Genomic DNA, 57,671 nt, shown 5'->3' with positions numbered 1-57,671 from the left:
GATTTATTCCTCCATGTGCCTTTACAATTTTCTGGCCTCTTTCATCTATCTGGAGCAATTCCGCCATATCATGATTCCCTCGCAAAAAGAATATCCGTTCACGGCACGGGTTATTCATTATATGCGTGAGAACATCCAGCAGAATCTTACCTTGAAGGAATTAGCGTCTTATTTCAAATATTCCCCTTCTCACTTCTCGGCTCTCTTCTTTGGCGAGACCGGGGTCTCGCCCATGAATTACTTCATACGCTTGAAAATACAGAAGGCTTGTGAATATATCGAGCTAACGAATATGAAGTTGAATGAGATCGCCACGCATCTGGGATTCGAGGATGCCGCCTACTTCTCGCGTACGTTTACGAAAGTTATGGGTTGCTCTCCTTCCGTTTATCGTAAAAAGGAGATGGAGATATAGAATTCGTTTGGATTTCTAGTATTTCTCATGAGAATAAAATATATTTGTACAATAGATATTTAAACGAACATAAAGTAAGTAGTTACTATGATAGACCTAACACAGTTCACCCCTTGGACTCTCTTTACGGATCTTGGATTCATTTCGATACTTCTATTGGTTGGCAAATTCATACGAGTCAAGGTAAAACTGATACAACAATTATTCATCCCACCCAGCTTGATCGCGGGCTTGCTAGGACTGGCGTTCGGACCTAATGGACTGGGGTGGATTCCGCTTTCCAATGATTTAGGTACTTATGCGGCGATCCTTATCGCCTTGGTGTTCGGCGCGTTGCCTTTATCTTCCCCGAACGTCTCCATGAAAGAAGTAGCGAAACGAGTCGGGCCGATGTGGGCGTACGCTCAGGTGGGTATGTTATTGCAATGGGCATTAGTAGGCTTGTTCGGATTGTACGTGATCAAGCTGATCTGGCCGGACCTGAATGACGCTTTCGGCATTATGCTGCCGACAGGCTTTTATGGCGGACACGGCACAGCCGCCGCTATCGGGTCCGCGTTCGAGGGATTGGGCTGGGACGAGGCTCGCAGTTTAGGCATGACAACCGCTACCGTGGGGGTTATTTGCTCGATCATCGGAGGTTTACTGATGGTCAAATGGGCGGCCAAGCATAAACAAACCGCTTTTATCTCGGATTTCGACGATCTACCGGACGAGCTGAGAAGTGGGTTGCTGCCAGAGGATAAGCGGGATTCCATCGGAGAAGCTACGACTTCCTCCATATCCATCGATACGCTGACTTTCCATGTGGCCTTGGTATTTGTCGTGGCTTTTTTGGGATATATGGTTAGCCAAACCGTAAAGGTGTATTATCCGGTATTGGAGTTACCTGTTTTCAGTTGTGCCTTTATCATTGGATTAGTATTAAAGAAATTCTTCGACGCGACAACCATATCCAGATATATCTGCCCGCAGACGACCCAGAGGCTGAGCAGTTCCTTCACGGATATGTTGGTAGCTTGCGGTGTAGCGTCTATCAAGCTAGGGGTGATCGTAAAATATGCCTTGCCGCTTATCGTACTCATCATAGCGGGCGTGGCGATCGTCTGGTGCATAACATTCTTCTTAGGAAGAAGATTAGCCAAGACCTTTTGGTTCGAGCGCATGATTTTCGCTTGGGGATGGTGGACCGGCACGATGGCCATGGGCATCGCCTTGCTGCGGATCGTCGATCCGAAACTTTCCAGCAAAGCGATGGATGATTACGCGATGGCTTACCTGCCTATCGCTCCCATAGAGATCTTATTGATCACCTTCGTCCCCATCCTTTTCGTCAACGGATTGGGAGTTTGGTTGCTATTAGCCTGCTTGGTCCTTTCCCTACTGATCTTGCTACTGGCGTGGAAGATGGGATGGTGGATTACTCGCTCTTGATACTATTTACCGGGTTCTCGTTCGCCGCTTTCCAGTTCTGGAAGCTTACGGTCAATAATGTGATTACGGTTACGATCAATAAGGCGATTAAGAATACCCACCAATGAAGCGGAGTCTTATAAGCGAAGCCCTCGAGCCACATCTTCACGCCCTGCCAAGCGACCGGCGCCGCTATCACGAAGCAAATACCTACAATCCTCAGATAGGCCTTATTAAACATCAGCAGGATCTCCCCTACCGTAGCTCCATGTACCTTGCGGATACCTATTTCCTTACGGCGGTATTGAGTCTCGAACACCACTAAGCCAAATACCCCGACCAAAGAGATAATAATCGCCAGTAAACTAAAGACCGTAACCAGATCGCGCAGGTTCTCCTCTTTCCGGTAAAGATGATTAAAGATCTCATCATAGAACTCGATATTGAACGGATAGGAAGGGTCTAATTCTCTCATCGTCTCCTGGATGTGACCTACTACGGCATGAATGTCCGATCCGGCTTTCAAGCGGATATAAGAGATTGGCAAAGAATAACCAAAGTTTCCGACCAAGAAAGCGATATTATCCTCTCCACCACGAAGCGAGGTGAATTTCACATCGTCGGAGAAACCGATAAGATGACCGGAAGAATAGCTATCGAACGCGTCACCCACTTGCATATCCAACCCCTCCATCGCCGTACGATTGAATATATAAGACACATGATCCGAAAGTTCGTCCGCCTTTGAGAAATCTCTCCCTTCTATAACCGGAATCCCCATCACCCGCAAGAAATTGGAAGATGCTATAATTATGAAATACTGAAAGTCCTTACCCTTATAATTACCGCCATTCGTGTTATACCCGTCCTTAGAGCCCACTTTCTCCATAGCGAAAGCCACATCCTCGATCCCCGGATTCTCTTTCAAGCGATTCACATATGTATCGTGATGCTTATTGTACATTGTCTCATTCAGCTCCACGATAGCTACCTGATCCTTATCGAATCCTAAAGAGAAATTCCTCATATAACTATTCTGGATTTGCACAAAGCAAGCCCCGATAATCAACACGATCGAAACAACGAACTGGACACAAATCAATGTCGTACGTAACTTACGCCCGGAAGGAGATAACCCGAAGCTGCCCTTCAGCACCAAGGCCGGAGGAAAAGAAGTTATATAATAAGCAGGATAAATGCCCGCCAGCCAACCGATAACCAACGCTACGATGCCACACAAGAAAACGATCGGAAGATTTGAGACCAAACTCAAATCGGCCTCGATAAAAGGTAGCGCTTCCGCCCAATCCAATCCCCAAACGATAACGAGACTTACCAGCCATGCTATAAAACTAATAAGGGCTGCCTCTATCAATAAAGATCTGCGCAACAAAGTATCCGAGCTACCCAATACCTTCTGCGTATTGATGCTTTTGATTCGCAACGGAGTCAGAGAAGTGCTAAAGTTCGTGAAGTTAATAGCCGCGACAATGACGATCAGAAGGGCTATACCGAACAATAAGGCCGTGACTTCCTTGTTTCCGCTCCGGAATGTACCACCGTCTTGCGTCTCATTCATATAATAAATATCAGTCAGCGGGACGAGCCGGATCTGTTCTCCCTCATGGTAAATCTTCTTGAAATCAAAATGACGGTTGAAATTATCGGCAACCTCATCTGCCATGGCAGGATTATCAAGCAATAAATAACAAACCCAGTTACTTGAGCTAAAATTATTGATATTATAATCCGGATCGATCGCCGTATAGACCACGTTCCGAAGCTGCGTGTTCTCCGGGAAATCCTTATAAACCGCGCCAATCGTAAAGAGTTTAGCCGATTTAGTCCAGATATTTTCTTCCGCTCGCAACGTCTTACCAACCGCGGAGATGTCTTCCCCAAACAACTTGTCAGCCAAGCTTCGGGGTACCATTACTTTCTCGGGATCTTTCAAGCAATCGATATCGCCTTCCACGATCGGGAACGCGAATATCTTCGGTAAACTAGCGTGGCAGGTTGTCACGATTTCCTTAAACCCAAACGGTTGCCCGTTTCTATCCACCGAGAGATAAACACCATTCTGGCCAAAAGAAGGAGTCAACAATGTACCCGCCTCTATATGCGGGGAAGATTGGATGACAGCCTCCACAAAGGCACGGGGTAATATTGTCCCGAAAGTACCCGGAATGGTCAAGTCCACCCTAAAAATCCGCCCGGACGTAGGATGGCAACGGTCAAAAGTCCGCTCAAAATTAATCTGTATCAAAATCACGATAAAAGCGGCGAAAGCAACCGCTAATCCCGCTACATTCAAAAAGGTAGCTACCTTGAAACGTATTAATACATTGATGAAATTGCGTATGATTGTTTTCATAACTTGCTCTATTTTATTGATACTAAAATCGACCCAAAAAGAGTATTCCTTAAATAAGATGGCTGATATTCATTCGTTTCAAGATATTCAAAGAAACCTTGTTCAACGCAATTGTCTCAACCTCTTCCGTACGGAAAAACTTACTTAAACCTTTGATCTTAATCATGGCTGTATTTGTTTTAATTTATTATACTCAAATCCATCTAATAATATTCAAATAACGTGCCAAACTACATATCAAACTAATATTCAATAAATTAATTCTCAATTCATAAAACAGAAGTGTCCAATAATTGGACACCATTGTACAATTATTGGACACATACTTTTCTATGAAAACAGCAATATGATTCTACAAAAATCTTCTACTCATTCTTAATACTATGTACTGGATTCTCATTCGCCGCATGCCAGTTTTGGAAAGTGACAGTCAATATTGTGATAACCGCTATGATAGCAAAAGCGATCAAATACACCCACCAATACATCGGTGTCTTATAAGCGAAATTCTCCAACCAGCGGCTCACCGCATAACCCGCAACCGGAGCGCCCAATACGAAACAAACACATAAAATACGTATATACGTCTTGTTGAACATCACGATAATCTCGCCCGTGGTAGAACCCAGCACCTTACGAACACCAATTTCTTTCTTCCGATACTCGCTATCGAATACTACCAAACCAAAGACTCCTACGATAGAGATGAAAATAGCGCATAGCCCGAACAAGGTAATCAAGGAACTCAGATTCCCCTCTTTCTTATACAAATCATTCAACACCTGATTGAAAAAACGGATATTGAAGGGATACTCCGGATCGAATGTTCGCACGGCCGATCGCACATGATCCATGGCTGCCCGCAAGTCTGATCCCGCCTTTACCTTGATATATGCCCAGTTAGGACGACTCCCCCAATTACGTGTTCCCCATACGAAAAACGCCATGGGCGCTATCTCCGTACGGAAAGAGGCGAATTTCACGTCCGGTATGAAACCGACGATTTTTGTGCTGTCAATCATCGCATCTACCTCCATTTCATAGGCGGCACGCGCACGCTCATTAAAAATATAAGCCCCATAAGGATTATTAGCGTCTTCCTCCCGAAAGTCGCGGCCTTCATTTACTTGTATCCCTAACACCTTTAGGAAAGAAGGATCTACCGGCAGGCATTGAAAACTGATCTCTCTGCCTTGATACTCACGTCCCCACCCCATGTACTGGTCACTGCTGGAGAGAAGAGGCTCGGCGAACGTCACGTCATCGATGCCCGAGAAAGATTTCACCTGGCTCACGAAAGCCTCATGGCTTTTCCAGAGTTTAGAGTTCAGATCGGTAACGATAATCTCATCCTTATCATAGCCTAACGGGGCGTGCTGCATATAATAATTCTGCAAATACATGAATACCGCCCCAATAATCAACCCAAATGAAGCCACATACTGCACGCCAATCAAGACATTACGCATCTGGCGGCCTTTTGGTGACAGACCGAAACTTCCTTTCAATACCAAGGCCGGAGAAAAAGATGTCATATAATAAGCGGGATACAACCCGGCGCACAAACCGGTAGCAATCGCGATCAATGCCGTAGCCCCCAACAACAACGGATAATCCATCAAGGCAATCCGAGCGTCGATAAGCGCGGATAAGGTTGTGCTGGAAAACAAAGAGACCCAAAGCAACGCCAACAGGAAAGAGATAACACTGATAACGATAGCCTCCAAAATCAGAGACATACGGATCACCGAGACCTCGCCACCCAATACTTTTTGCGTATTTATGCTCTTGATACGCATGGGCGTAAGCGCCGTACTGAAGTTCGTGAAATTAATACCGGCAATCACTACGATCACGATGGCGATCGCAAATAAGACAAGCATAGTAGATTTACTTGCCTTCGGAGCATTATCGTAAGTGACCCCGGAGTCGAAATGCACCTCCGTCAGAGGGTTCAGAACCAAAGACATTCCACCTCCTTCCCAAGAGAAATCTTTCGATAAGGTAGATACATCGAAATGCGCTTTGAAATTCTCGAACAAGCCGGAAGCGTTCGCTGGATCATCCAAACGGACGTAGAACATATAATTCCAATTGCCAAAGTTCTGGAAATTCTCTTTCGGATTTAATTGGTAATAGATACTATTCCCCACAGATGAGTTATCCGGGAAATCCCGATACACTCCTCCAATGGTGAAAACACCTTTCGAATTAACCATATGCAACTGCTTACCCACCGCGGATTGATTGCCGAAAAGCTTGTTCGATAGACTTAGCGGAAGTAATACCATATTGGGTTCTTTCAATTTATCGGCGCTGCCGTCCAACATATCAAACGTAAATATATCCGCATACTCAGGAAATACACGCATCCATCGCTCCTTGAAATTATTCCGAACACCGTTCTCCTCCGTATAAAAGAAAGCGCCCTCTCCCCAAGGATCCAATAACGAACCGGCCAGAATATGCGGTGATGATCGGATAAAAGCTTCCGCTAACGGACGGTTTATAATAGCCTGTTTCGTACCACTTTCATAAGCCACCTCTACCCGGAATATCCGATCCACATCCTTTATGCCTCGGTCAAAATTCCGGTCATAGTCCACTTGCATCATAATCAAGATGAAAGCAGAAAAAGCCACAGATAGTCCTAATACATTTAAAAGTGTCGCCATCTTGAAACGGCACAATACACTCAAGAGATTCCTCAAAATAGTTTTCATACGTAATTTTATATTACCTGTTATATTATTCGTTCTTAATGCTACGGACCGGATTCTCATTGGCGATATTCCAAGATTTCAGGATCACGCATCCCCAAATGATCGCTAGAACCAGTAGAGCCGTAGATATGAAAATAAAAACAGTCAGCGGTATCTTATCCGCGAATTGCCTCAACCAGCTCTCTCCCACGACTCGTGAGGCTATCACTCCTAAAAGGATAGCCGGGAAAGCCGTGATCAAAACATCCTTAGATAAAAGACGTAAAATATTCGGGGCCGTCGCTCCATTCACCTTGCGAATCGCTATCTCCTTGCTCCTACGGTGCATCTCGTCCGTAATATATCCGAATAATCCCATTAAGGTGATCAGCAAGATAGCGATCGAGGCAACAAAGACGCCGTCACGGAAATGACGGGTTCCCTCATACTGAGACTCTATGATCGTTTTCAGCACCGTAAAACCGACATCCTCATTCGGAAATAGTTCCGCGATCTTATCATTCATTTCCCGTAAATATTCCGGAGTTAGCTCGGAGACACGAACCGTAAAGTTACAATAACTCATCCGGTCACTACCAAACATGATGACCGGTAACTGGGGAGTGAAGAAGGAATTCACCATGAAATCACGGGTTACACCCACTATTTTTCCTTTTAAATTACCCTCATCATCATAAATATATTTACCGATCGCAGCATCCGTCCACCCACGTTTACTCACGAATGACTCATTCACTAAAATATCCCCGTCACCTTTTAGTGGTTGCCCCTCAAGCAAGGGGATTTTCATCAGAGAGAGATAATCGGCATCATAGTTTACCTGTCGGGCCGTGAACAGCCAGTTTTTCTCATTATCCAGAATAGGGAAACCACCATAACCACTTAGAATGTCCATTGACGAAAGCCCCGTAGCCGTGACATAAGGTAACTTCTTGAACTCGGCGGTAAGTTTGGCCGTTTCCGGATCATCCATATTATTCAAGGGGGCATACACTATATTTTCCGGATCATATCCTAAATCATTATTCATTAGCCGATCATATTGCAATAACACGATCACCAATAATGTAATGACAAACGCAATTCCCCCAAACTGGATAAAGAGCAAACTCCGCTTCCATCCCTGCTTACCCGAAGTAGATACCCGGAATACTTGGGTAACCGGGATAACGCTGAACAAACGGGCCGGTAGCAAGGCGGACAAAATGAATATAGCCAAGATCATGATCGCAGGAAGCCATATAGTCTGCGCATTCAATAAAGTGCCCAAAGTAGGAACAGCCGCCATATCCGCTACATATTCCCGGAAAGCGAATAAAAGCAATGCCATACATACAAGAGCCACAACAAATAAAGCCGCCGTCTCAAACAAGAACATATTGAAAATGTCCTTGCTGGAAGCTCCATTACATTTATGTACTCCTACGGATCTCGCCCGGATCGGCAGAGAAGATACCGAGTTCAAGATATAATTCATCGCCGCCACGAATAACAAAGCGAAAGCCAGTACGCTCATGATCACCACCATCCGCTTCACCTCGGTACTTTGCGTATATATCTCCGAGACCGGCTTGATATAAAGCTCCATATCAAAACCTTGTTTCCTCTCTCTTTCTACATCTATATATTTAGGCAATAAAGCCGGTATTTTCTGATTGATTTGTTCCGGGAACACACCCGGTTTCAGGCGGATATAGCCCAGATAACTATCGTCGGCACCCCAACCGGCATAGGCACCGAACTGGGTTTTCATATTAATGAAAGAAGCGACAGCGTCAAAACGTAAATGACTATTTTCCGGTATGTCACGGAATATCCCGGCCACCGTATAAGGATAGTTTTTTCCGTACAGCAGTTGTTTCCCGATCGGATCTTCCTTGCCAAATATACGTTCAGCCATTTTTTCCGATAAGAAAACTTGATCTTCGATTCCCAACAAACGGTCATCCCCTCTTAGCACCTTGATTCCCATCGTACGGAAAAAGAGGGAATCCGCCATCATCAAACGGGGCTTGAACCGATCCTCACCATGATACAATACGGCTCCGTATCTTCTCCGGCAAACCGTCGCATACTGTATCTCGGGGAACTCTTGCCGCAAAGCCTCCGGGATCGGGGCAAATAGGATACGAGACCCATCTTCCTCTCCCGTTTTATCATCATTGTATCGCACATGCACGCTATACAAATCTTCCACTTGGTCAAAGAATGTATCGAAGCTCAATTCAAAAGCGACCCTAGCGAACAGGATCAATCCCACTCCAAGTCCTAGTGTCAAGGACAGAACCTTGATCACATTTCCCCCTCGGCCTCGAAGTAAATAACGGATTGTATAATATAGCTGTCTCATCGATTTGTATTTAAGTTAAATTGAAAGCTAACCGACCTTCACAGGCCAATTAGCTTATAAAAAACTCTTGTGTGTATGTGTTTATGTCATGTTGACTAAATAAATTCACTAACGGAAGAAACAACGCTACCGTCGAATAAATTGATCACACGGTGAGCGAAACCCGCGTCGTGCTTGGAGTGCGTCACCATTACGATCGTCGTTCCCTCCTTATTCAGCTCGGTGAGCAGCTGCATAACCTCGGCACCGTTCTTGGAATCCAAGTTACCCGTTGGCTCATCGGCCAAGATTATCTTCGGGTTGGAAACTACCGCACGGGCGATCGCCACACGCTGTTGCTGACCTCCGGAGAGTTGCTGAGGGAAGTGAGCCGCACGGTGGCTGATATTCATCCGCTTCAAGATATCCGTTACCATCTGCTTACGCTCCGACGCCTTGATCTTTAGATAAGTCAACGGCAGCTCCACGTTCTCAAAAACGTTCAACTCGTCTATCAAGTTGAAGCTCTGGAACACGAAACCGATGTTTCCCTTACGGACCTGCGTACGCTCTTTCTCTTTCAAATGTCCTACCTCTTGGTCGCCCAAGTAATAATTTCCCTCGGAAGGGTTATCCAGCAAACCCAGAATATTCAACAACGTAGACTTACCGCAACCGGAAGGTCCCATGACAGCGACGAACTCGCCATCTTTTACCTCCAAAGAAACCTTATTCAACGCAATTGTCTCAACCTCTTCCGTACGGAAAAACTTACTTAAACCTTCGATCTTAATCATGACTATATTTGTTTTAATTGTTATCTAACTATTTAATTTACCATATCTAATTCAAATAGTGTGCCAAACTAACTAAATATTTAATTCTCAAACAAGTAGTATTTTACTTTCCAAAACAGACTGTCCAATTATTTGACAGTGGTGTACAAAATTTAGACACTACTATCCAATATCTCGACATAAAAAAATAGTCTAAATTATAATAGTCTAACTCGCCACGCATATACCATAGTTTCAAAAAGACTTCCTGCATGATATCCTCGGCATCCTCCGGGTTATCAAGCAGCCTTCTCGCGTAAAGGAATAGTTTCTCCCGCAAAGGCAATATCTCTTTTTTAAACTGTTCTTGTTCCATTCTATCTTAATGACAATCGAGAAAAGAAAACGTAACATGGCTGGAGAAAATAAATTCAAGGTCTTTGTCATTCTAGTATTATAGTCGTGCCACCCTTATGGCACGATAATGCCACGGCGATGGCACGATGATGCCATAGCGATGGCACAACGATGCCACGCTGGTGGCACAGCCGTGCCACTATAACGGCACTGGCTTGGCACTGTAAGTTATTACTAAATAGCCCTATACATCACAGATACGGATACACTTCTCCAAGGAAGCGATCTTGTCTTCTTGGGCGGGGACGAACTCCTGCCCAACGAAGCCTTTATAGCCTGTCTCCATAAGAGCCTTGATGATAGCCGGATAATAAAGTTCCTGCGTCTCGTCGATTTCCGCGCGCCCCGGGCTACCTCCGGTATGGACATGGGAGAAGTATTGATTATATTTCCGGATATTCTCGATGATATTCCCCTCCATGATCTGTATATGATAAATATCGTATAGTAACTTAAAATTAGGGGAACCGATACGGCGACAAAGCTCCGCCCCCCAAACCGTATGATCGCACAGATAATCCTTATGGCCGACACTGTTCAAAAGCTCCATGGTCAAGACGACCTTGTGTTTCTCCGCTAACGGGATAAGGCGCTTCAACCCCTTCTCGCAGTTCTCCCAGCCTTGCAAGTCCGTTACGCCATTACGTCTGCCGGAGAAGCAAATCAAGTTTGTCAATCCAGCGTCCGCCACCATCGGGATCACCTTCTCATAACTGGCGACCAACTCGTCATGCAAGGCCGGATCATTGAAACCTCGATCTATTCCAAGCCCGGCCCCTTGCGCCATCGCCACCGTCAGGCCATGTTTTTGTACGATCGGCCAATCTACCGGGTCCAGCAACTCAACGGATTCAATCCCTATATGCTTGCAGATCTCACAGAACTCGTCCAGCTTATAATCGCCGAAACACCATTTACTTACGGAATGGCGGACATTTCCTTTCAAGGGTTCCTTCACGTCTGTTTTCTTTTTCGCGGCGGCTGCCGCCTCGATACCTGTAGTCGCCAAAGCCACGCCTCCAGCTAAAAATGTCTTGATAGCCGTTCTTCTTGATATGTTTTCCATGTATTCGAATTTGATAGTTAATAGGAGACAAATATAAGAAAAATCGGATATAATATCCTGAGGCGTTGGTATTACATCCAAAAACACTACTTTTGCATACGGAAGTCACTCTACATGAAAAACACATCATATACAAAACGATCTATTTATCTGATCCTATTCTTTATAATAGGATGCACTTCATCCCTATACGGAATGGAAGGCGCAGGTGTGTATTTCAAGGCGAGCCTATGCGGAAAAATCTATAAGCATTTATCCTTTCTTGTAGAAGAGGACATCCGTCCGAGAGATGACTTTAAGGAAGCGGAATGGTTCCTCACCACCGTTGAGGTAAACTACAAGTTTAATAAATATCTTCTGGCAGGAAGCGGATATATGTCTCTAGCACGATACAAGGCATCCGACGAGTTGCGAAACCGATATTATCTCTACGCTACGGGGACTTATTCGGCCGGACGTTTTACCCTCTCTGTCCGGGAACGTTTTCAAAGTACCTATAAGGTTCACGCCGAACATCCCAAGAATTATCTGCGTTCGATGCTGACCCTCTCCTATAAGATCGGCAAGAGTGGTTTCTGTCCTTTTGCCTACACCGAGGTCTTCAATGATACGCGAAATAAGATGCGGTCCGATAAGATCCGTTTCTCCACAGGAAGTAATTACCAACTAAACCCGAACAATAACCTCCAACTCTATTATCGCTACCATATATTTAATGTAGACGATCCCGTGAATTACCGCCATGCGATCGGTATCTGCTATACCCATCGTTTTTAATGAGAATTTTCGTACCTTTGCGCCCCGAGTGCTTGATAAACCTCGTTAAAAACAAGAAGACATGCAAAAAACAGTTACAGTACCTTTCATGCTGCTAGGTATACTTTTTAATATATGCCTTGTAGCGTCCAATCTTTTAGAGACAAAAGTAGTGCAAGTAGGCGGTATAACGGCTACCGCAGGTTTGATCGTATTCCCGATCTCGTATATCATCAATGATTGTATAGCGGAAGTGTGGGGATTCAAGAAGGCACGGCTAATTATCTGGAGTGGCTTCGCCTCTAATTTCCTAGTGATCGCTTTCGCGCAATTGGCGGTATTATTACCGGCCGCCCCTTTCTGGGAGGGGGAGGAAGGTTTCAATTTCGTCTTCGGGATGGCCCCACGTATAGCGGTCGCCAGCTTGATAGCGTTTTTGGCCGGTTCTTTCCTGAACGCCTATGTGATGAGCAAAATGAAAATCGCCTCCAACGGAAAGAATTTCTCGTTACGAGCGATCGTATCTACCCTTATCGGTGAGAGTGCCGATTCCCTGATCTTTTTCCCGATCGCCTTCGCCGGATTGATCCCGGCCGGAGAATTGCTTATCATGATCGGGACGCAGGCGGTACTTAAATCCTTGTACGAGGTTATCATCCTTCCCGTCACCATCCGTGTCGTAAAGTACATCAAGAAAGTAGACGGGAATGATGTGTATGATCTTGGTACCTCGTATAATATCCTAAAGGTTAAAGACATTTAGGCCGGGACCAAACAATGACCGGCCTTCATTTGAATAGATGCGACCAATCCTCCCTTTGCTGCGGCATATAGGACTTCATTCCCAATAATTCAGCCGCCCGGCAATTCACGGAAGCGTCATCAATCAGCATAGTCTCCTCGGCTAAAAGATTCGAGTCCTTCAGTACGTACTCAAAAATATCCGCGTTCGGCTTCAGCATATGCAATTCGTAAGAGAGGTAAATCTTATGGAAGAAATCTTGGGCACAAAGACCTTGATAAGAGAAATAGGTATCTTCGGACCATTTCCAATGAAGCTCGTTCGTATTGCTCAGAAGCATCGTATTATAGCGTTCACGAAGCTCCAATAGCAGACGCAACTTATTTTCCGGGACGTCTCCCAACATGGCGATCCATGCCGTGTCGATTTGTTCGTCCGTCAGGGGCTTTCCCGATAAGGCACGAATATCATCGCGAAACTGTTCCACCGAAATCGTTCCCAACTCTAATCGCTCAAACAAGTCCTTATGTTGATAGTTATTCGTGATCTGTTCCCGGATATTCTCCATGCCCAGATTCTCGAAAGCCTCGATACAACGGTTGCGAGTCAAGTTAATAAGCACACCGCCCAAGTCTATAATCAAGTTCTTTATGCCTTCCATATCATTTCTTTTTATACCAGCTACGACGTCTGCGATGTCGTCTTTTCTGTTGATAACGATTGATCCGCTTGTAAACGACCCAGACAAACAACAAGCCGAAAACAGCGAATATCAATATAACAATCCAAGAGTTAAGATTGTCACCTTTTACCCGGCTCCACATTTCCAGAACCACCTCCGTCTCGTTCCCGAAATCACGGATCATGGCACAACGTTCCACGATCTTCCGGTCCGGATATTGAGCCGGGTCTATCTGGATACGCTCCGCTCCCGGTCCGAAGAAATAACTTACGTCCGAGAACTCGGTCAGCGTCGTATCGATCTTTTCCGCCAATATTTCCGGGGTAGCCACGGTGCTGACATATCCGGTCACTTCCATATTACGGCTGACGATGTCCGGACGGCATAGATAGTTCATAAAATAACTGGCGGCCTTCACGTTGCGAGCGTATTTAGGGATCGCCCAACCATCGTACCAGATATTACTACCCTCCAAAGGAACCTCATACCCCAGATCTACGCCTACGGCACTCGCCTCTTCCATGGCCCAGACCGCGTCGCCGCTCCAAGTGAAATTCAGCCACGCCTTTCCTTTCGTCATCATCTCCTTACCGAAATCGGCCTCCCAACCGGCGATATTCGGTTTCATTTTCTTTAAGTATTCCTCGGCGATAGCGATCATTTCCGGGGGGCTATCGTTCATCAATTGCTCCACCGTGATCGTACCATTCGCCAATTCCCTCGCATGGGCGTATATGATAGCGGTTCCATAAGCGTCACGATAACTATCCTTCATCAAGATCTTATTCCTGAAACGAGGGTCCCAAAGGCATTTCCACGACATTACCTCGTCCCTCGAGACATCGGCTTTATTATACAACAGGCCGGCGGTTCCCCACATATAAGGAACCACGTAGTCGGTAGTCTTACGGCCCGGCTGACTTAACTTATTCAGTTCCTTTTGGATATAGGGGGAGACATTGTCGATATAATCCGGTGTCTTCCCGAAATTACGGTCGATCGGTAGCAAGAGATTTTTCCGCAGCATGCGCTCAAGGATATACTCCGAAGGGCAAATCAAGTCAAAATCCTCATGTCCCCGCTCGATCTTGGTCAACATGATCTCGTTGATATCAAAGACCTGATAGATAATCCGGACTTCCTCACCCGTCTGTTCCTTATACCATTTCGGGAAATCCGTCAGGACGTCCTCGTCGATATAATCTCCCCAGTTATAAATCTTCAAGATCTTGCTTCTCTCCTCGTCCGAGCGCCCGCAAGAAGTGAACAGCCCCATAAGCAGGGCCAAAACAGACAGAATCGATATAAATTTCTTCATTTTCATTTACGCTCGCTTCGCTTTCTCAGCACGTTTATTTATAACAATCAACAATACTAACACGGTTACGAATATAATCGTTGAGAGGGGACGCAACTCCGGGGTCAAACCTCCTTTCCGGGCATCCGCGTAGATAAAGGTGGAAAGGGTTTCCAAGCCCTCATTACCAATCGTAAATATGGTCACGGCGAAATCGTCGATAGACAGCGTGAAGGCAAGGATAAAGCCACTGATCATACCCGGACGGATTTCCGGGAAGATCACCTTCCGCAAGGCCTGAAACGGAGTCGCCCCCAAATCCAACGCCGCCTCGTAGATATTCTGGTTCATTTGTTTCAAGCGAGGCATGACGCTTAATACCACATACGGCGTACAGAACGTGATATGCGCCAGCACGACCGTCGTCAAACCTTGAGAGATCCCTAAGCTGACAAACAACAGGAACAAGGAAATACCGGTAATGATATCCGGATTCAACATCGGGATGTTATTGACAAAACTCACGGCATTACGGGCCCTTGCCTTCAAATTAAAGATCCCGATAGCGGCTACGCTCCCCAACAAGGTAGATACCGTAGCGGCTATCATGGCGATAGCGAACGTATTCCAAAGGGCGCTGACCAACGAATGTTGTACGTTGCCGGCAAAAAGAGAGCTATATAATTTCGTGGAGAACCCGGTCCAGTTACCCAGTACTTTCGCCTCCGTAAACGAGAAGATCATGATAATCAAGATTGGCGAGTAGAGCAATAATAACAAAGCCCATAGATATCCCTTAGCTAAATATTTCACCATCAGATAAGCCCTCCCTCATTCGCCGAATCACTGCTCTCATTGCTGAACAATCCCGTGATTCCGATTAATAACAACATGATAAGAGAAAGCGCCGCCCCGTAGTTCCACATACCGTTATTGATATTCTCCTGTATGGTCGTACCGAAGAGCTTGATATTGTTCATCGTCAACAACTCGGCGATGGCAAACGTAGAGATGGTCGGCATAAACACCATCATGATACCGCTCATCACTCCCGGCATCGATAGTGGGAATACGGCCTTGATAAATACCTGCGACGGATTCGCCCCCAAGTCTTGCGCCGCCTCTATCAAGCTGTGATCCATTTTCTGGAGCGTATTATAAATCGGGTAGATCATAAAGGGCAGGAAGTTGTACACCATACCAAAGATCAAGGCCCCCTCTCCCAGCGGGAAATTCAAGAAATCGAACAAAGCCACGGTAGCCAACGTACGGATCAAGATATTGACCCACATCGGAAGGATAAACAAAACGACCATCGTACGGGAAGTATTAAACCGGGCTTGGCTCAATATCCAAGCGGCCGGATATCCCAGCAGCAGACAAAGAATGGTCGTTATCAAAGCGATCCCGACTGAATACACGAAGGTGTTTATCGCCTCGGGATGGATCATAAACTTACGGAAATTGGCGAAGGTAAACATCCCCTCGTCATTCGTAAAGGCGTAATACACGATCAGGAGGAGCGGTATCACGACAAAGATGGCCAAGAACAGGACATAAGGAATGGTCCAGTTCCTTCGTCTCATAAAAAATGCAGAAAACGTATTGATCACTTCCTTCCCTTTTTAAGCATGAATAATTCGAATTTTATCCGGGGCGATCGTTATGCCGACATGGTCTCCATCATCCCAAACATCGTTGGTATCGACAAAGATGTCCTCGTCCCAATCCGTAAACACGGTCAGATGATAATGGTTGCCTTTGTAGAGGATAAATTTCACCTCTCCGGTCAGGCGACCGTCTTCCTCGTTATCCTCCAAGATCACATCTTTAAAATCGATCTCGACTTTCACAGGCGTATTTGGCTCTATATCGGTTACCTCCTTGCATTCGAACGTACAGCCTAGGAATTCCACATGCGTAGCGTCGATGAGCTTTCCCTCGAAGGTATTGCAAATACGCTCTTTCTTCATTACATGGATATCGAAAGGCTTGATAAGAAGCCCGACCTCGCTACCCGCCTCGAACGGGTGGTAATCCTGTACCATAAACTCGTATCCGTTCGGGGTTTGCACCATCATCTCATAATGCACGCCCTTAAAGATGGAGGAGGTTACCGTACCCGTCAGCATCGCCGCCTCCGACGGCTCGAAGATGTAAATATCCTCGGGGCGCAACACGACATCTACCGGCATTTGCTCCCCGAATCCCTCGTCCACGCACTCGAACTCATGACCGGCGAAAGAGACTTGCCTATCCTTGATCATCGTTCCGTTCAAGATGTTACTCTCACCGATGAAATCAGCGACAAACGAATTGACCGGCTCGTTATAAATATCGATCGGGGTACCGATTTGCTGGATCTTTCCCTCGCTCATGACAACGATCGTGTCGCTAAGCGTCAGCGCTTCCTCTTGGTCGTGGGTCACGTACACGAACGTAATGCCTAAGGACTTATGCATCTCTTTCAATTCCATTTGCATGTCCTTGCGCATCTTCAAGTCCAAGGCCGCCAACGGCTCATCCAGCAATAACACCTCCGGCTCATTCACGATAGCGCGAGCGATCGCCACACGTTGCTGCTGGCCACCGGAAAGGGAATCGACATCCCGATCCTCATAGTCTGTCAACCCTACCATTTTCAACGCCTGTTTCACTTTCTTCTCGATCGTGGCGGAAGGAAGTTTCTTCAGCTTCAGGCCAAAGGCGATATTATTGTACACATTCAGATGTGGAAATAAAGCATATTTCTGGAATACCGTATTTACGGGACGTTTATGCGGCGGCGTCTGCGTAATCTCCTTCCCGGACATCGTGATAACGCCCTCGGAGGCCGTCTGGAAGCCGGCTATCAAACGCAACAGGGTAGTCTTTCCGCAACCGGAAGGCCCCAAAATGGTTACAAACTCGCCCTTGCGGACCTGTAAATTTACATCATTCAGCACGGCTTTCTCGCCGAAATACTTCGATACGTGCTCCACGCTGATAATGCGATCCGATTTTCGTATTGACATTCTCGCTTGATCTAATTAGAATTAAACAATCATGAACAATGTTCTTATTTATTTTTGCGCGAATGTACAGATTTTAATAAGGCCGGGCACTATCGTTTTTACAAAATCTGACCTTACACCGGGTGAGAAGCACCGCATTTCTCCAAGATTCGACCTTGCACCCGGTGTAAACCCCGCATTTCTCCGAGATTCGACCGCGCACCCAGCGCAAGGTCAAATATTTCTCCAAGATTCGACCCCGCGCCCGATGTAAGCCCCGCATTTCTCACAGATTCGACTGCGCACCCGATGCAAGGCCAAATATTTTCTAAATATTCAATCCACACATATCCGGTAGCTCCCCGATCTCAATCGGTACACAGCCTTCCCATCCTTCAACCCCACGGACGTGATACCCTCCTGCCCTTTCTCCATACGAACGGACTTCTCCGATTTAGCGGGCAGATATAAAATAGCCGTCGTATTAGCGGGGATGGTTGCCTCGTATATATAGCCCTTCTTTTGGATTTGCCATCCACTCTCGATACGGCCATAGGCAGAATCGTAATGACCCCGGATGAACGAGAAGGTTCCGCCGATACGGGGTTGAAGGATGATGTGCTTATAGGCGGGTTGTTCCTCATCCCGCTGGATACCCAAGGTATAAGCTATCATCCACTCCTCGATAGCGCCATACGAATAATGGTTGAAAGAGTTCATATCCACAGGGCCGAAGCCATTTACCAACGTGTAGGAATTCCAACGTTCCCAAATCGTGGTAGCGCCTTGCAGGACAGGATACAGCCATGAAGGATAGGCGGTTTGCTCAAATAATTTATAGGCGACATCGTCATAACCATTGTCGGATAATACCAAATTCAGGTAAGGCGTACCGATAAAGCCAGTCGTAAGCGTATAATTATGTTTCTTGATATTCTCTACCAGATGCCGGATCGCCAAGGGTTTGTTTTTCTCATTGAACAGATCAAACTGGAGAGGAACCACGTATGAGGTCTGCGTATCTACGATTTTCGCCTCGGTAGCCGCCGTTCCGGGCCACATACCTACTTGCGAGTCCTTACCAAAGATAGATTCCACCGTCGGGGCGAACGTGCGTCCTTCCTCGTTTACGAACAGGTCGTTAAAAGACCTCTTCACGTTCTCGTAGAAAGTACGGAAACGCCTTTGGTCCGCGTCCTTCCCTAAACGTTTCGCTACCTGCTCCATAATCAAAGCGTCGTAGGCGGAGTAAGCGGTGTTCGTCAACATGGAATTCGTCGGCTCGATAGCCAGCCAATCGCCGAAACCACCGAAGGGCTGTACATAGCGTACGGCACGACGCTCCAAATAATCCATATAAGCGACCATGGAAGCGTAATGCTGTTCCAGAATACGCACGTCTCCGTATTGTTGATACATTTGCCACGGTACGATCACGCCGGCTTCCATCCATCCCATGGCACCTCCGCCATCCTCCGCGCCGTGTGGAGGGAAACCGACTACGGGTATATAGTTCGCGTAACTACCGTCATCTCCTTGATTATCCCGGACCGAGTAGAGCCAACGGGTGTAAAACGGATCGACATTCATATTATAAGTAGCCGTACGGGCAAATACCTGCGCATCCCCTGTCCAGCCCATACGCTCATCCCGTTGCGGGCAATCGGTCGGAACCGACAGGAAATTACCCCGTTGGCCCCAGATGATATTGCTGAACAAACGGTTGACACGCTCGTCCGATGTCTCATAACCGCTCGTCCGCGCACCGATAGATTCCAGCACGATCCCTTTCACCGCCTCCAAGGGTAACGGCCTCTCCAACCCGTGAATCTCCACGTAACGGAAACCATGGAACGTAAAGCGAGGCTCATACGTCTCACCCGCCGCATCCCCTCTCAGGATATAGCGATCCGTGGAAAGGGCGCTCCGGTAATTATCCGTATAGACTTGCCCTTTCTTCTCCTTATACATCGCGATCGTGTACGGGGCGACAGGTTCGGTAGGGATCGTTTCCGGATAATTCATCTCCCCGAAACGGATCGTGATTTCCTGTCCGGCCTTTCCCTTGAAAGTCAGACGGGGAACACCGACCATATTCTGCCCCATATCATAGACATAGACGCCGGGGATAGGCTCTACCACGGACTGAGCGGTCAGGGTCACATTATTTTGTATCGGGCTGCCTACATATCCTTGGATCTCCACATTTACCGGAGGAGCGGCGAATAAGGTCGCCGGTTTCCATGACGAGTCATCAAAACCCGGAGCATCCCAGCCGTTCACCTCTTTCCGGGCATCGTATTCCTCTCCATTCTGAAGGCCGTTAAAAGTGATCGGTCCCCGGTCATAACATTTCCAGCTATCATTCGTAACGATCGTCTCACGAGTACCGTCGGCATACTCGATCACGATCTTTCCCAATAAGGACTGGCGGGTTCCGTATTGATCCTGCCAACCGGTAAGGAAACCGCTATGCTCGCTCCACCATCCGGCACCCAACATCGCCCCGATACCATTATCACCCGGTCGTAGCAAACTCGTTATATCATACGTATTATACATGATACGGTAACGGTAATCCGTCCAACCCGGATTCAGATAATCCTTTCCAACCTTCCGCCCATTCACCGAGAACTCATAGATGCCCCTAGCGGTAGCATATAAACGGGCGCTCTTGACCGGTTTCTCTATCTTTATCTCTTTCCGGAGCATGGGAGCGGATACGTTCTCGCCCGGATACCAGACATTGAGCTTTCCCTCCCCTTTCTCCACATAAGTCTCGGCAGGATTGTACAGAAGCGTATTCCACGTATCCTCGCTGATACGCAAGTTGGAGAATGTAGCGGTCTGCCCTTTAGGTTGCAGGAAACCGATCGCATACAAGCGGCAATGATAAACCAACTCTCCATCTGGATAAGGATACACGGTGAAAGCCCCTTCCTTGCCTCCCCAGAAATCACCACGGCTCTTCCGTTCTTTCTCCTCGGGAGTCAAAGAGGAATTCACCAAGGTCTTTCCATCGATCTCTATATCCACGAAATATTTCAAGGCATATTGGGCCGTCGTCACCTTCAACCGGATATGATGCACCTTATGCTTATCCGAGGCTGGGATGATAGAGGCCAGACTTTCCGCCGCATCTTGCCTCGTTTTTCCATCTGTGGTATGACGTAAAATGAAACGGGCGTCCCCCGAACCATTCAAGTCCAGTTCAGCAGACACATAATTATCAGCGTCCCTCGACCCAAAGACAAATACGGCTTTATCATTACCCTCGGCAACCCGCACATCATAGTCGATCACATAATGCGAGCGATATTTGGAGAGTTGTGTCTCCGACGAGCCGATCCAACGGGCGCCACTCCATCCGGAACCCAAAAGACCGGTCTCGAACCACGCAGGCTCAGTGGAGGTAATTTCCGTTCCCGATTCATCCCATACGGAAACTTTCCAATAATAGCGAGTGGAAGGTTGCAATGCTTTTCCTTGATAAACTACGCCGACCGATTCCCCGGAAAGAACCTTTCCCGAATCATAGATATAACGCCCGGCAGCCAATTGCTCCGGACTATCGGCCACCCATAACCGATAAGCCTGTCCACAGGCCCCATAGCGATCGGACTCCATCTGCCAGTTAAAACGTGGCTGACTGACATCAATTCCCAGTGGATTGGTTTGATACTCAACCTGTAGGTTCTTCAATACGGTAACCGCACCCAGAGGTAGCCATCCGGCCAGCAACCCTAAGATTATAGACAAAATACATCGTGTGCTCTTCATAATACAAAGAATTAAAATGATAACGGTACAAAAATATCCATTATCATCTTAACTCTTTGTTTCATTTTTGGGAGAAGATGTAGCAGTTTTGACACTACTCAATCTTTCCTACCATCTTGGACGGGTCTACCCAACGATCAAACTCCTCGGCGGTCACATAACCGGACTCGATAGCCGCCTCCCGCAAAGTCTTATTTTCTTGATAGGCTTTCTGGGCGATAGCGGCGGCCTTGTAATATCCTATTTTCGGATTCAAGGCGGTAACCAGCATTAAGGAGCTATCCAGATGGCGTTTGATGTTTTCGTTCACCGGGGTAATGCCTTTTACGCAACGTTCGCTGAAATTCAGGCAACCGTCACCAATCAAGCGGGCGCTTTGCAAGAAGTTCGAGATAATCACCGGCTTAAATACGTTCAACTCGAACTGCCCGTTGGAGCCAGCTATCGAGATTGTCACGTCGTTACCCATTACTTGAGCGGCGATCATCGTCAATGACTCGCATTGCGTAGGATTCACCTTTCCCGGCATGATGGAGGAACCCGGCTCGTTCTCCGGCAAATGGATCTCACCGATACCGGCACGAGGACCTGAGCCCAACATTCGTATATCGTTCGCGATCTTCATTAAGCTGACCGCTACGGATTTCAAGGCTCCATGCGCCTCAACCAAGGCATCATGGGTAGCTAGGGCCTCGAATTTATTCGGAGCGGTTACAAAAGGAAGCCCAGTCAACTCTGATATCTTCTTAGCGACACACTCGTCATAATTGACCGGGGCGTTAATACCGGTCCCAACCGCCGTACCTCCTAAAGCCAACTCGGAGATATGCGACAGGGAATCCTTTACTTTCCGTATACCATATTCCAATTGAGCCGCATAGCCACTGAACTCTTGCCCCAATGTCAATGGAGTGGCATCCATAAAATGAGTCCTCCCGATCTTCACGATCTTCATGAACTCCTCACTTTTTAGCGCCAACGCACGATACAGACTCTCCAATCCCGGTATCGTCACCTCCGCAGTCACCTTATAGGCGGCAATATGCATAGCGGAAGGAAACGTATCATTGGAGGATTGCGATTTATTCACGTCATCGTTCGGAAGCAGCACTTTCTCCTTATCCGTTAGCTTTCCTCCGCTCAGCACATGTGCCCGGTTGGCGATCACCTCATTGACATTCATATTCGTCTGGGTCCCGCTCCCCGTTTGCCATACGATCAAGGGGAAGGAGTCATTTAATTTACCCGCCAAGATCTCGTCGCATACCTTACCGATCAACTCGCATTTCTCCGGAGACAAGACGCCGGCGTCTTTATTAGCCAAAGCCGCTCCTTTTTTCAAGTAAGCGAACGCCTCTATCACCTCTTTGGGCATCCGGCTAATATCGGTGGCGATCTTGAAATTATTCACGCTCCGTTGTGTTTGCGGCCCATAATAAACGTCCACCGGCACTTCCACCTCACCTAAGGTATCTTTCTCTATTCTATACTTCATGACACATAAGTTTTATTAATCTCTTCTATGTATAAACTATCCGGATATCGAATTGTTTATGTTACATTCACGAGTATATCATGAAAAGACATTTATCATGGAACAGAATTCAGATCATAGAAAAACGGCTTATTTCGCCTCCGATGTTTTTTAATAGTTTTTCTTCTCGTCAATAATGTATTCGGGACGGGCCTTGATCTCGTCAAAGAGGATACCGACATATTGCCCTAACACGCCGACCGTCAATAGCTGCACACCTCCAAAGAAGATAATGGAAGTCATGATAGAAGTCCAGCCAACCTCGGCGTTACTAAAACCATAGATCTTGCCCAACGTGAACCAAACCGCCAAGATTATACCGACCAATACGGATATAAACCCGAGACTCGTCGCCAAACGCAACGGCTTCTTCGAGAAATAAAGCATTGCCGTCGACGCGAATTTCAGCATCTTACTAATCGGATATTTCGTCTCGCCGGCGATACGCGCCTCACGCTCATAATAAAACGGCACTTGGTGGAAGCCCACCCAGCTTATCAAGCCACGGATATATTTTCCCCGTTCCTTAAAACGGTCGAACTCATTCATCACCTTCCGGTCCACTAAACGGAAATCTCCTGTATCCAGCGGGAAATGGACCTCGCTCATATAATTCATCACCCGGTAAAAAGCCTTGGAGGTGAACAGCTTGAAAAGACTCTCCCCTTCCCGTGACTTACGGACGCAATAAACCACGTTGGCATCCTCTCTCTCCTGCACTTCCAGCAGATCCGGAATCAATTCCGGCGGATCCTGCATATCGGCGTCGATGATAATCGCCAAATCAGCGTCACAGTTATTGATACCCGCCGTTACCGCCGGTTGATGACCGAAATTCCGGGAGAAGTGAATCACCTTCACAAGAGGATCGGTAGCGGCTATATGGTCCAACAAAGAACGTGTCTTATCCTGACTGCCATCATTTATATAGATAATCTCCGTAGGGTTCGGCAACTTTACCAAGACCTCTTTCGTACGCCGATACGATTCCTCGATCACGGCTTCCTCGTTATAACACGGGACTATAACCGCTAACTTCTTCATGCCTTTTAAGCTTTAAAGGTATAAAACTTATTTACTAAAAAATTAATCACCGTATAGAAAGCCATTCCAATCAAGTGGTTGTAGTAATGATCGATCGTAAGTCGGGAATTCAAGATCAGTACCAATCCGTACTGTAAGGCATAACAAATAATGAAAGCGATCGTGAACCGAACCGCCCCTTTCGTCCATCCGGTGGAACTTCCCTTGAAAGTCCATTGCTTGTTCCAGATGAAACTGTTTAATATGCCTGCCACATATCCCGTTAAGTTAGATAAACCTTCCCGGCATCCGAAGAGTTTCATCATCACCCAGATAACAATCATCGTTATCAAGGTATTGCTCAACCCGACTACACCATACTTAATAGCTTGCTTAATCGTCTCCATTCTTACTTATAATCTCGGAAATCTCCTCGGGTGTCAATTCCTTGACATTCGTGATCGTGAAAACATTCGAGAGGAAATCGCCGTATTGGTTACATTCATTGATCACCCGGTCCAACGTGGCTTTTATATCCGTACGTACCGGGATCAAGAACACCAGCTCCACATACTGCTCACCGATCGTCAAACGCTCGATCTCGCAGTCCGTTTTCGGCAGATAATAAGCGAACTCCCGCTCGATTGTCTGCCGCTGATATTCTTGGAAAGGTTTCTTGCCTTTAGACGTCATCAAGACATAGAAACGCAGCTTCTCCCCTTTTCCTCCCAAGCCGGTCGAGATATAAATTTGTTTCTCGTCGGAGAAATCGGACTCTAAAGAGATACGAGACTCCATCAAAGCCATGTAGGCCCAATCTGTCACTTCCGGGTCCGGATGCTGGGTGTATTCCTCCAACAATCGGTACGCACGGACGGATTTCGAGGTAGCCAATTGAGATAACAAATATCTCTTCTCGGTCTTGTCCGTGGTTTCCTCCGTCAACAAAGTGTTGTACAGGGTCTCGCACTCATCCTCCGATAAGGGACGGGGAGGCCGGTTTTCCTTCCGTACGTTTTCCGAGTATTTGAAATACTCCATCTGAAGTTCAACCGGCACACGCTGTTCTAGTATATGGAAATGTCCCTCCATCCTGCTGAAGGAATCACGGAACTTTTTGAATACATCACCTTCTTCTTTCATAGATCGTCTTTTTTCGTTATTAAACTCCCATAAACAAGAAACAAGAACAAAGGTAATGTTTTTTCCGGAATAAATAAAAATAACGTTATTTAAGCTCCCGCATAAATTAAGAACCCAAGTCCGATCACGAATAAAATAAACATCCCGACATTCAGACGATTGGAAATGGCTGGCGCTCCCTTGAACTCTTTCCAGATAAGGATGCCCCATAAAGCGGAGACTAGCGTGGCTCCTTGCCCCAATCCGTAAGATATAGCCGCTCCCGCTTTCTCTGACGCTATCATACTGAAAGATTGACCGATACACCAGATAACACCCCCCAATACACCCACGAGATGCGTACTCATATCTCCCTTAAAATAACCGGATATGGAGACAGGCTTACCTTCCACCGGATGTTTCATTGCCAATGTGTTAAATAAGAAATTACTAACAAATACTCCTATGGCAAAAACAAATACGGCGGTATAAGGCGTCAACTTCCCGGGTGCCGGAGAAGCGAAATTCTCCATATCCATGGAAGCGGCGACAAAACGATAGAAAAAGGCCATGATCACGCCGGCCACAACCGATATAAGGATCCCCTTCCCCGATACTTTCTTGGTACCGACCAAGGCTTTCTTATAAGCCAGGCCGTTCAAGATGATGGCGATCGTGATTAAGGCTACACCGATAAAGATATAAGTCGGTTCCCCCTTCGCCGCCCCAAAATAGTTAACCAATACGCCTAGCACCAAGGCCAATCCGATCCCTACCGGAAAAGCGACCGACAATCCGCAAATGGCGATCGCCGCAGACAACAAGATATTGGCAGCATTAAAAATAATACCGCCCAAAAAGGCACTCCCTAAACTAGCGAGATTCGCTTGCGCCAAATCCGGCAGGAAACTGCGTCCTTCCGTCCCGATGCTGCCCAAGGTAAAGCCGGAAATCAGAGAAAAGAGCAAGACACCAATCACGTAGTCCCAATAGAAGAACTCATATCTCCAAGTCTTGGAGGCTAATTTCTGCGTATTCCCCCACGATCCCCAACAAAGCATCGTAACGACACAGAATATGACAGCTAAAGAATAATCTTGTACGATATACATAAAATACTATTTAATAGATGGTTGATGCATCATATAATTCTCTATCAAGGAAGCGACCTCCGTAGGCGGCATCTTCTCGATCAAACGAAGATCACGGCCATTGGGATTTGCCACCCAATTGTTAGTCCCCTCATCATCTACGACATGAAAGGTACCTCGCTCTACATCGAAATAAGGCTCATAACCTTTTATAGCGACCAATACCGCCGTATGATCCCAGCTCATGCGCCCTTCCGGGTCTCCCTCCGCGAAACAAAGGGCATACGCATCTTTTACAGGACTGTTCTCCACGTTCATTTGCACCAGTTTCTTTCCGGTCAAGATTACGTTCCCGATCTCAAAACCGCTAAAGACAATCTCTGTAGGCCATTCATCCGCTACGACTTTAGAGGCAGGGACATCGCAATACACATTAAATTCTTTTCCTTCCGGAAACAGGCCCGCCATAGAAACCAAACGTTTCACTTTCTTGGCGACTAATTCCTTTCCGGAGAGATCGCTATATTCATCAGCTCCCGATTGAAGCAAGTCCCTTAAATTAGAGAAGAAACCAATCGTACAAATAACAACGCTGGTATCCGGTTGTTCGCTCAGAATCTTACGGTACACCTTCAGAGCATCCGGAGCGTCGGAAGTCTTCGCCGTATGATGCGGATAGTTAGCGGGTAACTCGTCAGTCCACTTCGTTTTATGCCAAGTAGTCAAGGAGGCCCCCGGTTCGCTCTTTGGTGCCCCTACCGGTATGTCCGGACGGTTGAAATAAGTATTCAACACCTCAATGCAAGGTACCACCCGCTCATCATGGTTGGAGGAAAGAGTCGCAAGGATATTTACCTGACCGCTATCCGCCAAGGCATGCATCAAGGCCATAGCGCCCACATCATCATAGTCCGGACCTAAATCAGTATCTAGAATAAGATTTACCGGTTGAGGCTTATCGGTTTGAGGAATATTTTTCGACACATTTCCCTTACAGGAAATCAACAAGGCAAATAAGCCCATCAGAAACAATGATTTCTTCATAATCTTTATAATTTATTGGTGAACAATCTCTTTCGGAGCATCCGAGTAAATCAGTATCTCGCTGAAATGAACGGAGACATCATTACGTGGATTTAGCCATTTAAACGTAGCCGTATGTTTTCCCTTGGGCAGCTGATACTTCCAGAACAGGTCGTTCCTACGAGTCGTATAGGATGCCGGAAGGTTCGCCGTCTCAACCAGCTCCCCATCTAGGTACATCTCTACTCTCGCTACGTATTTATCATCTTTAGCGTTCACAAAGCCTTTGAATACGGCGCCTGTTCCCTCAAAAGGCAGTTCTCCTACATCGGGCAAATTCTTATTAACCGCCACTTTCTCTATCGGATACATACCCTCGAAAGCCTTCTCGTAACGAACGGCTACAGGTTGCTGGCATTTGATCGTCACCTCGTCACCTGAAACGGAACCGCCGTTGCGCTCTATCACTTGCAACGCTTGATCGAAGCCCATTTGGTAAGTCTTATTCAATGAGATGGTCGTATAGGCAAAATCCATATTCTCCACTTCTCTCAAGTTCTTCATCCAATAATCCGGTATATGGCTATAACCAAGGATTGTTCCTAAGATACCACCCGCGGAGGCTGGGTTGCAATCCGAGTCTTGTCCGCAACGGGTAGAGATATCCAATGTTTTATAGAAATCTCCCTCACCATAAAGCAAGCCGATAAGAATGTATGCGCTATTGATCACGGCATCAATATTGAACGGAACGAAAACGCCATCCGGACAACCAATATCCGAGCTCCATTTCTTCTCACACTCAAACCAAGTGCGCTTCCAATCGTCCGGATATTCCTTATGCCAGCGGATCACATCGCTCATACATTTATAATAGGTACTTTGCTCCGGTATCGTCTTTAACGCCTCGGTCACGATAAACTCGATATCATCCGAGATAAACGATAACGAATACATCGCCCCGACATACACACCGCCGTACCAACCGTCTCCGTAATTCATGATATGCCCGATCTTATCAGAAATCTCGGAAGCCGTATTCGGCATACCCGGCGACATCAGTCCGGCATAGTCCGCCTCGATCTGATAATCCAGATCATCCGCATGCGGGTTATTCAGCCAATGGCCGGACGCCGGAGGCATGATCCCTTGCAAAATATTATAACGTGCCGACTGGTTAGCATGCCATAACGTATATCCCGCCGTAGCGAACGCCATGGCGAATGAGTCCACAGGAGCGTCCAATCCCAACCGGTCAAAGACATCCACGAATGTAAGGTCCATATAAACATCATCGTACAATCCGGGTACATTCTCGTACCACCACTTGATATATCCGTCCGGCCATACGATCGGTACGTATTCTTGAATCATCGTTCCGTTATATTTGAACTCCGTCGGACCGCCATACGTACAGCCTATGGTTTGTCCGGCCCAGCCTCCCTTAATCTTATCCATCAACTTTTCTTTACTAATCGTAAACTCAGCGGGAACCGTCGTTTGATCCTTTGCCGAGGGTTGTTGGGAACATGAGGTCGCCCCTATAAATAAAGAGGCTACCGCTATCATCGCAAATACTGTTTGTTTCATAATATTAGATTGTTTTTTAGATTAATCAAAGATATCTACCTCATTTCGATAAGGAGCGGAAGATTGCGCTCCCACACGAGTCACGGAAATGGCGGAAGCTTTGCAAGCGAATCTCACGGCTTCCCTTAAATCCCGCCCCTCGGCCAAAGCAACCGTTAAAGCACCGTTGAAAATATCCCCGGCCGCAGTAGTATCAACGGCTTCCACTTTTATCGCAGGAACCATATCTACCATGGAATCACAGTAAATCAAAGCTCCTTTTGAACCTAAAGTAATGATTACGTTCTGTACTCCCATCTCCATTATAACTTGCGCAGCCTTCTCCGCGGAAACCTCATCCGTGATCTTCACGCCGGAGATCATCTCCGCCTCTGTCTCATTCGGGGTAATCATATACAGATGGCGGAGTAACGCAGCCGACAATGGTTGAGCTGGAGCCGGATTTAGTATTACTCGCTTATTTTTCTTCCAAGCTGTCTTTGCGACAAACTCAACAGTATCCATCGGTATTTCTAACTGCATTAATATCAACTCGGCTTGTTCTATAGCTTCCTCTGCCTTCGCTAAATCTGTTGGCAGTAAATTCGCATTTGCCCCAGAAGCCACAACAATACAATTCTCAGCATGGGCATCTACCGTAATCAACGCTACGCCAGATGGATTCTTCGGATCTGAGAAAATATAGGAAGTATCAATCCCCTCTTCCTCAAATAGCCGCTGGGATTGATGCCCGAATATATCACTGCCTGTTTTACAAATAAACGAGACCTGTCCCCCTAACCGAGCAACAGCAACCGCTTGATTCGCTCCTTTCCCACCCGGGTTCATAAAAAATGTTCCTCCTAATACGGTCTCCCCCGGACGAGGAAGATGATTCGTCTTTATGACCATATCGGTATTGCTACTTCCAACAACCAATATATTATGATTCCGTAAGTCTTTCATGCTTTTCTCTTATTAATCATTCGTTTAACAAAAATATCATATATTCCGCTTGGTACACCAGATTTCATGTTAATTTAAATTCATTCACCGATGTCGCAAATATAAAAAGATCCAAAATATAAAAATCATCAATTAATCTTCATCGTAGATAAACCCAAATCGATATATTTGCATCATACAATTTCTCATATTCACTATATATCAAACACTTGATAATATCAAAAGTTCCATGAATAACACATACATATTATTAGTGCTTGTCAATATCTTGACAAAAGCTGAAAAAAGATATTTCCACCTTTACGCAAACCTTCAAAACGGGGATCAGATGTACCTCGCCCTTTTTAATCTAATAGATGCTAATACGTCTCCCGAACAGCTGTATACACGCTTTTGTCAGATTCAAGGTTGAATTAGATAAAGCAAAAAATTAGCGGATAGATTAATGCCAAAGCAAGTCATGACGTATGTAAAACCCGGCTTTCCATAATACCACTCATCTGCTGCAACGCCCAATCCACCAATCCTTGGATATGGGGAATAAGACTTAATCCTCTTTCCGTTAAGCAGTATTCTACTCGGGGAGGAACTTCCGCATAGACCTTTCGTTCGATCAGACCATCCGATTCCAGCGTACGCAAGGTTACGGTCAGCATACGTTGCGATACATCCGCGATGGTTTTATGGATATCACTAAAACGCATGGTACCGTTAGCACTTAAAGTGATAAGCACTAGCATAGACCATTTATCTCCTAGCCGGCTCAATACGTCTCTCACGGGGCAATTCCCCGTCGGATGAAAGTTTTTCATTTTTTAACCTTTTCTATTTACTTGAATCTCAACAATGGTTACATCCATGTAAGTTCCTTATTTATAAGTGCCTCCTTGTTTTCTCTAAAAAAGGGGCTTACTTTTACGCCACAAAAGTAATAAACTTACGAAAAATAACTATTGTATCACTTAATAATTTACGATTATGGCAAAGAAAGTAGCAGTTTTAGCGGTAAATCCAGTAAATGGATTTGGTTTGTTCCAATATTTGGAATCATTTTTCGAGAATGGCATTACTTATAAAGTATATGCGGTAGCCAATTCAAAAGAGATCAAAACGAACTCTGGCATAGCTTTGACAGTAGACGATGTGATCGCTAATTTAAAAGGGCATGAAGATGAATACGACGCAATGGTATTCGCTTGTGGCGATGCGGTTCCTGTTTTCCAGCAGAACGCTAGCAAACAATACAATATCGATCTAATGGATGTGATTAAGAATTTCGGGGAAAAGGGTAAAATTATGATTGGACATTGCGCTGCCGCTATGCTCTTCGACTTCACCGGAATCACGGAAGGAAAGAAGCTAGCGGTACATCCGTTGGCTAAGCCTGCCATTAGCAAAGGACAAGCAACAGATGAGGATTCCGTAGTCGATGGCAATTTCTTTACAGCGAAAGAAGAACATTATATCTGTACTATGATGCCTCAAGTTTTGGAGGCCTTGAAGAAATAAGTTCTAGGACAAATAAAGCCAACTATTTGAACAAGACAAAATGTAAGGGAGGGACTATTCGCATAAATCCTCCCTTACAAATTTCAAATTAGTTAGAAAAATCGGTTACAATCCAATACCTTATCTGTACTTCCAAAGTATCTTAGCTTCATCAGCAAAGTATGTTAAGTTACTTTGCCGATAAAGTTAACTTCGTTGCCGATGTAAGTTGTCTATAACATATCCACCGGATTCTCATTCGCCGCCCTCCAACTTTGGAACGTGACCACTCCTACCGTCAGGATACTGATCCCTAGCAATGCGACAAAATAAATCAAATAACTGACAGGGACTTTCTCCATAAAATTACTGCCCCATCTCTCCATAAAATAATAGGAAACTGGAATCGCGATAACAAAACTAATGAGCAAGACCTTTAAATAGACTTTATTCAAACGATATAGTATCTCACTCACGGAAGATCCATACACCCGCCTTATACCAATTTCTCGCCGCTGATAGTGGACATCAAACAATACCAGACTTAAAATACCTGCCAATGCCATCCAGATAGATAAAACACTGGATAAAATAACCCGGTCGCCAAACTGGATTTCTTTTTCATACAGATGCCGGGAAAATGTATCGCAAAACTCAAAATCGGATAAACATGAAGGAGAAAGTTCGCTGAGCATGTCCCTAATATAAAGTAAAACATTTCCTTTATCAGCCCCCGGCATCAACTTAATATAAGCGTAAGGCATATAAAATTCCTCATTCGTCACAAAAGCGACAGGATAAGTAGCTAGCAGCTCCGATGCTTTATGTGTGGAAGCGATCACCACCTCATCCGTAAATCCTAATACCCGGGCATCATTCCCCCAAAAGGTTTTCATACGGTCACCCACATGAAGGTTTAATTGCCTTTTCGCTTTTTGGTCAAAAACCAAAAGCAACTCTTTATTCCTCCCATCTTCCATCCTTGAGACACGCCCTTCGTTCGCGGTAATATCCATAAGGGATAAAAAATTAGGTGATACATTCAAATAATAAAAATAAATAGTCTCTCCATTAAACTCTGCGGCCCCGCCACGATTCTCATTGGTCGCTCCTATCTTACTAGCGGCGAAAGCCACATCCTCAATTCCCGCATAACCACGCAAACGGTTGGTAAAATTCTCTTTATATTTCTCGGTTATCTCCTTATTCAATTCTACGACAACTACATTATCATTCCCGAAACCAAAGGAATGACTCCGCATTGTCTCTATCTGCTTATAAATAAACAGTGACAGGACGATCAATATAATTGAAACCGTATACTGAAAACCAACCAGACATTCCCGCATTCTTTTTCCCTTTGGAGACAAACCGAAAGAACCATTCAGCACGATTCGCTGAGGAATAGAAGTCGCATAAATAGCCGGATATGCACCGGCCAATAGTCCCGCACACAAAGCCATAAATAATCCACCCAAAAAAACTATTCCCTTCATATGAAAGCCTCCTCCAATGCAACCTTCATAAACCAATAACAGCAACAAGGATATAGCATAAGACAATAGCGCAAAAAGAAAAGACTCTAACCAAAGAAATCCACGCAACCGCCATACCGAGTCCCCTAGAATTTTGCGGATGTTAATACTTTTTATTCTTGCCGGAACCAATGCCATTGTAAAGTTTATAAAATTAATCACTGCTATCAATACCACTAGAAACGAAGCGCTAAACAACAAATCCGTTTGTCTTTTATTCCCTGATTTTATGTAAGTAACACTATTCATATCATTCATATAATAAATATCGCATAAATTCACCAAACGGGTCTGTACCTCTTGGAGCCTCTCGTATTGCTTGAAGGGAAATGCTTGGTTAAACTGGGAGCAAATGAGATCTTTTTGTGACGGATCATCTAAAAGGACATAACAAAGGAAAATCCAGTTATCCCAATCATCCATACAATAAGTCGACGATAAAGAAGTATAAATGGCATTATTCAATTGTGTGTTTTCCGGGAAATCTTTATAAACTCCTCCTACGACTAGTGATTTTCGTTCCTTGCTCCAAATCTCTTCTTCCGCAAGCAACTCCTTACCAATAGCCGATGACTCGCCAAATATCTTCCGGACCATACTTTCCGGCAAAAGGCATTTCTCCGGATCATCTAAGCAATCTAGTGAACCTTCCACCAATTGGAAGTCAAATATAGAAACGATCCCCGGAGTACAGGTTATCACCGGTTCCTTATAACCTTTGAGAATCTCGTCCCTCCCGATCGTAAAATAAACTTCCCCTATGTAAGGATTTATGATCGTACTTTCCAATATATGTGGAGAAGACGAGGCAAATGCTTGGGCGAAAGGCAGGATTTGCGTAGGCCATTGACTTTTACTTGTCACACAATCCAATCGATAAATAGCCTCGGCTTTCGAGTGTATTTTATCAAAAGTTCGTTCGGATTCCGTACGGATAGCTACGCTATCAAATAAAGTAAAGGCGATAACGAGGCCGCATATATTTAGTGTTGCCGCCATTTTATTTGCCTTCAACGTGATAATAAAATTTCGATATATAGAGTTCATGATACGCTTGTTTTTCGTATAAAATAAATTGACACAACTCTCCTCTATGCCCTTGAAGACAGGGCATAATCATGTCTAATTCAGCATACGACAAAGCACATAGCAAGAGTATCGCTCTTGCCAAAAGACGGATTTTAATCGAACATAACTTACCCTCCGTTCGTAAAACAACAAAGCTACCGACTGGGTAAACAAAGCGAGGAAAAAATTCAATGAGGCAATAAGATACAAAAGTTTCTCCCCAAAAGCGGAGAAAGACGTCAAAGGAGTTATGATTTCTTGAAAAGAGATGAAAGCAGCCGGCTCTTTATTCGCTATTGAAAATAAAGATGTAGAAGCACACGCCCGTACCTCCTTTTGGGAGAAAGAATCGTTGGCGACCACAGTCAATGCGGCAAAAACGACCATGCACAAAAACATTGCCTTTAACCACTTCATAACAAGAACAAAATTGATCAAAGGCAAATGTATGGATTTTCACTCAATAAATCCAAACAATAAGCATGCAAATAACACGAATATGTAAATCATTGATTATCATCATCCTTAAAAACATGATTATATTTCTGAAAAAACACGTACATGTTTTCCACAAAAGTCGTACATGTTTTTCGGAAAACACGTACACGTTTTTACCGGGTCATACGACAGAAGACAAGAACAAATATAGAAATAGACAATAACCCTCCTTATCATGATGAGAATTTCCCTCATCAGTCCCGTGTAGGTTTGAGGCTATATCAAAACCCAAGCCCCAACTCAAAGGCGAACCGGAAACTATCCGTCGAGCCGAACCAAGAATATTTAGTGGTGAACTTATTCAAGAAAGTAAGCCAAATCCCGCCACCATAGGAAGTATGCCAACTATGGGAACGCTCACCGGGAAACCAGACCCGCCCATAATCAAAGCCCGCGAATAGACCATATTTTAAGGGAGTGAACGGATTCTTTAGTTTTCCCATGTCCAAGCGTAAATCCGAGTATTGGTAAAAGGATTGCTTTCCGATAAAACGGTTCTCACGGAATCCCCTTAAATCAATCGTGGCGGCTTGATAGAACTCATAGTCATTATCGAATAATACCGTTCCCTTCATCAAGGAGGCCCAAGTAAAACGATCCGAGAACCGTACGTTCCATGAAAGGCTTCCCTGCGCATAGGGGAAATTACGTTCCGGCTTTTTCAAATTCATTTTCCATCCGGCCGTCCATTCGGTTTCCAATAGGGGAAGCCACGAATAAGGCTGTTTCGTTATCCGGTAAGTAGCGCCAAGACCTACGAAATAATTCGTGCGGAAAATAGGATGATCTTCTCCATAAACCGTATAAATATATCGATCATCCGTACGTTTAGCCTTGTACATATCCAAAGAGCCAAAGAATGTCATCACCTCTTCTTTCCTCAAATCCATCTCGAAGGATGGATTAAACATATACGTCCGGAGCTTCACCCGGTTATAATTCTTTTTCTCCTCTTTATAGCCCGCCGTATTATTTCCAAATCCGAAGAAGTTCTCGAAGTTACGGGGTGAAGAAATGGAGGCATTTAGGTATAAACGTCTCCGGCCATCATAATTAGGGAAGATACCTGCATACATGAACCCTTTCAAATAATTATACCCGATCCGATGCTGATAGGTGAATGGGGCTCGTTTAAAGCCATACATCGTATATGTAAAGAACGTACCCAAACTAATACCTTTATCCGAATCATATATTCCCCACGGGGTAAAAGATATCTTATGGTATTTTATCTTCTGGTAATCATATTTATAATCTTTATCATAGACATGTATTTTCCGGTTATGATTCAATTGGTATTGGTTCTCCCCCTCTCCGGAGATCAAGTATATCGGAAAATCTTTCCGTGTATTTCCCTTCACTTCAAACGTATCGTTTCCCGCAAGCCCATATAACCACAGTTCCTTGGTTTCCTTGCCGGAGAATTGTTGTTCCAACCTACAGTCTCCGGTCTCGGGATCATAAATCCGTAAAACAGTCCGGTCCGGCGCTTGCCGCTCGATCAAGAAATAATCGGATTGATTGGTTCCGGCAACCACTGGCGTACGTTGCAATAAGCGATAATATTGACTGGCAACCGCTTCCAACTCTAGCCTCCTTCGTTTCAACTTTCGTTTAATCAGTTCTATCTCATCATGTTTTACACCTTCCGGCAAATAAGTAAAAGCGCTATCGATCAAAGAGTCGGTCATCTGTCTCTGAATTTCTTGGGCTTGGCGTATCCAAACCGACTCATCACTGCGGCCTGCTACCGCCATATCCAGCGCAAAAGCTAGCTTATTGATTTTCTTTGTATCTTTTAAAATCAGGCTATCATAATTACAGATAAAATCCAACGATAACATCTTCAACATTTGCTTGAACAATACTCCGTCCACCTTCGTGAAAGCATGATTCCTATCGATCACGATCGGGGTATAAATTACGCTATCATTGACGGTATGTGACTGCCACTCCCAGTTTTCGTTCGTCTTATTCCAATCTCCGGTCCACATATCGAAAATACGTTCCCGAATGTATAGATTTTGATCCGCCATATAGTTTTTACTCACTTGAAGGCTGTCTAGAAAGTCTTCCGTGGTATACAAATTAGACCTTAAATTAATATCCGGAACATTGATTAGATTGACCAGCCTATCTTGTATATCGCTGCCGTCCGCAACTGTGTCTTTCCGTATGTGGGAAGGAATATAGTAAATACGGGAGGGAGAAAAACTCAATCCCGCGGACTTCGCTAAATAATCTGCGACCAAAAAGGTATAGGGATTGATAATCGTATAAGCATCTCCTAAGAACTCATCCAAATATGTATTCTTAAAATCAGTCTTATTATATATTTCCCGGAAAAACTTCGACTCCAAGAAACTCGTAGAGCCACCCAAGGGCTTTAGCAAATACAATTGCTTACGCTTATTCTCCAACAATAATCCGTGAAACCCTTCCGCTTGCCCGACGATATCCATCCCACCCCCCAACGTTTCTATCGTAGCCGAAGGAACCCTGATCGGGATCGTATAAAGGTGACGATAATGCCTCCCCCACATCCAATTATAGATCTTGCTTTTACCACTATCCGCTTGCGGATAAATGGACTTACGTACCCAATCTTGAGATTGGGAATAAAGCAAGCCGGGCATAAGCACAAAGAGTATGAGTATGATATATTTATAGGACGACCGCATGGACAATTTCTTTCTATCTCTGTTTTACTAATAACAGGGGTAAGACAAGAGTTGTTTTGTTTTTTTAGCCTAAGAGAAGAATCAAGGACTTGACGTATAAACAAGCGATAATTATATATTTTTGGTAGACAAATCTAAAATCATGCTATAAAACATTATTCAGAAAGGTTATAAATACAAAGAAGAAAGTTACTTTTACACGCAATTTCAATAATATTGATACGCATGAAGAACATAAATACACTGTCGGGCTTGTCTGTTGCTAACTTCAGCAAGCAAATTGACGGGAAAGAAACGGCGCTTTATACCCTGTGTAACAAGGTTGGAGCAGAGCTAGCGATCACGAATTATGGAGCGAAAATCGTCTCACTGATGGTTCCGGATAAGAACGGAAAAATGACCGATGTCGTTACTGGCCATAATTCGATTGAAGAGTACTTAACATCAGAAGAACCTTATTTCGGTGCCATTTGCGGTCGTTATGGAAATCGTATCGCCGCTGGAAAATTCACGATCGACGGTATTACTTATGACAAATTAGCCATAAATAATGGCCCCAATAGCTTGCATGGCGGAATCAAGGGATTCAATGCGGTCGTATGGGACGCCAAACAAATAGACGAGCAAACCATTGAGTTGAAATATACCTCCGCCGATGGCGAGGAAGGTTTCCCCGGAGAACTAAAGACAACCGTAACTTATCATCTGACAAATGAGAATGAGGTCGTTATCTCCTATCAAGCCTCTACGGACAAACCTACGGTCTTGAATCTAACCAATCATTCTTATTTTAACCTATCCGGTGCGGGAGATCCTTATATAGGAGACCATATCCTCACGATCAACGCCGACTATTACCTGCCTACGGACAATACGGCAATCCCGTACGGACCTAAAGAGAAAGTAGAAGGTACACCGATGGACTTCCGGACTCCTCATGAGGTAGGCGAACGAATCAATGACAATTTCGAACAGCTTATATTCGGTAAGGGATATGACCACACGTACATATTAAATAAAGAGGACAACGAACTTTCTTACTGCGCTCGCTGCTCCTCCCCCAAGACCGGTATCGTAATGGAAACTTATACGACTCAACCGGGCGTGCAATTATACACAGGTAACTGGATGACTGGGAATTTCGAAGGTAAGAACGGACAACGCTACCCGGAACGGGCCGCTTTATGTCTGGAAACCCAACATTTCCCCGATAGCCCCAACAAACCGGAATATCCGACAACGGAACTCCGCCCGGGCGAGGTTTTCCAAAGTACTACTATTTATAAATTCAGTGTAGAATAAGAGAATAATTTAAGTAATCTAATAATCTAAAACAACAAAAAAGAAATGGAATCAACAGCAAAAAAGAATTACACATTGCCTATTATCATGATGGTGGCTCTCTTCTTCATGATATCTTTCGTGACGGGTCTACAGAACCCATTCGGTATCATCGTTAAGAACCAGTTCGCTGCCAGCAACTTCATGTCGCAGCTGGGTAACGCGGCTAACTTTATCGCCTATGCCTTCATGGGTATTCCGGCCGGTATGCTATTGCAGAAGATCGGTTACAAGAAAACCGCTTTGTTAGCGATCATCGTAGGTTTCTGTGGTGTAGGCATTTCTTATCTTTCCGGTGTGGCTGGTAGCTACGCTGTTTATTTGACAGGTGCTTTCGTGTCCGGTTTCTCTATGTGTATGTTGAATACCGTAGTAAACCCGATGTTGAACACGCTAGGTGGTGGTGGAAACAAAGGTAACCAATTAATTCAGGTTGCCGGCTCCGTAAACTCTATCGGCGCTACGATCGTTCCGGTATTGGTTGGTTATTTGATCGGTGACGCTGCTAAGGCTCAGATCAGTGACGCTAACCCGGCATTGTTCTTGGCTATGGGTATCTTTGCCATCGTATTTATCGTATTGTTCTGCATGCAAATTCCGGAACCGCATATGGTTAAAGAAAATGAAGCCAAGACTCCGGACAAGCACAGCGCGCTTTCTTTCCGTCACTTCATTTTAGGTGCCATCGCAATCTTCTTGTATGTGGGTGTCGAAGTAGGTATTCCTAACTTCATGAACTTGTTCGCTACTTCTCCTGAGATCGGTATCGATCCTACAGTAGCCGGTTCTATCGTGGGTACATATTGGTTCTTGATGATGATCGGACGTCTGTTCGGTGCCTCTTTCGGAGCTAAGATCTCTAGTAAGGCGATGTTGTCATCAGCCGCCACGGTAGGTATGATCTTTATCTTGATCGCTATCTTCGCCCCTGCTACGACAAAAGTTAGTATGCCTGTATTCTTGTCTGATATCTCTTTCGGTATGGTTGAGGTTCCGGTTGGAATCATGTTCATGGCTCTTTGTGGTTTATGTACTTCCATCATGTGGGGTGGTATCTTCAACTTGGCAGTAGAAGGTTTAGGTAAATATACGGCAGCCGCTTCCGGTATCTTCATGGTGATGGTTTGCGGTGGAGGTATTCTTCCGTTGATCCAAGGAGCTGTAGCCGACGCTGGCGGTTTCATTACTAGCTTCTGGGTGGTATTCCTAGGATTGGCATATTTGCTATATTACGCTTTGATCGGTAGCAAGAACGTAAACAAAGACATTCCTGTTGAATAATAAGGACAGGACATAATATGATAAAGAAGAAATTATCCGGCAGAGTTATCTGAATGGGTAATTTCTTCTTGTTTATTCAATTATTTACCTTAATCAAATTAAGTATCATGCAACAAAAAATCAGAACTAAATTTAAAGAGTTATTTAATACCGAAGGTAGCTTATACACATCCCCGGGACGTATTAACTTGATCGGTGAACACACTGATTATAATGGAGGTTTCGTTTTTCCGGGTGCTGTAGATAAAGGGATGATCGCCGAGATCAAACCGAATGGGACGGGCAAAGTCCGGGCGTTCTCCATCGACTTAAATGATTACGCTGAATTTGGCTTGACCGAGGAGGACGCTCCTTCCGCAAGCTGGGCAAGATATATCTTTGGCGTATGCCGGGAGATTATTAAACGAGGTGGTAATATCCAAGGTTTCGATACCGTATTCGCTGGAGACGTGCCTCTGGGCGCTGGAATGTCTTCTTCCGCCGCATTGGAAAGTACTTATGCTTTCGCATTGAATGACTTATTCTCATTGAATATCGATAAATTCGAGTTGGCTAAGATCGGTCAAGCTACAGAACATAATTATTGTGGCGTGAATTGCGGTATCATGGACCAATTCGCTTCCGTATTCGGCAAGGCCGGAAGTTTGATCCGCTTGGATTGCCGTTCTTTGGAATATAAATATTATCCGTTTAATCCGGTTGGTTACAAACTCGTGTTATTGGATTCGGTCGTTAAGCATGAGTTGGCGTCCTCAGCCTACAACAAACGCCGTAAATCCTGCGAGAACGTGGTAGCCGCCATTCGCCGCAACCATCCGAAAGTAGAGTTCTTACGTGACGCTACGATGGAGATGCTGAACGAGGTAAAAGCGGATGTCAGCGCAGAGGATTACATGCGTGCCGAATATGTTATCGAGGAAATCCAACGTGTACTCGACGTATGTGCCGCTTTGGAGAAAGGCGACTATGAGACTGTCGGCGAAAAGATGTACGGCACGCATCAAGGTATGAGCAAGCTTTATGAAGTTAGCTGCGAGGAACTGGATTTCTTGAACGATATCGCCAAGGAATGTGGTGTAACGGGTTCTCGTGTCATGGGTGGAGGATTCGGCGGTTGTACGATCAACTTGGTTAAGGATGAGTTGTACGACGATTTCGTGAAGAAAGCCTTCTCCGCTTATAAAGAGAAGTTTGGCCGTGAACCTAAATTATATAATGTAGTAATCAGCGACGGAGCACGCAAGCTCTGTTAATCTTTAAAATCCATAAAACGATGTCAGCAGCTTTTTATCAAGACGAAGTAAAATTCTATGTTGCCGTAGATTGTATCATTCTAGGGTTTAACAATAAGGAGTTGAATGTTTTATTATACAAACGTTCGTTCGAGCCGATGAAAGGACAGTGGTCTCTTATGGGAGGCTTCGTGAAATCCGGGGAAAGCGTGGATGAAGCAGCATCACGGGTATTAACCGATTGCACGGGCATCGAGCATCTTTTTATGGAACAAATAGGGGCTTACGGAGATGTATCACGTGACTTAGGGGAACGGGTTATCTCCGTAGCTTACTATTCCTTGGTGAATATGAATGATTTTAGTCCCGAGATCTTGGAAAACCATAACGCTACTTGGACCAAGATATCCGAGCTTCCTGACTTGATTTTCGACCATAACCAAATGATAAACGATACGTTGTCCGTCCTTAAAAAGAAAGCGGCAAGCCGCCCTATCGGTTTCAATTTGCTTCCCGAGCAATTTACCTTGCCCCAACTACAGACATTGTATGAGGCCATCTACCAAACCCTTTTAGACAAACGAAACTTCCGCAAAAAGCTAAACGCCATGGATATTCTGGAAAAACTGGATATCAAAGACAAGAAAAGTTCTAAACGAGGAGCTTTCCTCTACAAATTCAACGAGAAAAAATACAACAAATGGGTTGAACAGGGTTTCGACTTCTCGCTCTAATCCGAATGATGTATACCCGCAAGAATAAGGCGCTCAGCGGGCTATCTTAAATATCTCTCAATTTATCAAAAATATAAGAAGATAGGAACCTTTACCGAAAAGGAATTGTTTGATTGATATAACGGCTCTTACAAAGAGTTTGATTATCTTTGCAGTCAAATAAATAATTCATCTGATAAAATGAACGATATTCAAGTAATGAACAAAGCAGCTGATAACATCCGTATACTGGCTGCGTCAATGGTGGAGAAAGCGAACTCCGGGCACCCGGGTGGCGCTATGGGTGGTGCAGACTTTGTTAACGTACTGTTCTCAGAGTTCTTAATATACGATCCCAAGAATCCCAAATGGGAAGGACGCGATCGTTTCTTCCTTGACCCGGGGCATATGTCTCCGATGCTTTATTCCGTACTGACTTTAAGCGGCAAATTCACATTGGATGAACTTCAACAGTTCCGCCAATGGGGAAGCGTTACTCCGGGACATCCTGAGGTAGACGTTATGCGTGGTATCGAAAATACGTCCGGCCCGTTGGGACAAGGACATACTTATGCGGTAGGTGCGGCTATCGCGGCTAAATTCTTGAAAGCACGTCTGGGTGAGGAAGTAATGAACCAGACTATTTACGCATATATTTCCGATGGAGGTATCCAAGAGGAAATCTCCCAAGGTGCCGGACGTATCGCCGGAACTTTAGGACTGGACAACTTGATCATGTTCTACGACGCTAACAACGTACAGCTATCTACCAAGGTAGAAGACGTTGACGCGGAGAACGTAGCCATGAAATACGAGGCTTGGGGCTGGAAAGTCATTCAAATAAACGGTAACGACGTAAACGAGATCCGCAAGGCTTTAAAAGAGGCTAAGGCAGAGATCTCCAAACCGACTTTGATCATCGGTAACACCGTTATGGGGAAAGGTGCTGTCGGCGCTGATAACAGCTGTTACGAGAATAAGGTATCTACTCACGGACAACCTTTATCCGCAGCAGGAGCTTCCATCGCAGATACGATCAAGAACCTAGGAGGCGATCCGGAACATCCGTTCGCAATCCTTCCTGAGGTAGCCGAATTATATGCCAAACGTGCGAAAGAACTGGAAGTAATCGTCGCCGAACGTTACGCCGTGAAAGACGTATGGGCGAAAGCTCACCCGGACTTAGCGGCTAAGATGGAGCAATGGTTCTCCGGAAAGGCTCCTCAAATCGACTGGGCCGCAATCGAGCAGAAAGCGAACCAAGCGACCCGTGCCGCTTCCGCTACCGTATTAGGAGTGCTTGCTACCCATGTAGAAAACATGATCGTCGCTTCCGCCGACCTTTCCAATTCCGATAAGACAGACGGCTTCTTGAAAAAGACCCATGCTTTCGTGAAAGGCGACTTTAGCGGAGCTTTCTTCCAAGCGGGTGTAGCCGAGCTTTCTATGGCTTGTATCTGTATCGGTATGTCTTTACATGGTGGCGTGATCGCCGCTTGCGGTACTTTCTTCGTATTCTCCGATTACATGAAGCCTGCGTTACGTATGGCCGCGTTGATGGAGCAGCCCGTTAAGTTCATCTGGACACACGACGCTTTCCGTGTTGGAGAAGACGGACCTACGCACGAGCCGGTAGAGCAAGAAGCTCAAGTTCGTTTATTAGAGAAATTGAAGAATCATAAGGGACACAACTCCATGTTGGTACTTCGTCCGGCAGACGTTGTGGAGACAACAGTCGCATGGAAACTAGCGATGGAGAACGTTTACACTCCTACCGCATTGATTCTTTCCCGTCAGAATATCACAGATCTTCCCGCTAAGGAAAACCGCTATCAAGAGGCTTTGCAAGCGGAAAAGGGTGCCTATATCGTCAATGAAGACGCTAACGCGGATGTAATTCTTTTGGCTTCCGGTTCCGAGGTATCGACTTTGGTCGAGGGCGCCGCCCTACTTCGTGCCGATGGCATAAAGGTTCGTATCGTTTCCGTACCTTCCGAAGGTCTATTCCGTTCACAAAGCAAAGAGTACCAAGAATCCATTCTTCCCGCAGGAAGCAAGATTTTCGGCTTAACCGCTGGTCTTCCGGTTAATCTGGAAGGGTTGGTAGGTCCTAACGGCAAGGTATGGGGACTTGAATCCTTCGGTTTCTCCGCCCCTTACAAAGTATTGGACGAGAAATTAGGTTTCACGGCTAAGAACGTTTATAACCAAGTAAAAGAATTATTAGCATAAAGATGGGTATAGTAGGTTTGTGTAGCGATCACGCTGGTTTTGAGTTAAAAGAATATATAAAGACAATCCTCAATGAAAGGGGATTGTCTTATAAAGATTTTGGAACTTATTCCTCTGACAGTTGCGATTATCCGGATTTCGCCCATCTGATGGGCAAGGCCGTAGAAGCTGGCGAGGTTTATCCGGGAATAGCTGTCTGCGGTACAGGGAATGGCATTAGTATGACCTTGAACAAACATCGGGGTGTCCGTGCCGCCTTATGCTGGCAAGAGGATATCGCGAAACTGGCACGTGAGCATAACGACGCGAACGTGTTATCAATGCCCGGTCGTTTTATCAGCAAGGAAGAGGCTAAGAAAATCGTTGCGATATTCTTGGATACACCTTTTGAGGGTGGTCGCCACCAACGTCGTATAGACAAGATCCCTTTGTAAAGTCCGCGAAAAAGTCACTTTATAAAATAAAGAAGGCTCTCCCATGGTTCGCTTACCATTCGGAGAGCCTTTTCGTATCACCGTTTAAACGGCAACGTACATATAATAGATGACGGATGCCAAATTTGAAGACTTTCTACTATTAAACATTCGATCTCGCTTTTTGTTCTTTCCATTTAGTTAAAAATGTACGGGCTACCGTCGGGAATAACTCCAGCAACAGTATTTCTTTCTCATTCTCAGCCAATAACACATCCAAATCCTCCAATACAGGATTCTCTTGCATCACGTAATGGGAACCGTCGTAAGGCACCTCATTTTGTACGCCGGCGATTTTCAACCGGAACGCCGGATCTACCGGAATCGGCGTCTTGCCATACTCTCCTTTTACCAAGGCGATAAACTGGTTGGAAGGATTACTATACATCGGGCGGCCTTTCAGCTCATCCAGCGCACAGGAAACCGCTTGCGCCCCGATAATCTGGCTCGTAGGCGTCACCAACGGAGGCAAGCCGGCATCCATCCGTACTTGCGGAATGAGCGACATCGCCTTCTCCAACAAGTCGATCTGCCCCAATTGCTTCAACTGGGCAACCATATTTGTGTACATACCTCCCGGGATCTGCGCTTTTTTCACCAACTCGTTCGGCTCGGGGAAATCAAAATACTCCTCGATCGCACGGCAATAAAGCAGCAAATCGTCCTCCTTATCTTTCCGAGCGGCCTCGATGGCATCGTTGAAGAAGCGGTCGATCTCGGCGGGGAAACTATCCTCTACGGGATTAAAGGGCCTTGGGAATTTCTTAGCGGTATCGAATGCGGAAAGTTCCTTGCGGATCGTCAATAATTCCTTGTTGATCTTAGCGATCGCATCCATATCAAGATCCAGCTCGATACCCAATTTCTTGCAGAAGATATAGACCAGTTCTACTGCGGGAGCAGCTGGTCCTCCGGCGAAGTTCCATATATTCGTATCAACGATATCCACCCCATTGATAATGGCGGATACGACCGACGCCAATCCGTAACCGGGCGTACAATGCGTATGAAAATCTACCGGTACTTTCAAGCTCTTCTTGAACAATCGCACCAATTCCGCCGTACGAGCCGGAGGTATCAAACCACTCATATCCTTCAGGGTGATCATATCTGCGCCCAGCGACTCCAGTTGAAGGGCCTTGTTTAAGAAATACTCATTCGTAAAAACAGGCTTATGCAAGGGCCGTCCATGCAAGGCGGCTTTTATACGTTCTACCGGGGAATGGTGAGGATCTATCGTATAACAGATGGCACAGTCGGCCTTTCCCCCGAATTTCTTCACATAACGGATCGTGGATTTCACGTTATCCACGTCGTTCAAAGCATCGAAAATACGCATGATATCGATACCGGAACGAATCGAGTTCCGGCAAAAGCCTTCTATAATCTCGTCGGGATAAGGATTATAACCGAATAAATTACGCCCACGGGAAAGAGCGGATAGTTTTGAGGAATTACCTATTTTCTCTTTGATGATCTCTAAACGATCCCACGGATTCTCACCTAAATAACGCATCACGGAATCGGGAACCGCCCCACCCCATACTTCCATGGCGTAAAAGCCTGCGTCTTTGTAGTAAGGAAGTACACGGTCTATTTGCGCTTGAGACATTCTTGTAGCGAATGCCGATTGCTGACCATCGCGAAGAGTCAAATCACGAATCAATAATTTACGTATCATACCAAATTTGTTTAGATCGTTTTAGTCAATATTCTGATTATATAACAAGATCTAAACAAATTTGATAAAGATTACGGGGTTAATAATAACCAATTTTTCTAAAACCTCAGTCTTTTACTTCCACAACGATCATTACGGGAAAGTGGTCGGAAGGGGTACGGGCCTCATATTTACTCAATGACACCTCTTTCGGGAAATTACCGTTTTGCTCCTTCCGGGCGCTTTCTTTCGCCTCGGAGCGATAAGTATCCGTTAAGATTCCATACTTCTTCACCTCAAATTCTTTCGTAAGAAAAAGGTGGTCGATACGGCTATCGGTCTTGCGGTCCGGATGGAAACCGTTGAAGGTACCATTCGGGGCATAGCGGAAATCAGCGATCTCATAAGAGTCACGCATGATACCGGAACCATCTAACAACTGATAGGACTCACTTGTTTGGTCCACGTTGAAATCGCCGGTAAGGATAGCGGGAAGTTTCTTGGGGAACTCCTTGATCTTCTCCAAGATCAGCTTGGCGCTCTCGGCACGTGCCTGTACGCCTACATGGTCCATGTGAAGGTTGAAGAACAAGAAAGTGAAACCGGTTTGCTTATCCCGGAACTCACCCCACGTACAGATACGGGGAAGGACGGCATCCCAGCCCTTATTCGGACGGTCGGTGATCTCGGATAGCCAGAAATCGCCATGCTCCAAAACCTCGAACTTGTCCGTGCGGTAAAAGATAGCCGAATGCTCTCCCGCCCGCTTACCATCGTCACGTCCCACACCGATATAATCATATCCGGGCATGGCTTGCCTCAAGTCCTGCAATTGCGGATATTTGCCCTCTTGGGTACCAAAGATATCGAACCCGTGAAATTGTACGATCTGGGCGATGTAGGGATAGCGTTGTCCCCAACCGTTACCGTTCGTGGAATCGCCGCCGTTGGCGTTACGCAAATTATAGGTGGCAACCACCATTGTCTCCGCCTGTAAGGTTAATACGGCGCAAAAAAGAAAAATAAAAGAATAAATAACTTTCTTCATGATCTATGTTTTTAATTATCCTCGAAAGCTGATAATATCGGACGGGCGATCCACACCTGCGGCTGCGGTACGTCCAATAGGTAAGCCATCGTACCGGCGATATCATATACCATCGTGCTCTCCGGGATCTTGAAGCCTTTCTTTACGTTCTTTCCATAGAAAACGATCGGGGTTTGCATCTCGTTCATCGTCTTGCCACCGTGACCGGTCTCGATACCGCCGTGGTCGGCCGTCAGTATAACCACCGTATCATCCATGATACCCGCCTCACGAACGGCGTCCATCACTTGCGTCAAGCAACTGTCCAAATGATTCACCATGGCGAAATACTCCGGGGAACTCCATCCCTTGCCATGTCCGGTACCATCCGGCTGATCGTATATAATCGCGCAAAGGTTCGGCTTCTTCTCCTTGATATACTGAACGGCTACCGGGGTACATCCGTTCGGGTTCTCAGCCGACATCGGGGCATGCTTACGGAAGCTCATGGCCAAGGTATCCACCAGATAATTCATGCCTTCCCACTCATAGATATAGCCAATCTCAGCCTCGGGAGCCTTATCCCGGTACATGCCGAAGATATTCGGGAAACGGTTGTCGCTATTCACGACACGGGAAGGAAGCTCCGGCGTACGAGATCCCCACTCCGTATATCCGTGCAACTCCGGTCCTGCTCCCATAAACATGGAAGCCCAATTACAAGCACTCGACGAAGGCAGGATCGAACGATTCTCTAACGTGGAAGCACCTTCCGCCATCATCTTACGGAAAGTAGGCATATCCGCCCCATTATTCAAGCAATGGGCGCTCAAGCCGTCGAAACCAATCAAGATTACATGCTTTGGCAGATTCTTCTCTTTCAAAGGCACTTGCTGAGGTGCCGTATTACAGGCGCTCAGGCAGTATGCGATTACCGCACAACAAATAAATAAGATTTGCTTTTTCATCTTACCGTGTTTTTCTTTTATGATTAATATTGAAGTATCTTAGATTCCGTCAGACAAAGGTACAAAGTTTAAATAAAGTTCAAAAAGATCATTTATCTTTGTAGCTTAATCTAATCTTATTTTAATAAATACGTATGTACAAACATTTCCTGACAAGCGTATTGCTTGTATTTTTCATGCTATCCTGTAGCAAACTTTCCCCTTTTGAAGGAAAGATGCGAGAATGCGTACAAACCTCCCTAAGCTGGAGAAACGACACGACCGGTATCTGGGAAACAGCAGGCTGGTGGAACTCGGCGAACGTATTAACCGCCACCATTCGCTACGGTGCCGTAATCAAAGATCCGGCCATCCCTTCTGTCATAGAGGATGTATTCGAGAAAGCCCGTCATTACCAAGTAGGCGTAGACTCAACCGGTACTCCCCGTTATTGCGACAACTTCATCAACGATTATTACGATGACGAGGGTTGGTGGGCATTGGCATGGATCGAGGCCTTCAAACTGACCGGAGAGAAAAAGTACCTAGATATGGCCGAGATCATATTCGATGATATGACAACCGGCTGGAGCGACGCTTGCGGAGGCGGCATTTTCTGGAAGAAGAATCCACTGCATTACAAGAACTCGATTGCCAACAACTTATTCTCCCTTACGGCGATCCGTTTATATAAAGCGACCCAGAATCCGGCATACCTCGACTGGTTCAAGAAGAACGTAGATTGGTATATGCGAACCGGCATGATCAATACGAACATCTACCAAATCGAAGACGGTACCAAAGACGATTGTACCCCCAACCGAAATGCCCACTACACCTATAACCAAGGCGTAGCCATCGCTGTCTTAGCCGAGATGTATCTCCAAACCAACGATAAATCTTATTTGGAACTAGCGGAAAAGATCGCCGACGCTACCATCACCACACAATTGATAACTGACGAGGGTATTCTCCGTGAAATGAAGCCCGAGATCGATGATAGCAACGACGGTGTCCAATTTAAGGGTATCTTCATCCGTCATTTAGCCTTCCTGTATGAAGTGACAAAGAATCCGGCTTATAAAGATTTCATCTTGAAAAATGCGGAATCCATCATCACAAAAGATTATGATCCCACATCCAAAAGCTTCGGTTGTTATTGGTACGGCCCTTTCCACAAGGAAAACTCGGCAGCAAACGCTTGCGCTTTGGAATGCGTGATAGAGGCTTATGAGTTAACGAAACAGAGATAATCATATATGTTAAAAACATCGCTGTCCTGTACAAGTATTGACGAGGGGCGATGGCAATAGTGGCGTAAGGCTACAACAGTATCGCCTCAAGCCCTCAAGAGTAGTGGCATGAGGCGATACCAGTATAGGCATTTCTTTTTACCAATAATAGGTCTCCATAATCTCCTTCATCCTAGGAGTATTCGTGTCCTCATCCTTGACCTCTTTCCGCAGCTTCAGCATCTCCTCCTTCATTTGCCGGATGATCTTGGCGTATTGGGGATCGTTGTAAGCGTTGTGATTCTCACGAGGATCGGATTGAAGGTCGTAAAACTCCCATGCTGGTGTCGTGGTCTTATCCTCCGAACCAGTCATATTCAGACGGTCGCCATAGAAAAACATCAGTTTATACCGCTCATTACGGATACCCATATGGGCCGGACGGTTCGAATGTTGGGTCCAATAACGATAATACATCTCCTTACGCCAATCCTTTGGGGTATTTCCTTTCAGATTATCGCGAAAACTATGGCCCTGCGATTCATTCGGGGTCTTCACGCCTGCGTAATCCGCCAGCAAAGAGGCAAAATCCACGTTCAAGATCATATCCTTATTGCGGGTCCCCGCCGGGATCTCTTTCGGGTAACGGATCACGAAAGGCATACGTAGAGACTCCTCATACATCATACGCTTATCGAAGAAACCATGCTCTCCTAAGAAATAACCTTGGTCGGATACGTACACCACGATCGTATTATCGGCGATTCCCATATCGTCCAGCGCTTTCAATAACTTCCCGATATTATCGTCGATCGTAGCCCCGCAACGCAGATAGTCGCGCACCAATTTCTGGTAAGCGGCGCTACGGGCGGCAGATCGATGCATCCCCTTCGTCGTAAAAGGCAACTCCGGATACCGGCACCACCATTTATCAGGGTCTTGCGACGCCACGTCCCAACGACGGGCCAACTCCTCCAAAGGCTGTCCGGAGAAAGTACGTCCATTCGTCTCCGGCCCCCAATCAAATAAGTTCTCCGGTTCCGGGAAAACAACGCCGTCATACAAATGCCTCATCCGTTCTGGAAAATCCCAAGGTTCGTGTGTAGCCTTGAAATGACAACACATCATGAAAGGCCGGTCCTTATCGGCCTCTTTCATCCAACGGATCGCCTTATCTGTCACGATATCCGTGGAGAAACCTCGTACCCGCTCCCCGAAATTACGCTCACCCGGCCAAGGTTCCGTACAATTTATAAAAGTAGGGTCTCGGTACTCGCCTTGGTCATGGAACACGGAATAGAAGTCGAAACCTTGCGGTTGCGTTTTCAGATGCCATTTACCGACCAAAGCGGTCTGATAGCCTCCCGCCCGCATTTGCTTGGCGATATTATCCTGCTCCGGATCAAAAGAATCACTTAACGTGTAGACACCGTTCACGTGACTATAGGCTCCGGTCAAGATCGCCGCGCGACTCGGAGAAGAGATCGAGTTCGTACAAAAACAATTATCCAATACGCAACCCTCCGCAGCCAAGCGACGGATATTCTCGTTGCGGGCATATTCCCCCAACACGCCCCCGTAAATACCCCACGATTGGGAAGTATGATCATCCGATAGGATAAACAAGATATTGGGACGTTCCTCTTGCGCCGGTTTATTGGCGGCAAAGAGAGACTGCCCGTTTCCCGAAAGACAACAGGCAGTCATTCCGATACTAATGATCGATTGTTTCATAAGTCATGACGTTTTTTCCCTTGTACTAAACCCGGTTCCCTACGTTCCGTACCCTTCATACGAGTCAAGTCATCCCCTAACTCATGGCGTTTCTGGTCCGCGATCTTCATCAATTTAGCGGCTTCCTCCGGATATTGGGTAATCACGTTATAACGCTCTCCCGGATCACGGCGCAGGTCGTACATCTCCGGCTTCATGATCTCCAGATTCGTCAACTTACCCGGCTGGCCGTCGTTTCCCGGCTCATAAGCCCCATAAGTAACATATTTATGGGGGAATACCAATTTGAACATTCCATCCGTAACAGCCTCCAAGTCATTCTTTCGATAGTAATAGACGAAAGACTCACGTGGGTTGGCGTCTTTTTTACCCTCGATCAACGGCAAGATACTTACTCCGTCAATCTTGCGAGGAGGAAGCGGAGCCTGCGTGATCTCGGCGAACGTAGGAAGAAGGTCGATATTAGAAGCTAACTTATTACAAGTCGTGCCCGGTAACGTCTTACCTTTCCAGTACATGATACAAGGAACCCGGTTACCACCATCAAAGGTCGTAGCCTTTGCCTCACGTAACCCACCGGCTGAACCGGCATGATTCCCGTAATTGGTCCAAGGGCCATTATCGGAAGTCAAGATCACCAACGTATTATCTTCCAAGCCCAGCTCACGCAATGCCTTGAATATCTCACCTACACTCCAGTCGATCTCCATCATCACGTCGCCATATAAACCCTGCTCGCTCTTTCCCTTGAATTTATCGGAAACGGCCAACGGTACATGGGGCATATTATGGGCCAGATACAAGAAGAAAGGCTTATTCTTATTCTTCTTGATGAAATTAACAGAACGGGTGGTATAATCCGTAGTCAACCGTGTTTGGTCCGTATTATAACCGATAATCTCATTTCCGTCATAAGTCGGCAAATCCGGGAAATTAAAGACCTCACCTTGTTGCGGATGGAAAGGCCACATATCGTTAGAATACGGCAACCCATAATATTCATCGAAGCCATTTTGCAAGGGGAGGAACTCCTTTTGGCTACCTAAATGCCATTTACCGAAGATAGCGGTACTATATCCTTTCTGTTTCAATACCTCTGCGATCGTCATCTCCTCTGGATGGACACCGTAGTTCGAATCTGGCCCCGGAGCGCCGGAAAAACCGATACGATTCGGATAGCAGCCGGTCAACAAGCCGGCACGAGAGGCTCCACTGATCGGCTGTCCTACCAAAAAGTGCGTAAAACGAACGCCTTCCGCCGCCATCTTATCGATATTCGGAGTGGTATATCCGTAAGCTCCATTAAAAGAAAAATCTCCGTAACCCACATCATCCAAATTGATTAGGACGATATTCGTGTAATCAGCGGCTATGCCTGCCATTGAAAAAGCTGAGGCGGCCGTCAGTAACATTAGTTTATTCTTCATGATATTATTTATTGAAATATTGGCTTTGAAGTGCCATCCTGTGTTTGGCACTTCAAAGATAACAGTTTTTAATTTACCCAAGAATTAATCCCAGTTCGGATTTTGCTCCAAATTAGGGTTCAAGACTGTTTGGTTATAAGGGATCGGCCATAAATAATCTCGTTTCGGATTAAAAGAACGTTTCACGACTTCTATTCCCTCATAATTATGCATCATACCATTATTTTCTTTCTCGGCGGTTTTCCAGCGCAAGATATCCGAATAGTAGAGTCCTTCAAAGGTCAACTCAATACGGCGTTCACGGCGGATTACCTCACGCATCTGATCTTTCGTCAAACCTTTTGGTACTTCCGGCATATTGATATCCGGACGCCTACGCAATTGGTTGATGGCATCATAAACTGACTGATCAGGACCACTCGCCTCATTCTGCGCCTCGGCATACGTCAACAGAACTTCCGCATAACGAATCAAAATGAAATTGAAAGCCGAACGTTCTACTAAAGGAATCGTTACATCATCCTCATAAGAAGTGTATTTCTTCACACCGAAACCCGTAGTCGCCACATCTTCTTTTGTGATCGTCTTTCCTAAATACGGATAACCGATGCAAACGATCGATTTCAATAAACGAGGATCTCTGTTCTCATACGGACGAGTCGGATCATAAAGCGGTGACTCTTCTATCGTCTTCCCGTCAATACAGAGATATGTATCAACCAGTTCCTTCAAGGGAGCCGGACGATTCAAGCGCCAGATATTCTGATCATAATCCGTTGGATACTCCGGCAATTTCGCTTCTATATCAAAGATTACCTCACAATTATATTTATTATCTTCGCTAAAGAAATGACGATAATCATTGAATAATTGATAAACGCCAGACTCCATTACCTGCTTAGCAGCTTGGGCCGCCTCCGCCCAACGAGAATTATATAATAAAGTACGGGCTTTTAACGCTAACGCAGCACCTTTTGTCGCACGTCCCAAGTCTGAGCTAGCATAGGTGTCCGGTAGCACGGCAGCGGCCTCCTCCAAATCCTTGACAATCTGATTCACTACCTCGTCCTTGGAATTGCGAGGTAATTCGGCTTGCTCATCCGCATTGGGAGCATCTATAATCAGTGGCACACCTCCGAATTTATCGACCAGACTTAAATAATAGAAAGCTCGTAAGAACTTGGCTTCACCCACCATCTTCGCCTTCTCCGACTCATCCATATCAACACCTCCGACATTAGCGATGAAAGTATTCGTACGGCCAATACCAACGTAACAGTTCTTCCATAAACTTCCGATTAGAGCCGTAGTAGACAAATGTTCACCCTTTCCAATCGCTTGCGTACCATTCGCCTCGTTATAAGGCATCGCATTCGCTGTCAGCATATCGAATTCCATCGTATGCAATGAACGCCAAGGTTTCAATGCGTTGTAACATCCCATTATACCGGCGCTCGCATGCTCTTTTGTCTTCCAGAATGTTTCCGTGGAATATTGATCGGAAGGATCTACATCCAACCAGCTATCACAAGCGATTAAACTCATACAAGCGACAGCGACACATATCATCTTATATATTTTACGTCTCATATTATTATTCCTTATTATTTAAAATGTGACATTAACACCTGCCGTATAAGTCCGTACAGACGGATAGGCATACCAGTTGCTTCCCTTCAAGTTCTTCTCCGGATCAAAATCCTTCATCGGAGAGAACGTGAATAAGTTTTGCGCATTGACAAAGACCTTTAATCTCTTAACCACACCGCTTTTCAAGAAAGAGGCCGGTACGTTATAAGAAAGTTGCAAGTTCTTCAAACGTAAATAAGAGGCATTTCTCAACCAGAAATCATTTGTACGGAAATTCTCGTTCAAGCATCCTTCATACGTAGTCAAGATAGGCAATGTAGCGCTGGTTCCCCGCTCGGGAGTCCAAGCATCCGTCAACCATTGTTCCGGCAAACCACAACCAAACCATAAAGGAGTAGCACCAATGCGGTCTCCATATGTATAGACATCAGTTACACCTTGGAAGAAAGCGCCCAGATCCCAATCCTTATATCCTAAGTTGATATTGAATCCATAAGTTATCTTAGGAATCACACCACCACGTATCTGGCGGTCATCTTCGGTAATTTTCCCATCTCCATTCGTATCCTCAAACTTCAGATATCCCGGTTTAGTAGCTGCGGTTTGATACGGACTATTCTTGATTTCCTCCTCAGATTGGAAAATACCGATAGCATGAAGCATATAATAAGAATCGATAGGCTTTCCTTCTTCCAAGATAAACATTCCATCAATGATTGTTTGCCCCTTCAAGCTAACGATCTTATTCTTGATAAAGGTCATATTTCCATTTACCTCGTAACGGAAGTCCCCGATATTGTTCCGATATCCCATATTCAACTCGAAACCTTTATTGCTCACCTCGCCGATATTACGGATCGGGCCATCCAGACCACCTACTTGATCCGGCAAAGTAACCTTTCGCAAGATGTCGGAAGTACGTTTATCAAAGAACTCGAAAGAGAAATCTAAGTTTCCGTTTAACAAGCTAGCGTCAATACCGACATTCGTCATGGTCGTTGTCTCCCATGTGATGTTCGGATCGTTATAGGCGGTAATAGCCGCTCCGGATTGCATCGCTCCATTTAACGGGTAGTTATAATCCGTAATTGAACCATCATTTTTTATCACCTTCAAGTTCATTAGGTCCACGTAACGGAACAAATCGATACGCTCGTTACCCAATTGTCCCCAAGAAGCTCTCAATTTCAGATTATATATCCAAGGAATATCTTTCATAAACTCTTCCTCGCTCAAACGCCATCCGGCAGAGAATGATGGGAAAATACCCCAACGATTTCCTTTGGCAAAACGAGACGAACCATCATAGCGAAAGTTACCCTCAAATAAATAACGATCCTTATAACCATAATTCACCCTACCAAAGTAAGACATCAAGACTGATCTCGAGGAAGTACCCGCTACACTCGGATTACTAGAACCTGCGTTTAATTCGTGCAACTCGTTCCCTAAGAAACCTTCTACCTTAGCGGAAAACTCAGTCTTATCATCGCTCTCAAAACTATAGCCAGCCAATACTTTTACGTCATGGGCATCATTGAACTTCTTGCCCCAAGATAAAGTATTGAATACTGTAACTGCCAAGTCATTCTTATCACCTTTATAGGCATGGCGTGTATTCTGACCGTCATAAACCACTCGTTTCTCCTCATTGGTCTTCAACTGATATTCGTATACATCAGGCGCAAAACGAGATTGCAGATAATCATATTTGTTTAAACCGACATTCAAGTTATAAACGATATCAAACGGAAGCTTATATTCCGCAGACAAATTCGCCAACATACGCAAGGACTTATGCTTGTTCTCGCCCTCATCGGCCAACGCCAACGGATGGCGATAGATATTATGCCCAGGAGTACGGATAAAGGTATCCGCATAGCGACCATCGGCCGTATAAGTCGGGTGGAAAGCCTGCGCTTTATAAGTCATCTCCACTAAGTTTGCCACACCCGCTACCGGCTCATTATAGATCTGATAATGCGCATTGATATTAGCGCCGATCTTCAAACGGCTATTTACCTGAGCAGTCGTATTCACAGCTAAGGTATATTTATTGGAATCCGTTCCACGCAATACTCCATTTTGATCACCATAGCCTAAAGATACGGAATACGTATATTTATCATCACCTCCGGAGAAACGCATGTTATGCTCCATAATAAAGGCATTATTATACATAATATCCAACCAATTATTCTGCGGATACATAATCGGGTCTGTTAACATACCTTGTTTGTACTCCTCGATTAACGCATCAGAATAATCCACCGTTAGTTTACCTTCGTTCCGTTGCGCTTGGTTTCTCATTTCCATAAACACGACCGGATCATATACGAAGTTAGGCAGATAGGTAGCCTGCTGCACGCCGAAATAGTTATTATAATCGACGGTAAACTTACCTTTCTTTCCCCCCTTTGTCTTTACCAAGACAACGCCATTCGCCGCACGAGAACCGTAGATAGCGGAAGAAGCCGCATCTTTCAATACGGAAATACTCTCAATATCATTCGGATTTACCGCTTCCAACGGGAACTCGATGCCATCCACCAAAATCAATGGATTATTATCGTTCAAGGTTCCCTGACCACGAATACGAATCGTCGCCCCGTCCGCTCCCGGCTGAGCACCCGCTTGATTTACGTAAACACCTTGCGTACCTTGCAACGCTTGGGTCGAGTTGGTGATCGGACGATTCTCCAACGTCTCCGCATCCAAAGAGGAGATCGCTCCTGTTAAATTCACTTTCTTCTGCATTCCGTAACCTACGACCACAACCTCATCCAACTTCTGGGTATCCTCGGACAGGCTGACCATTACTTTCGAAGAATTACCAACCTCGACCGTACGATCCGTATAACCAATAAAAGAAACTACCAAGATCGCATTGTCCGGTACTTCCAGACTGAAGTTTCCATCGATATCCGTAATCGTTCCGTTCGTAGTGCCTTTAACGACAACATTCGCCCCGATAATGGGTTCTCCCAAGGCATCTTTTACTTGCCCGGTAATCTTTCGTGGCGAAGACTGGAATAAGGCATTCGGATGTGAGACACTTGAAACACTCTTTGACTTAATTATAATCTGCCGGTCTACAATCTCATATTGGTATCCCGTATTTTTCAAGGCTTGCTCTAAGACCTCCTCTAACGAAGCATTATTTGCTTTTACACTCGTTTTCCTATTTACATTTACTTGATTATCATTCAAGAAGAACGTGTACTCACTATTTTTCTCTATTTCTTTTAGCACTTCCGATATACTGCAATCCTGTTTATTCATGGAAAGCTTATAATTCTGTCCATAGGTAGAAGCGGATACAGTGCATGCGAAAGCCAAGGATAACAACGCACTTATCTTCATGACTCGGTTTACTTTTCTGATTTTTTTCGTAATTCTGGAAGATTTTTATAACCACTTT

General features: G+C 45.4%; 43 protein-coding genes and 1 pseudogene (1 of these 44 running past the window's edge). 13 read left to right on the top strand and 31 right to left on the bottom strand.

The window, feature by feature from the left end; genetic code table 11:
- Together DWX84_RS17075 and DWX84_RS17070 are read left to right on the top strand one after the other, a co-directional pair.
- Positions 1-415, top strand: the final stretch of a protein-coding gene (locus DWX84_RS17075) for an AraC family transcriptional regulator (protein ID WP_048927815.1). Its footprint begins 476 nt before the window's first position; 415 of the gene's 891 nt are visible here — the last part of the coding sequence; its start codon lies beyond the left edge, outside the window; it ends in the stop codon at positions 413-415.
- 87 nt (positions 416-502) lie between these two features.
- Entirely contained in the window at positions 503-1,849 is a 1,347-nt protein-coding gene (locus tag DWX84_RS17070; protein WP_005858025.1) for a sodium/glutamate symporter, read from the top strand.
- On the opposite strand, the gene DWX84_RS17065 is transcribed toward DWX84_RS17070, so the two are convergent.
- The 7 genes and pseudogenes from DWX84_RS17065 to DWX84_RS17040 all read right to left on the bottom strand — a co-directional run bounded on the left by DWX84_RS17065 (position 1,836) and on the right by DWX84_RS17040 (position 11,513).
- Complete coding sequence (locus DWX84_RS17065; RefSeq protein ID WP_122297406.1) at positions 1,836-4,202, bottom strand: ABC transporter permease; 2,367 nt, start codon at positions 4,200-4,202, stop codon at positions 1,836-1,838. The two genes, DWX84_RS17070 and DWX84_RS17065, sit on opposite strands and share 14 nt — an antisense overlap.
- An 82-nt stretch (positions 4,203-4,284) precedes the next feature.
- Positions 4,285-4,368, bottom strand: a pseudogene (locus DWX84_RS21685) (ABC transporter ATP-binding protein); the annotation flags it as partial.
- Positions 4,369-4,567: 199 nt separating this feature from the next.
- Positions 4,568-6,925 carry an ABC transporter permease gene (locus DWX84_RS17060; protein ID WP_008774279.1) on the bottom strand — a complete coding sequence of 786 codons (2,358 nt, stop codon included), beginning with the start codon at positions 6,923-6,925 and terminating at the stop codon, positions 4,568-4,570.
- Positions 6,926-6,950: 25 nt separating this feature from the next.
- A complete protein-coding gene (locus DWX84_RS17055) occupies positions 6,951-9,275 on the bottom strand; it encodes an FtsX-like permease family protein (protein ID WP_048927813.1) in 2,325 nt (774 codons plus the stop codon).
- A gap of 95 nt (positions 9,276-9,370) precedes the next feature.
- A complete protein-coding gene (locus tag DWX84_RS17050) occupies positions 9,371-10,051 on the bottom strand; it encodes an ABC transporter ATP-binding protein (RefSeq protein ID WP_005858035.1) in 681 nt (226 codons plus the stop codon).
- A gap of 103 nt (positions 10,052-10,154) precedes the next feature.
- Positions 10,155-10,406 carry an RNA polymerase sigma factor gene (locus DWX84_RS17045; protein ID WP_005866389.1) on the bottom strand — a complete coding sequence of 84 codons (252 nt, stop codon included), beginning with the start codon at positions 10,404-10,406 and terminating at the stop codon, positions 10,155-10,157.
- A 225-nt stretch (positions 10,407-10,631) separates the two neighbouring features.
- Positions 10,632-11,513: a hydroxypyruvate isomerase family protein gene (locus DWX84_RS17040; protein ID WP_122377579.1), complete on the bottom strand. Its 882-nt coding sequence runs from the start codon at positions 11,511-11,513 to the stop codon at positions 10,632-10,634.
- A 114-nt stretch (positions 11,514-11,627) separates the two neighbouring features.
- Here DWX84_RS17040 and DWX84_RS17035 point away from each other — a divergent pair, with 114 nt between their 5' ends.
- Together DWX84_RS17035 and DWX84_RS17030 are read left to right on the top strand one after the other, a co-directional pair.
- The gene (locus DWX84_RS17035; protein WP_008774273.1) at positions 11,628-12,290 is read left to right on the top strand and encodes a DUF2490 domain-containing protein; all 663 of its coding nucleotides are present in this window, start codon (positions 11,628-11,630) and stop codon (positions 12,288-12,290) included.
- Between the two features lie 61 nt (positions 12,291-12,351).
- Positions 12,352-13,032, top strand: a complete 681-nt coding sequence (locus tag DWX84_RS17030; RefSeq protein ID WP_005858047.1) for a queuosine precursor transporter — start codon at positions 12,352-12,354, stop codon at positions 13,030-13,032.
- Positions 13,033-13,057: 25 nt separating this feature from the next.
- On the opposite strand, the gene DWX84_RS17025 is transcribed toward DWX84_RS17030, so the two are convergent.
- The 15 genes from DWX84_RS17025 to DWX84_RS16950 form a co-directional block, all read right to left on the bottom strand.
- Positions 13,058-13,672 (bottom strand): HAD family phosphatase, encoded by a 615-nt coding sequence (locus tag DWX84_RS17025; protein ID WP_048927812.1) that lies wholly within the window; start codon positions 13,670-13,672, stop codon positions 13,058-13,060.
- A gap of 1 nt (position 13,673) precedes the next feature.
- Positions 13,674-15,011 (bottom strand): ABC transporter substrate-binding protein, encoded by a 1,338-nt coding sequence (locus tag DWX84_RS17020; protein ID WP_122377580.1) that lies wholly within the window; start codon positions 15,009-15,011, stop codon positions 13,674-13,676.
- A 6-nt stretch (positions 15,012-15,017) separates the two neighbouring features.
- On the bottom strand, positions 15,018-15,806 hold the full coding sequence (locus DWX84_RS17015) for an ABC transporter permease (protein WP_005858053.1): 789 nt from the start codon (positions 15,804-15,806) through the stop codon (positions 15,018-15,020).
- Positions 15,806-16,603, bottom strand: a complete 798-nt coding sequence (locus DWX84_RS17010; RefSeq protein WP_005858055.1) for an ABC transporter permease — start codon at positions 16,601-16,603, stop codon at positions 15,806-15,808. Before DWX84_RS17010 ends, DWX84_RS17015 begins: the two co-directional genes overlap by 1 nt.
- 12 nt (positions 16,604-16,615) lie before the next feature.
- Positions 16,616-18,004 carry a polyamine ABC transporter ATP-binding protein gene (potA, locus tag DWX84_RS17005; protein WP_008779618.1) on the bottom strand — a complete coding sequence of 463 codons (1,389 nt, stop codon included), beginning with the start codon at positions 18,002-18,004 and terminating at the stop codon, positions 16,616-16,618.
- A gap of 315 nt (positions 18,005-18,319) precedes the next feature.
- Complete coding sequence (locus DWX84_RS17000; protein ID WP_048927810.1) at positions 18,320-21,763, bottom strand: alpha-L-rhamnosidase; 3,444 nt, start codon at positions 21,761-21,763, stop codon at positions 18,320-18,322.
- 94 nt (positions 21,764-21,857) lie between these two features.
- Positions 21,858-23,258, bottom strand: coding sequence for a class II fumarate hydratase (fumC, locus tag DWX84_RS16995; RefSeq protein WP_048927809.1), 1,401 nt, complete (start codon positions 23,256-23,258; stop codon positions 21,858-21,860).
- Positions 23,259-23,408: 150 nt separating this feature from the next.
- A complete protein-coding gene (locus DWX84_RS16990) occupies positions 23,409-24,341 on the bottom strand; it encodes a glycosyltransferase family 2 protein (RefSeq protein WP_008779615.1) in 933 nt (310 codons plus the stop codon).
- A gap of 5 nt (positions 24,342-24,346) precedes the next feature.
- A complete protein-coding gene (locus tag DWX84_RS16985; protein WP_005858065.1) occupies positions 24,347-24,727 on the bottom strand; it encodes a GtrA family protein in 381 nt (126 codons plus the stop codon).
- Complete coding sequence (locus DWX84_RS16980) at positions 24,714-25,463, bottom strand: hypothetical protein (RefSeq protein WP_005866375.1); 750 nt, start codon at positions 25,461-25,463, stop codon at positions 24,714-24,716. Before DWX84_RS16980 ends, DWX84_RS16985 begins: the two co-directional genes overlap by 14 nt.
- 89 nt (positions 25,464-25,552) lie before the next feature.
- Positions 25,553-26,554, bottom strand: coding sequence for a GRP family sugar transporter (locus tag DWX84_RS16975; protein ID WP_005866373.1), 1,002 nt, complete (start codon positions 26,552-26,554; stop codon positions 25,553-25,555).
- 6 nt (positions 26,555-26,560) lie between these two features.
- Positions 26,561-27,577, bottom strand: coding sequence for a nucleoside hydrolase (locus tag DWX84_RS16970; protein WP_005866371.1), 1,017 nt, complete (start codon positions 27,575-27,577; stop codon positions 26,561-26,563).
- Positions 27,578-27,589: 12 nt separating this feature from the next.
- Positions 27,590-29,146: an ADP-ribosylglycohydrolase family protein gene (locus DWX84_RS16965; RefSeq protein ID WP_122377578.1), complete on the bottom strand. Its 1,557-nt coding sequence runs from the start codon at positions 29,144-29,146 to the stop codon at positions 27,590-27,592.
- 21 nt (positions 29,147-29,167) lie between these two features.
- Positions 29,168-30,091, bottom strand: a complete 924-nt coding sequence (gene rbsK, locus DWX84_RS16960) for a ribokinase (protein WP_122377577.1) — start codon at positions 30,089-30,091, stop codon at positions 29,168-29,170.
- A gap of 458 nt (positions 30,092-30,549) precedes the next feature.
- Positions 30,550-30,903 (bottom strand): helix-turn-helix domain-containing protein, encoded by a 354-nt coding sequence (locus DWX84_RS16950; protein WP_005858079.1) that lies wholly within the window; start codon positions 30,901-30,903, stop codon positions 30,550-30,552.
- Between the two features lie 166 nt (positions 30,904-31,069).
- Between DWX84_RS16950 and DWX84_RS16945 the strand changes: the two genes are divergently transcribed.
- Complete coding sequence (locus tag DWX84_RS16945) at positions 31,070-31,600, top strand: DJ-1/PfpI family protein (protein WP_022191891.1); 531 nt, start codon at positions 31,070-31,072, stop codon at positions 31,598-31,600.
- A gap of 212 nt (positions 31,601-31,812) precedes the next feature.
- Here DWX84_RS16945 and DWX84_RS16940 read toward each other — a convergent pair whose 3' ends face one another.
- The gene (locus DWX84_RS16940; protein ID WP_122377576.1) at positions 31,813-34,161 is read right to left on the bottom strand and encodes an ABC transporter permease; all 2,349 of its coding nucleotides are present in this window, start codon (positions 34,159-34,161) and stop codon (positions 31,813-31,815) included.
- Between the two features lie 289 nt (positions 34,162-34,450).
- Between DWX84_RS16940 and DWX84_RS21515 the strand changes: the two genes are divergently transcribed.
- Positions 34,451-34,687: a hypothetical protein gene (locus tag DWX84_RS21515; protein ID WP_158593344.1), complete on the top strand. Its 237-nt coding sequence runs from the start codon at positions 34,451-34,453 to the stop codon at positions 34,685-34,687.
- 214 nt (positions 34,688-34,901) lie between these two features.
- Here the strand turns inward: DWX84_RS21515 and DWX84_RS16925 are convergent, their stop codons facing one another.
- Positions 34,902-37,361: a hypothetical protein gene (locus tag DWX84_RS16925; protein WP_008779609.1), complete on the bottom strand. Its 2,460-nt coding sequence runs from the start codon at positions 37,359-37,361 to the stop codon at positions 34,902-34,904.
- Positions 37,362-37,586: 225 nt separating this feature from the next.
- Between DWX84_RS16925 and DWX84_RS16920 the strand changes: the two genes are divergently transcribed.
- From DWX84_RS16920 to rpiB, 6 genes are all read left to right on the top strand, one after another.
- Complete coding sequence (locus DWX84_RS16920; RefSeq protein ID WP_005866355.1) at positions 37,587-38,663, top strand: aldose epimerase family protein; 1,077 nt, start codon at positions 37,587-37,589, stop codon at positions 38,661-38,663.
- A 45-nt stretch (positions 38,664-38,708) separates the two neighbouring features.
- Positions 38,709-39,983 carry an MFS transporter gene (locus tag DWX84_RS16915; RefSeq protein WP_005866353.1) on the top strand — a complete coding sequence of 425 codons (1,275 nt, stop codon included), beginning with the start codon at positions 38,709-38,711 and terminating at the stop codon, positions 39,981-39,983.
- A gap of 107 nt (positions 39,984-40,090) precedes the next feature.
- The gene (gene galK, locus DWX84_RS16910) at positions 40,091-41,236 is read left to right on the top strand and encodes a galactokinase (protein WP_048927859.1); all 1,146 of its coding nucleotides are present in this window, start codon (positions 40,091-40,093) and stop codon (positions 41,234-41,236) included.
- A 20-nt stretch (positions 41,237-41,256) separates the two neighbouring features.
- Positions 41,257-41,949 (top strand): NUDIX domain-containing protein, encoded by a 693-nt coding sequence (locus DWX84_RS16905; RefSeq protein ID WP_036610602.1) that lies wholly within the window; start codon positions 41,257-41,259, stop codon positions 41,947-41,949.
- Between the two features lie 180 nt (positions 41,950-42,129).
- Entirely contained in the window at positions 42,130-44,160 is a 2,031-nt protein-coding gene (locus DWX84_RS16900; RefSeq protein ID WP_122377575.1) for a transketolase, read from the top strand.
- A 2-nt stretch (positions 44,161-44,162) separates the two neighbouring features.
- Entirely contained in the window at positions 44,163-44,594 is a 432-nt protein-coding gene (gene rpiB, locus DWX84_RS16895) for a ribose 5-phosphate isomerase B (RefSeq protein WP_122377574.1), read from the top strand.
- A 142-nt stretch (positions 44,595-44,736) separates the two neighbouring features.
- Here rpiB and DWX84_RS16890 read toward each other — a convergent pair whose 3' ends face one another.
- The 3 genes from DWX84_RS16890 to DWX84_RS16880 form a co-directional block, all read right to left on the bottom strand.
- Positions 44,737-46,314 carry a carboxylase gene (locus DWX84_RS16890; RefSeq protein ID WP_122369282.1) on the bottom strand — a complete coding sequence of 526 codons (1,578 nt, stop codon included), beginning with the start codon at positions 46,312-46,314 and terminating at the stop codon, positions 44,737-44,739.
- Positions 46,315-46,420: 106 nt separating this feature from the next.
- Positions 46,421-47,341, bottom strand: coding sequence for an endonuclease/exonuclease/phosphatase family protein (locus DWX84_RS16885; protein ID WP_005858105.1), 921 nt, complete (start codon positions 47,339-47,341; stop codon positions 46,421-46,423).
- A gap of 11 nt (positions 47,342-47,352) precedes the next feature.
- Positions 47,353-48,288: an alkaline phosphatase gene (locus tag DWX84_RS16880; protein ID WP_005858107.1), complete on the bottom strand. Its 936-nt coding sequence runs from the start codon at positions 48,286-48,288 to the stop codon at positions 47,353-47,355.
- A gap of 134 nt (positions 48,289-48,422) precedes the next feature.
- Here DWX84_RS16880 and DWX84_RS16875 point away from each other — a divergent pair, with 134 nt between their 5' ends.
- Positions 48,423-49,520 carry a glycoside hydrolase family 76 protein gene (locus tag DWX84_RS16875; protein ID WP_122377573.1) on the top strand — a complete coding sequence of 366 codons (1,098 nt, stop codon included), beginning with the start codon at positions 48,423-48,425 and terminating at the stop codon, positions 49,518-49,520.
- Positions 49,521-49,658: 138 nt separating this feature from the next.
- Here DWX84_RS16875 and DWX84_RS16870 read toward each other — a convergent pair whose 3' ends face one another.
- The 4 genes from DWX84_RS16870 to DWX84_RS16855 all read right to left on the bottom strand — a co-directional run bounded on the left by DWX84_RS16870 (position 49,659) and on the right by DWX84_RS16855 (position 57,613).
- Positions 49,659-51,233 carry a sulfatase gene (locus DWX84_RS16870; protein ID WP_122377572.1) on the bottom strand — a complete coding sequence of 525 codons (1,575 nt, stop codon included), beginning with the start codon at positions 51,231-51,233 and terminating at the stop codon, positions 49,659-49,661.
- Positions 51,230-52,660 carry a sulfatase gene (locus DWX84_RS16865; RefSeq protein WP_009274937.1) on the bottom strand — a complete coding sequence of 477 codons (1,431 nt, stop codon included), beginning with the start codon at positions 52,658-52,660 and terminating at the stop codon, positions 51,230-51,232. The genes DWX84_RS16870 and DWX84_RS16865 overlap by 4 nt, the downstream gene beginning before the upstream one ends.
- Before the next feature lie 84 nt (positions 52,661-52,744).
- Positions 52,745-54,250 carry a RagB/SusD family nutrient uptake outer membrane protein gene (locus DWX84_RS16860; protein ID WP_122377571.1) on the bottom strand — a complete coding sequence of 502 codons (1,506 nt, stop codon included), beginning with the start codon at positions 54,248-54,250 and terminating at the stop codon, positions 52,745-52,747.
- Positions 54,251-54,268: 18 nt separating this feature from the next.
- Positions 54,269-57,613, bottom strand: coding sequence for a TonB-dependent receptor (locus DWX84_RS16855; protein WP_122377570.1), 3,345 nt, complete (start codon positions 57,611-57,613; stop codon positions 54,269-54,271).
- Between the last annotated feature and the right edge of the window lie 58 nt (positions 57,614-57,671).

The sequence above is a fragment of the Parabacteroides sp. AF21-43 genome, from assembly GCF_003635435.1.
Lineage (GTDB): Bacteria > Bacteroidota > Bacteroidia > Bacteroidales > Tannerellaceae > Parabacteroides > Parabacteroides distasonis.
Note: the sequence above shows the minus strand (reverse complement) of the source record. Positions and strands in the feature narration are given on the sequence as shown.

Excerpts from the sequence above, each read along its gene's own strand:
- DWX84_RS17070 (WP_005858025.1), top strand. The coding sequence starts at position 503 with ATGATAGACCTAACACAGTTCACCCCTTGGACTCTCTTTACGGATCTT.
- DWX84_RS17065 (WP_122297406.1), bottom strand. The coding sequence starts at position 4,202 with ATGAAAACAATCATACGCAATTTCATCAATGTATTAATACGTTTCAAG.
- DWX84_RS17060 (WP_008774279.1), bottom strand. The coding sequence starts at position 6,925 with ATGAAAACTATTTTGAGGAATCTCTTGAGTGTATTGTGCCGTTTCAAG.
- DWX84_RS17055 (WP_048927813.1), bottom strand. The coding sequence starts at position 9,275 with ATGAGACAGCTATATTATACAATCCGTTATTTACTTCGAGGCCGAGGG.
- DWX84_RS17050 (WP_005858035.1), bottom strand. The coding sequence starts at position 10,051 with ATGATTAAGATCGAAGGTTTAAGTAAGTTTTTCCGTACGGAAGAGGTT.
- DWX84_RS17045 (WP_005866389.1), bottom strand. The coding sequence starts at position 10,406 with ATGGAACAAGAACAGTTTAAAAAAGAGATATTGCCTTTGCGGGAGAAA.
- DWX84_RS17040 (WP_122377579.1), bottom strand. The coding sequence starts at position 11,513 with ATGGAAAACATATCAAGAAGAACGGCTATCAAGACATTTTTAGCTGGA.
- DWX84_RS17035 (WP_008774273.1), top strand. The coding sequence starts at position 11,628 with ATGAAAAACACATCATATACAAAACGATCTATTTATCTGATCCTATTC.
- DWX84_RS17030 (WP_005858047.1), top strand. The coding sequence starts at position 12,352 with ATGCAAAAAACAGTTACAGTACCTTTCATGCTGCTAGGTATACTTTTT.
- DWX84_RS17025 (WP_048927812.1), bottom strand. The coding sequence starts at position 13,672 with ATGGAAGGCATAAAGAACTTGATTATAGACTTGGGCGGTGTGCTTATT.
- DWX84_RS17020 (WP_122377580.1), bottom strand. The coding sequence starts at position 15,011 with ATGAAGAAATTTATATCGATTCTGTCTGTTTTGGCCCTGCTTATGGGG.
- DWX84_RS17015 (WP_005858053.1), bottom strand. The coding sequence starts at position 15,806 with ATGGTGAAATATTTAGCTAAGGGATATCTATGGGCTTTGTTATTATTG.
- potA (WP_008779618.1), bottom strand. The coding sequence starts at position 18,004 with ATGTCAATACGAAAATCGGATCGCATTATCAGCGTGGAGCACGTATCG.
- DWX84_RS17000 (WP_048927810.1), bottom strand. The coding sequence starts at position 21,763 with ATGAAGAGCACACGATGTATTTTGTCTATAATCTTAGGGTTGCTGGCC.
- fumC (WP_048927809.1), bottom strand. The coding sequence starts at position 23,258 with ATGAAGTATAGAATAGAGAAAGATACCTTAGGTGAGGTGGAAGTGCCG.
- DWX84_RS16990 (WP_008779615.1), bottom strand. The coding sequence starts at position 24,341 with ATGAAGAAGTTAGCGGTTATAGTCCCGTGTTATAACGAGGAAGCCGTG.
- DWX84_RS16985 (WP_005858065.1), bottom strand. The coding sequence starts at position 24,727 with ATGGAGACGATTAAGCAAGCTATTAAGTATGGTGTAGTCGGGTTGAGC.
- DWX84_RS16980 (WP_005866375.1), bottom strand. The coding sequence starts at position 25,463 with ATGAAAGAAGAAGGTGATGTATTCAAAAAGTTCCGTGATTCCTTCAGC.
- DWX84_RS16975 (WP_005866373.1), bottom strand. The coding sequence starts at position 26,554 with ATGTATATCGTACAAGATTATTCTTTAGCTGTCATATTCTGTGTCGTT.
- DWX84_RS16970 (WP_005866371.1), bottom strand. The coding sequence starts at position 27,577 with ATGAAGAAATCATTGTTTCTGATGGGCTTATTTGCCTTGTTGATTTCC.
- DWX84_RS16965 (WP_122377578.1), bottom strand. The coding sequence starts at position 29,146 with ATGAAACAAACAGTATTTGCGATGATAGCGGTAGCCTCTTTATTTATA.
- rbsK (WP_122377577.1), bottom strand. The coding sequence starts at position 30,091 with ATGAAAGACTTACGGAATCATAATATATTGGTTGTTGGAAGTAGCAAT.
- DWX84_RS16950 (WP_005858079.1), bottom strand. The coding sequence starts at position 30,903 with ATGAAAAACTTTCATCCGACGGGGAATTGCCCCGTGAGAGACGTATTG.
- DWX84_RS16945 (WP_022191891.1), top strand. The coding sequence starts at position 31,070 with ATGGCAAAGAAAGTAGCAGTTTTAGCGGTAAATCCAGTAAATGGATTT.
- DWX84_RS16940 (WP_122377576.1), bottom strand. The coding sequence starts at position 34,161 with ATGAACTCTATATATCGAAATTTTATTATCACGTTGAAGGCAAATAAA.
- DWX84_RS21515 (WP_158593344.1), top strand. The coding sequence starts at position 34,451 with ATGAAAGCAGCCGGCTCTTTATTCGCTATTGAAAATAAAGATGTAGAA.
- DWX84_RS16925 (WP_008779609.1), bottom strand. The coding sequence starts at position 37,361 with ATGCGGTCGTCCTATAAATATATCATACTCATACTCTTTGTGCTTATG.
- DWX84_RS16920 (WP_005866355.1), top strand. The coding sequence starts at position 37,587 with ATGAAGAACATAAATACACTGTCGGGCTTGTCTGTTGCTAACTTCAGC.
- DWX84_RS16915 (WP_005866353.1), top strand. The coding sequence starts at position 38,709 with ATGGAATCAACAGCAAAAAAGAATTACACATTGCCTATTATCATGATG.
- galK (WP_048927859.1), top strand. The coding sequence starts at position 40,091 with ATGCAACAAAAAATCAGAACTAAATTTAAAGAGTTATTTAATACCGAA.
- DWX84_RS16905 (WP_036610602.1), top strand. The coding sequence starts at position 41,257 with ATGTCAGCAGCTTTTTATCAAGACGAAGTAAAATTCTATGTTGCCGTA.
- DWX84_RS16900 (WP_122377575.1), top strand. The coding sequence starts at position 42,130 with ATGAACGATATTCAAGTAATGAACAAAGCAGCTGATAACATCCGTATA.
- rpiB (WP_122377574.1), top strand. The coding sequence starts at position 44,163 with ATGGGTATAGTAGGTTTGTGTAGCGATCACGCTGGTTTTGAGTTAAAA.
- DWX84_RS16890 (WP_122369282.1), bottom strand. The coding sequence starts at position 46,314 with ATGATACGTAAATTATTGATTCGTGATTTGACTCTTCGCGATGGTCAG.
- DWX84_RS16885 (WP_005858105.1), bottom strand. The coding sequence starts at position 47,341 with ATGAAGAAAGTTATTTATTCTTTTATTTTTCTTTTTTGCGCCGTATTA.
- DWX84_RS16880 (WP_005858107.1), bottom strand. The coding sequence starts at position 48,288 with ATGAAAAAGCAAATCTTATTTATTTGTTGTGCGGTAATCGCATACTGC.
- DWX84_RS16875 (WP_122377573.1), top strand. The coding sequence starts at position 48,423 with ATGTACAAACATTTCCTGACAAGCGTATTGCTTGTATTTTTCATGCTA.
- DWX84_RS16870 (WP_122377572.1), bottom strand. The coding sequence starts at position 51,233 with ATGAAACAATCGATCATTAGTATCGGAATGACTGCCTGTTGTCTTTCG.
- DWX84_RS16865 (WP_009274937.1), bottom strand. The coding sequence starts at position 52,660 with ATGAAGAATAAACTAATGTTACTGACGGCCGCCTCAGCTTTTTCAATG.
- DWX84_RS16860 (WP_122377571.1), bottom strand. The coding sequence starts at position 54,250 with ATGAGACGTAAAATATATAAGATGATATGTGTCGCTGTCGCTTGTATG.
- DWX84_RS16855 (WP_122377570.1), bottom strand. The coding sequence starts at position 57,613 with ATGAAGATAAGTGCGTTGTTATCCTTGGCTTTCGCATGCACTGTATCC.